The sequence below is a fragment of the Arthrobacter sp. P1_B9 genome (assembly GCF_056406495.1).
Window position 1 is genome coordinate 229323 of record NZ_JBFUAA010000005.1, and the last position, 56076, is coordinate 285398.

The window sequence follows — 56076 nt, forward strand, 5'->3', positions numbered from 1 at the left end:
CTACGCCCCCGTCCGGGACCGCTACAAGATTTTCATCATCGACGAAGCCCACATGGTCACGTCGGCCGGGTTCAACGCCCTGCTCAAGATCGTCGAAGAACCGCCGGAACACATCAAGTTCATCTTCGCCACCACGGAGCCGGACAAAGTCATCGGCACCATCCGTTCCCGCACGCACCACTACCCTTTCCGGCTGGTGCCGCCGGAGCCTCTCATGGCGTATCTGGAGCTGCTCTGCACCCAGGAGAACGTCCCCGTGGCGCCCGGGGTGCTCTCGCTCGTCATCCGCGCGGGCGGCGGTTCGGTCCGCGACTCCCTCTCCGTGCTCGACCAGCTCATGGCCGGCGCCGGACCAAACGGACTGGACTACGAACTCGCGGTCGCCCTCCTGGGCTACACGCACGCCTCCCTGCTCGATGACGTCGTCGAAGCCGTCGCGGCGTCGGATGCCGCCACGGTGTTCCGCGCTGTGGACCGCGTCATCCAGACCGGGCACGATCCCCGGCGTTTCGTCGAGGACCTGCTGGAACGCTTCCGCGACCTCATCATCGTCCAGGCCATGCCCGAAAGCGCCCAGTCCATCCTCCGCGGCATGCCGGCGGACCAGATCGCCCGGCTGCAGAACCAGGCCCACAACCTCGGGGCAGCCGAGCTCTCCCGCGCCGCTGACGTGACCAATACCGCGCTCACGGACATGACCGGGGCCACCTCTCCGCGCCTGCACCTGGAACTGCTGTGCGCCCGCATCCTGCTGCCCAGCTCCGAGCAGACCGAGCGCGGCATTGCGGCCCGGATCGACCGCGTCGAGCGGCGGTTGAACTACGCCGGGAACGACGTCGGAGCCCCCCTCGCCGGCGCCCCCGCACCTGCCACGGTTCCGCCTGTGCGCACGGAGCAGGCAACCGCGCCACAGTTGCCGGCAGCGCACGTGCCCGCCGCACCTTCGCACGCCGCGCCGGCTGCCACGACCACCACCCCCTCCGCCCCGCGTCAGGGCGAGCAGCCGCCGGCCACAGTCTCCGCGCCCGCCCGGCAGGACGAGCCCATCCGAGAACCGCTGACGGCACCACGGGTCAGCACCAGCGACTGGCCTGTGGACGAACCCGCGGCGGCCAGCCGGCCCGCCCCCGCCGCAGGTCCCGCCGCCGCGCCTCCGTCCCTGCCCGCGTCGGCGACTGCCCGAACGGTTGCCCCATCCGCCCCTGCACCGTCCGCCCCTGCACCGTCTGCCCCGGCGGCATCTACCCCAGCACCCTCCGTCCCCGCGCGTCCCGAGCCGGCCGAGCCCGGCCGGGCGCCTGCCGCTGTTCCCAGCCCCGCTCCCGGCTCCGCCGCCGGACCCGGAGCCGACGTGGAGGTTTTGCGCCGCGCCTGGCCCGAGATCCTGCAAACGCTCACCAAGATCAAACGCAGCACCTGGGCGCTGGTGGAACCCAACGCCCAGGTCGGCCACTTCGAAGACCACGTCCTGACCCTCGCGTTCACCACCGCCGGGCTGGCGGGCGCCTTCGGCCGGGCCGACCACGCCGAGAACCTCCGGCAGGCGATCCACAAGACCATCGGCATCGATTGCCAGATCCGGGCCGTGGCCGGCAGCAGCAACAGCCCAGCGAGCTCTGAGCCAAACCCAAAAGCGCCGCCGGCTAGCCCGGAGACCCCGGCATCGTCCGCAAGCCAGGCGACATCGGCCGACGTCGCCTGGGGCCTGAGCCCGGCTCCCCAGCAGGCCCCATCTCCGGCCAACGATGCCGCTGAAGCCGTCCCCTCGCGGGTGGCCCCGGCGCACGTTCCCGCCGCCTCAATGCCTTCGACGCAACCCACTCCGGCCCCCGCGGCCCCGGCTCAGGTCCGTGCCGCCGCGCCGGCAGCGGAACCGCAGTCACCCGCCCCCGCAGCCCAGGCGCCGGTCCGCGCAGCCGAGCCAGCAGCCGAATCGGACGGCCCTTCGGAGCCTTCCGGGTCCTACGCCGACGCCGATGACGACTGGGGACCGCCCCGGGACGAGGACGCCCCTCCGCTGGACGAGGAACCACCAATGGATTGGGACCCCTCGCCCGTAGCCACGCGGCGCCGCCCCGAGCCCGCGGCTGCCGCTACCGCTCCGGCCCGCAAGTCCCCTGCCGCGCCGGCGTCCAAAACCGTTGGTTCCCCGGCCCGGACACCGGGCGCAGACCCGGACGCGTCGGATGACGCGTGGGCCCGCGCCGTCGAGCAGTCACCCGGCGTCTGGACGGTCGGCACAGATTCGAACCTCGGCCGGTACACGAGCCCGGATGTCGAACCCGCTGCGCCCGAGCCCGAGCCGAAGCCTGTGCACTACGAGCCGGCGGCGGCACAGATCCCGGAGTACGCGGGTGTCGTGTCCGCGCCGTCCGGACTGGCCTCGGACCACCCGGCCCGGGCCGAAGTGGCTCCGGCGCCGGCGGTCGCGGAGTCTGTTGCGCCGCGTGTGGCCGCCGCTGCCGTAGCTGCCGTCGCGGAGGCTGTTGCGGTCACTGCCGTTCCCGAGGCCGCCGCCCCGGCAGGCCGGCAAAGCCTGTACCAGCGGCTGTCGAACAGTCCCGAGGCCGAGGCCGGGCGGGCGAAGGCCCCCACCCGAGCTGCCGCCGCGACCACCGTCTACGTACAGGACATCCCCAGCGCCGACGACGAAACGATCGAGGAATCGGGCGTCTTCGGCCGGGCCGCCGTCGAGCGTATTCTGGGCGGGAAACTGGTGGAGGAGCGCTCCCTGGATGGAAGCCCCCTGCCGCCCCGCTTCTAGCAGACCCCCTGCCGGCTGGCCCCGGCCCCACTCCAAAAGAACGAGGACATTGTGTACGAAGGCGCAGTTCAAGAGCTGATCGACGAGCTCGGACGCCTTCCCGGAGTGGGGCCGAAGTCAGCCCAGCGGCTGGCCTTCCACATCCTCGAGGCTGATCCCCAGGACATGAAGCGGCTTGTCGATGCCATCACCACCGTGAAGGAACGGGTCAAGTTCTGCACGGTTTGCGGGAACGTGACCGAGCAGGAACTGTGCAACATCTGCCGCGACCCGCGCCGGGATCCCACGGTGATCTGCGTCGTCGAAGAATCCAAGGACGTCCTGGCGGTGGAGCGCACGCGGTCCTTCCGCGGCAGGTACCACGTCCTGGGCGGCGCGATTAATCCGATCGCCGGGATCGGTCCGGAACAGCTCCGGATCCGTGAGCTGCTGACCCGGCTCAACGACGGTGCCATTCAGGAAATCATCATCGCCACCGACCCCAACCTCGAGGGCGAGGCCACGGCGACGTATCTGGCCCGGATGCTCAAGTCGATTGGCATCGCCGTCACCCGGCTGGCGTCCGGCCTGCCCGTGGGCGGGGACCTGGAATACGCCGACGAAGTCACGCTCGGCAGGGCCTTCGAGGGCCGCCGCAACGCCCTGAGCTGAGCTGACGGATTCGTGGCAACCACCGGCAGCGGCACCCCGGCGCCGCTCCTCACCGGGCGGTTGCTGTTGCGTCCGTTGACAGCGGACGACGCCGGCGCCCTGCTCCGGTTCCGGGCCCATCCGGCGGCCACGCGGTACCTGTCCCATGGTCCGCTCACCCCCGCGCAGAACAGCGCCCGGCTTGAGCAGACACTGTCCGCGGCGGCATCCTCCACGGCCGAGTGGTTTCACTTCGGCTGGGCGATCGAGCTCCGGGCCACCGGTGAAGTCGTTGGCGACGCCCGGACCTGGAACACGCAGGAACCCCCGGCGCCCGGCCGGATTCCCGCAGACTCAGCCAGCCTGGGCTACGTTCTTCACCCGGAGCACCACGGGCTCGGTCTCGGCCGGGAGGCCGCCGGCGCCCTGGTCGACTGGCTTTTCGGCGCCCGCGGCAGCGAGACCATTTTCGCGGGAGTCTACGAGCCCAATCTCCCGTCCCGAAGGCTACTCGAGGGCCTGGGCTTCCGGAAGGACCGCTTCTTCCCCGTCGCGGAGGACACAGCGGGAAAGCAGCTCCCGTCCTGGCGCTACCGGCTGGACCGCGGCTAGCGGACATGCCCCGCGCCCACGCCCACGCCCACGCCCACGCCCACGCCCACGCCCAGCGGACATGCCCCGCGCCCGCACCCAACAATGGACACAATGCCCTCATGCCCGCTCCAGCCCGCCAAGAATGAGCATGTCCCGCGGCAGCAGTGAGCATGTCCACTCCTTGCCCGCAGCACTGGGCATGTCCGGTGGAGACAAAACCCGGAGTGTCTGCCATTCGGTCACAATTCAACGGCGCGGGCGGCACGGCGATAAACTGGGGTGAGAAGTTACGCCGTCGCGCCGTTTGGTTGCCTGGCCCAGAACCCCGATGATCCAGTGAGGGTGCGCGAATGAGTTTGCCCACTACCGAAGTCCAGCCCGGATCGCAGACGTTGCCCGTCTCGGCCGCCGCCACCAAGCACCTTGTCGTGAAGAAATTTGGCGGTTCCTCGGTGGCTGACGCAGAAGGCATCAAGCGCGTCGCCCGGCGGGTCGTGGATGCCCAAAACGCCGGCGACGAGGTCGTCGTGGTGGTTTCCGCCATGGGCGACACCACCGATGAGCTCCTTGACCTCGCCGGCCAGGTCACCGATTCCGCGCCCGCCCGCGAAATGGACATGCTCCTCTCCGCCGGCGAACGAATCTCCATGGCGCTGCTGGCCATGGCCATCAACAAGTTCGGCGCCTCGGCCCAGTCTTTCACCGGGTCCCAGGCCGGCATGATCACCGACGGCATCCACGGCAAGGCCCGGATCATCGACGTCGACCCGCACCGCATCCGCACCGCCCTGGACAAGGGGCACATCGCGATCGTGGCCGGGTTCCAGGGCATGAGCCACACGACGAACGAGATCACGACGCTCGGGCGCGGCGGGTCGGACACGACGGCGGTGGCCCTCGCCGCGGCGCTCGACGCCGATGTCTGCGAGATCTTCACCGACGTCGACGGCGTGTACACGGCCGATCCGCGCGTGGTCGCGTCCGCCCGGAAGATCGACCGCATCTCCAGCGAGGAAATGCTGGAACTGGCCGCGTCCGGCGCTAAGATTCTGCACCTGCGCTGTGTTGAATACGCCCGCCGCTTTGGGGTGCCACTGCACGTCCGTTCCTCATTCAGCCAGAACGAAGGCACCTGGGTTCTGCCCGGCGCCGACGACAAGATCACGACTCAAGAGGGAGTTGCCTTGGAGCAGCCAATCATCTCCGGTGTGGCACACGATCGGTCCGAAGCCAAGGTCACGGTTGTCGGCGTACCTGATATCCCCGGCAAGGCAGCGGCGATCTTCCAGGTCATCGCGGACGCCCACTCGAACATCGACATGATCGTCCAGAACGTGTCCACCCACGGCACGGGCCGGACCGATATCTCCTTCACCCTCCCGATCGTCGAAGGCGCCGAGGCCCTGGCCGCCCTGCACGCCGCGCAGGACCGGATCGGCTTTGAGAGCATCGAATATAACGAGAAGATCGGCAAGCTTTCGCTGATCGGCGCCGGCATGCGCTCGCACCCGGGTGTGTCCGCCCGCTTCTTCGCGGCCCTCTCCGAGGCCGGCATCAACATCAACATGATCTCCACCTCGGAGATCCGGATCTCCGTGGTCACCCACGCGGATCTGCTCGACGACGCCGTCCGCGCCATCCACAGGGCCTTTGACCTCGACAGCGAGGACGAGGCCACGGTCTACGGCGGCACCGGCCGCTAGCCGCACCTGCGCATCCGGGCGGACCCCGGACCGCATAAAGACGGGGAAGGGAGCGGCACCTGCCGCTCCCTTCCCCGTCTCCGCCCGTCGTCGGCCGCTTCCCCACAACTCCGGCCGAATTCCCACGTTTCCTGCCGAATTCCCACGTTTCCGGCCGCGTACCACGCGGCCGCCCAGGACGCCCCCGGTACCCGGAACCGGCGAAGCGGGCCTCGTCAGACCTCTTCTTTCCCGAGATCCGTTTTCCGGACAGCGTAGTGGTGTCCGTGGTCGTCCGTCTCGACTTCGAAACCTGCCAGGTCGTCTTCCGAGGCGTGCTCGAAGTCGTCGTGCTTGTGAACTACAGGCGCCGCGGTGTCGCCTCGATTTGCGGGCCCGAACAGCAGCCTCAGCTTGTCGGTCTTTTCCATGAAAGCTCTGACAGCACGTGTCACTAGTCCCACCCCCTTTCCTCGTCCCGGATGGTTCAGGATGCTGCACAGCGGTGTGTCAGTGCCCTCATTTTACGCCCGGCAGCGGGAAATGGCCCGGGTGAGGTGGCGCTAAAAGGGACCTAGCGCAGGGATTTGTCGTCAGGGTTTCGGGGCACCACATAAGTGCTGCCGTCGGGCCGGTGCAAGGTCTCCCACTGTTCAGTTTCAGCCTGCCGCGCCGCCAGCAGCCGCCTGTTCTGGTCGGTCATCTCGTGGCCGAGTGAACTGCGGTTTGCCGGCCCGAACACCGCCCGGAACTTCCCGGTGGCCCGCATGAACCTCTCGACGGCGTTTTCCTTGGCCATGGCTATCCTTTCCTGGGAGCAAGACAATGCTCCCAGTGTACGCTAATCATTAGTGCACTAATCATTCGAAGGAGTCGGTGTGACCCAAGGAACCCCAGCAATTCAGGGCGGCCACGCCACGAACGGCCTGCCGGACGCCCAGGCAGCGCAGGACGACCTCCTGCTGGAACAGCAGCTCTGCTTCGCCCTGACGGTGGCCTCCCGCAGCGTCGTGGGCGCTTACAAGCCCGTCCTGGACAGGCTCGGCCTGACCCACCCGCAGTACCTCGTGATGTTGTGCCTGTGGGAAGCGAGCCCGCGGTCGGTCCGCGACATCAGCGACGCCCTGGCCCAGGAGCCGGCAACCATCTCGCCGCTGCTGCGCCGGCTCGAGACGGCCGGCTTCATCACCCGCCAGCGGATGGAAGGCAACGAGCGCACCCTGGATGTCCGGCTGACGCCGCGCGGCGCCGCCCTTCGGGAGCAGGCCACCGAAGTCCCGGGCATCATGATGGCCCGGCTGGGCCTGACCCGTGAACAGGTCGGCCAGCTGCACGCCACCATGATGGACCTGATCGCCGCCACACGGCCCGGCCCGGAGGACGCGCCCCGGCGGTAGACTGGGCAAAACAGAGGAGGACTGCTGATGCGCACGCAATCGGGCCGCCCGGCACTTGTCCTGGCGGCCGTCCTGGTGGCCGTGGCCGGACTGGCCGCCTGCACGCCGAACGGCGGGCCCACACCTTCTCCCTCCCCCAGCACGACGTCGGGCACCCCCTCCAGCCCGTCACCCACAGCGCCGTCGGGCTCGCCGTCGCCGGAGACGGAGACGACCTCGCCGGCACCGTCCCCCTCCGCCGTCCCGCTGCCGTCCGGACCGGGCAAGGGCAACGCCGAACTCGCCATCATGGTCAAGCCGAACGAAACCGGCACCGCGGCCAACTTCACGCTGGTGTGCCAAAACGGGGTTCCGGCGGCCGAAAGCCAGCACCCCAACGCCGCCGCCGCGTGCATCGCCATCAAGAACAACCCGGCCATCCTCAGCCCCGCCCCGCCCGCCAAGAACCAGACCTGCACCCAGCAGTACGGCGGCCCGCAGGTGGCCACAGTCACCGGCGTCGTGGATGGCAGGGCGGTTCAGGCGAGCTTCAGCCTGACAAACGGCTGTGAAATCGCCGCCTGGAACGCCGCCAAAGATGTTCTGGGCTCATCCGGCGGGGCGAGCTAAGCCCTTGCACCTCCAGCAGGAAGAATGGCTGCCGCGCCAGACCGCCCACGTCCAACATGTCCGCCGCTACGCGGACCCCTACCTCGAGCGGCGCTCCGCCGGCCGGAAGCACCCGGTGGAGGACTTCCTCTTCACCTACTACACCCAGAAGCCCGGTCAGCTGCTGCGCTGGCACCCGGGCGCCGGCGTCGTGCTCTCCGGCCCCGAGGCTGAGGCGCGGACCGGGTGGAAGTATTACCGCGCGGCCGACGCCGCAGAACTCGCGGCCGCCGGGCTGCCGGCGGAGTCGCCGGCGGTGACGGTCGACGTCGACGCCTTCCTGAGGGAGCGCCGGGAGGCACTGCAGTTCGCAGGGATCATCCTGGCCGGGACTGCCGCGCGGCCGGCCCAGTTCGGCTGCTTCGGGCTGCACGAGTGGGCCATGGTCTACCGGCAGGACAAGTTCGATCTCCGGCACGAGTACCTGCAGCTGCGGCTGGGGTCCGGGCGCACCGACGAGGTGGTGGAGGAGAACCGGATCCGGTGCTCGCACTTCGACGCCTTCCGCTTCTACACCCCGGACGCCGTTCCGCTGAACAGCATGGTTCCCAGCCGGGGGAACCAGCGCACCATGGAGCAGCCGGGCTGCCTGCACGCCAACATGGACCTATACAAGTGGGCCTACAAGCTGTCCCCGTTGCTGCCCAGCGAGCTCGTCATGGACTGTTTCGAACTCTCGTGGCGGATCCGGGCCATGGACATGCGGGCGTCGCCGTACGACCTCGCCGACTGGGGGTATCCGGCGATCCGGATCGAGACACCGGAAGGTAAAGCCGAGTACGTTGACTATCAGCGGGCGTTCGCGGCCGAATCGCAGCAGCTGCGGGGGCGGCTGCTGCAGGAGCTAACGCCGCAGCTCAACGCCGCGGCCGAGTCCGCCCCCACCACCGCAGACCGGCACACGGAACCGGACAACAGCTTGAAGGGACCGTCATGACAGACACAGCCAGCCCCCGCGACGACCGGCACGGGCGCAACGACGTCGAGCTGACCGTTCGCCTCACCGAGGCTCCCGGCGCGCCCGAATACACCTTCAGGCTGGAAGCCGGCGACGGCGCCGCCTCCGCCGCATCCACCCTGCCGGATCCCGCCGCCGCCCTCGCGGCCGTCCGGCGCCACGGCGAGGCGATCTTCTTTCCCAAGCCGGGGCCGCCGAAGATGTGCACGCAGCAGTACGGGGGTCCGCAGGTCGCCGTGGTGACCGGCTGGTTCCTGGGCCGGGAAGTCCACAGCACGTTCAGCCGCACCGATGGCTGCGAGATCGCCCGCTGGCGGGCGATGGCGCCGCTGCTGGGCGGGGTTGCGGGATCCACCGGGGCAATCTGAGCCTTCACGGCACGGACGCCCGCGGCCTCTGGGCTCTCCAGGCTCCGCCGGCCGGCCCGGGACCGGGTCCGCCCCGACCTTTCCCGCGCGCTCGGCTCTCCCGGCTCCGCCCCCGGCGGATTAAACGGCAACGGCCGGCGGTGTGAGCCGCCGGCCGATGCCGTATTTTGGTGCTGCTTCTGCCTAAATGGCGTCGCCTAGATGGCGTAGTTCGGGGCGAAGGACTGATCGCTGTTCTGCATCTTGCCCTGCTCCTCCTTCACCTTCTTGCCCTTGTCCTTCTTGTCCTTGTGGGAGTTGTCGCCATCGGCGTCGTCACCCGGACCGTCATTGGAATCCTGGTCCTCGGAGGTCGGCGGGACCACGACGGTCCCGGCCGGGGTCACCAGGACTGAGACGAACGTGGGATCGCTGGCGCCGGCGAAGGTGACCCGGCCGATGTACGAACCGACCTGAAGCCCATCCCAGCTCAGCGTGACCTTGCCGGCCTTGCCGTTGGCGAGCCGGAGCGGGTTCGGGCTCAGCGAGGCCTTGCCCTCGACCTTGCCGAGCACGGCGGCGTCGACCGAGGCCTTGGTGGCCTGGTTGTTCGGGCTGGCGTACAGGTTGGCGTAGATCGTGTACTTACCCGGGGTCGGGTTGGGGATGGACACCGATTCGCTGGCCGACGACGTCGCGACCGTCAGCGGACCGTTCGGGGTCATGACGTACATGTCGAAGTCAGCCTTCGGATCCGCGGAAATGACCGAGAACTTGGCCAGCGGGGAGCCGGCCACGACTGTGACGTCCTTGACTACGTTGGAGGCATCCGGGCCGCCGGTGAACGGACCCGGGACGAGCTCGACGGCCGTGGAGTCGGCCTTCGAAAGACCGTCGAGGGTCATGTTGGTCGGCGCGTTCGTGCCGGAGACCACCTTGATGGCACCGGAACCGCTGCCACCCTCGGAGGTGAAGGCGACGTCGGACAAGGCCACGACCGACTGCGGACGGACCGCGATCGGCGACGCCACATTCTTATTGGCGCCCTGCCAGGTCAGCGAACCGGTCGCGAACTTGCCAAGGGGCGCGCCCTGGTTCTCAAAGGAGACCTTGAACGTGCGCTTCTCGCCGGCGGCGCGGAAGTTCAGAACAGCCGGGGTCACGCTGACCTTGATGCCGGGAACGTTGAACTGGGCCTTGTAGACCCCCGGGGTCAGGGCGGTCAGCGTGCGGGTGACCTCGATCTTCCCGGCCAGGTTGCCGAGGGCGAAGGAGGGCAGGTTCATGTCCCGCGCCTTGGTGGTTCCGTGGATGAACTCCAGGTAGTCTGCCTCGCTGGCGTCGTAGACGAGGCCCGGATCCAGCACGCGGGCCGGGTCCACCTGGCCTGCGCCGGTGGCAAAGACATCGGTGTTCTTGGATCCGTCGGCGTTCTTGACGTCGCTAGTGGTGGTCATCATCGCGGATTTGACCGCCGCCGGGGACCACGTGGGCTTCATGGCCAGGATCAGCGCGCCGAAGCCGGCTACGTGCGGGGAGGCCATTGAGGTGCCGGAAAGGAAACCGAAGTTGTCGCCTCCGGTGCCGATCGGCGAAACGCCGGCCAGCACGGCCACGCCGGGCGCCGCGACGTCGGGCTTGAGGAGGTCGGAGCCTTCAGCGAGCAGCGGGCCGCGGGAAGAGAACCCGGCGATCTGCGGCTGCGCCTCGAGGGGCAGTCCGGTGGTGTCCTTGTTGACCAGGGAAACCGTGATGGCCGGATTGGCCGTGACCTTGGCCTTGATGGCCTCGGTGGCGGGCGGGTTCACGTGGACGGTGGGGACTGAGTGTTTATCCGTGTCCAGTGAGGAGACGGACAGGTTGACGAGGATCATGCCGACGCCGCCTCCGCGCTTGACTTCGGCGCTCTTTGCGACGCGGTCCACGACGCCGCGGTCACAGACCACAACTTTGCCGGTGATTTTGGCCGGGTCCAGCGAATCGGGGCCGCACAGATTCGGGCTGGCTTTCCCGGCGGCTCCTGCGTTGGCTGCCAGCACGACGCCGGCATTGGAAACCTGGCCGTTCATGATGCTGGCGCCGCGGTATTTGCTGCCGTCGGAGAACTCGACCGTGCCCTGCAGTTCCTGCGAGAAGCTGGTGGCCGCGACCGTGGTCAGCCAGGGCGCGCCGTGGTTGACGGTGCTGGCGGTCGGGCCGGAGTTGCCGGCGGAGACCGCGACGAAGATCCCGGCCGAGGCGGCGGACAGGAATGCCAGGGAGACCGGATCGGTGGTGGTATCCGTGGCGCCGGAGATGGAGTAGTTCAGGACGTCCACGCCGTCCTCGATGGCCTTGTTGATGGCCTCGACGGACGCGGACGAGTAGCACCCACCGGAGTTGGGATCGTTGTCTTCCCAGCAGACCTTGTAAACGGAGAGCTTGGCGGCCGGCGCGATGCCGCTGGTCAGCCCGAAGCTCCTGCCGTCAACCATGGCCTCGACATTGGCGTTGCCGGCAGCCGTGCTGGCGGTGTGGGTTCCGTGGCTGGCGGCGTCGACCGGGGACAGCCGTTCGCCCGGAGCCCAGTCTTCCGGCGGGACAGTGGCCGCGAAGTCCTCGCCAAAGTAGCGGGCGCTCAGGACCTTGGAGTTGCAGGCGGTGCCGTCGAAGTCGGTGCCGACCTGGCATTCGCCCTTGAAGGTTTCGCCGTCGGCTTTGAGCATCGCGATCTTGCCGTCCGGGGTGCGGTACGGCACGCCGACGACGGGATTTCCGGTGAGGGGCTTGACCTCCTGGCCGGCAAAGTAGGCGCTGGAGGGGGTGTAGCCGGTGTCAATGACGCCGACCACGACGCCCTTGCCGGCCGCGTCCTGGCCGCCGAACTTGGTGTTCCACGTGCCGTTGGGCCCGCTGAGCTTCAGGAAGTCGGCGGTGGAGTAATCGGGTGCGTTCTCCGTGTCCGGCGCGACGACGAGGACCGACGGGTCCCGGGCCAGTTTCACGGCCTGGTCCGCGGTCAGCTTGGCGCTGAAGCCGTTGAGGGCTGCGGTGAACTGGCGCTGCATCTTGACGCCCTGCTGGCCGGCCACCTGGGCCTGCTTCTGTTCCAGGTGGGCCTTGTACTGCTTGACTTCGGCCTTGGTGGCATCCAGTTTCTTGCCGGAGGCAGGCTTGGTGGCCGGCAGGCCGGCCGTCCCGCCGTCGTAAGTCGCGGAAGGCTTCTCCGCCATGACCACTATGTAGCGGCCGTCCTTGTAGTTGTTCGGATCAATATTCTTCTGTGCGACGCCGGCTACGCCCGGGCCTTGCGCCGGGGCCGCATTGGCGGGGGCGATCGCGATGCTGGACAGAAGAACCGGCAAGCCCAGGGTCAGTGCCGCGGCCCTCCGGAGTCCCCCGCTTCGAAGGAAGCTCTTTCCTGGTGATGTCACGAGTGTTTGAACCTTTCGTAAAGGAACGGCCCGACTCCAACGCCGGGCCCAACGGACTGGCGGGAACTCACCGGGCGGTCGCCCGGCCCGCCCCCACGGATACCAGCCGATTCATACAGTACAGACCGAGAGCGAGATATGACATAGACCACAAGGAGGTATTTAAAATTTGTCACGCAATACGACACGATGCGATGGCGAGGATGCTGAACTGCGTCAATTGGACTCCGGCTGGCACAGTGCCTACGCCAGCATGCGCCGGCTCAGCGCCGGAGGCCGCGACGACTTACGATCTTCGGGCCCGCCGCCGGCCCGCTCGTGATCCGCCGGCCTATTTTCGGGGAGTCCGGACCACGTCGCTGATCCATGCGCGGGTCTTCTCATCCAGGGGGCCGGCCACCTTGGTCGCCTTCGCCGCACGGTCAGCCTTGATCTTCTGCAGAACCATCCGGCCCAGCCCGGCGAACACTGCGACGGCCACAACAGACAACACCACGGATTTCGGTTTCTCAGCCATGCGCACATCCTACTGACCCGCGGCAGCCCCGACCATAGGGCGCAGCCGCCCCCGCGACGCCATCTCCCCAGCTCAAGGACCTGCCGGGGAGGCCGCGTTCACACTCCCCGCCCGAATACGGCCGGACGCACGGTGGCCGGTAGAATGGGCATGCAAGCTCGCGGAGCGCCCTTTCACGCTGTATTCACCAGTCCAACACACAGCGGATCGGCGTGAGACGGCACCACTCCGCTGCGCCCTTACCCAACGCTCACGCACAGGAGTTACCGGATGCCCCGGATCGTTGTCGACGTCATGCCCAAGCCCGAGATTCTGGACCCGCAGGGGAAGGCCATCGTCGGTGCTCTGCCCCGGCTGGGCTTCACCGCTTTCAGCTCTGTCCGCCAGGGCAAGCGCTTTGAACTCACGGTCGACGGCGAGGTGACCGAGGAGATCCTGGCCCAGGCCCGCGACGCCGCGGAGACCCTGCTGTCCAACCCGGTCATCGAGGACGTCGTCAACGTCGAGGTCGTTGAGGCCTGAAATGACTGAACTCCCCCTGATCGGCGAGGCCGTCGCCGTCGCCGCCAACCCCCGGCTCGCGGGTGCGAAGATCGGCGTCGTCACCTTCCCCGGCACCCTGGACGACCGCGACGCCGCCCGTGCGGTCCGTCTGGCCGGCGCCACCCCGGTGGAGCTCTGGCACGCCGGCACCACCCTGGGTGACGTTGACGCCGTCGTGATTCCCGGCGGGTTCTCGTACGGCGATTACCTCCGCGCCGGCGCGATCGCCCGCTTCGCGCCGCTGATGTCCAGGATCATCGACGCCGCCAATTCCGAGGCCAAGCTGCCCGTGCTGGGCATCTGCAACGGCTTCCAGATCCTGACCGAGTCGCACCTGCTGCCCGGTTCCATGATCAAGAACGACCACCTGAAGTTCATGTGCCGCGACCAGGTCCTGCGCGTGGAAAACAACACCACCGCCTGGACCGGGGACTACGCCGCCGGCCAGGAAATCACCGTGCCGCTGAAGAACCAGGACGGCCAGTACATCGCCGACGAGAAGACCCTGGACGCGCTCGAGGCCGAAGGCCGCGTTGTGTTCCGCTACGTCGGCTTCAACCCGAACGGCTCTCGGCGCGACATCGCCGGCATTTCCAACGCCGCGGGCAACGTGGTGGGCCTCATGCCGCACCCCGAGCACGCTGTGGAGGCCGGCTTCGGTCCCGAGCTCGGCTCCGGCACCGAGGGCCTCGGGTTCTTCACCTCTGTCCTGAACAAGATCGTGGGAGACAACAAATGACGGAGACACCCGCAGTGGCGGCACCCGCGGAGACCGCCCGGAAGTTCAACATCGACACCGTCGAGAACGCGGCCAAGACCCCGGACACCGAACTCCCCTGGGCCGAACTGGGCCTGAAGCAGAACGAGTTCGACGAGGTGGTCAAGGTCCTGGGCCGCCGCCCCACCGGCGCGGAACTGGCCATGTACTCGGTGATGTGGAGCGAACACTGCTCCTACAAGTCCTCGAAGAACCACCTGCGCCAGTTCGGCGACAAGGTGACCGAGGAAATGAAGAAGGACATGCTCGTGGGAATCGGCGAAAACGCCGGTGTCACCAACCTGGGCGACGGCTGGGCCGTGACGTTCAAGATTGAGTCCCACAACTCGCCGTCGTTCGTGGAGCCCTACCAGGGCGCCGCAACCGGCATCGGCGGCATTGTCCGCGACATCATCTCTATGGGCGCCCGCCCGGTAGCGGTGATGGATCCGCTGCGCTTCGGCGCCATTGACCACCCGGACACCGCCCGCGTCATGCACGGCGCGGTGGCAGGGATCGGCGGCTACGGCAACTCGCTGGGCCTGCCCAACATCGGCGGCGAAATGGTCTTCGACTCCGTGTACCAGGGCAACCCGCTGGTGAACGCGCTGGCCGTCGGCGTGATGCGCCACGAGGACATCCGCCTCGCGAACGCCTCCGGCAAGGGCAACAAGGTGGTGCTGTTCGGTGCCCGCACCGGCGGCGACGGCATCGGCGGCGCCTCCGTGCTGGCCTCGGAGTCCTTCGATGACACCAAGCCGTCCAAGCGCCCCGCGGTCCAGGTGGGCGACCCGTTCGCCGAGAAGGTCCTGATCGAGTGCTGCCTGGAGCTGTTCAAGGGATCCCTGGTGGAGGGCATCCAGGACCTCGGCGCCGCCGGCATTTCCTGCGCCACCTCCGAGCTTGCCTCCAACGGCGACGGCGGCATGGAAGTCGAGCTGACCTCCGTGCTGCTCCGCGACCCCACCCTGACCCCGGGCGAAATCCTGATGTCCGAGTCGCAGGAACGCATGATGGCCGTGGTCACCCCGGAAAACATCGCCGCGTTTGAAGCGGTCATGGACAAGTGGGCGGTGGAGTACTCCTGGCTGGGCGAGGTGACCGACACCGGCCGCCTCATCATCACGTGGGAAGGCGAGGTCATTGTCGACGTCGACCCGCGCACCGTGGCCCACGACGGCCCGGTCTACGACCGACCGTATGCCCGCCCCGAATGGCAGGACGCCGTCCAGGCCGACTCCTTCACCGGGTCCGTGCAGGACGCCGGCCGTCCCTCCGCCCCGGCGGACCTGGCCGCCGCCATCACCGAGCTCGTCGCCTCCCCGAACATGTGCGACAAGTCCTGGATCACCAAGCAGTACGACCGCTACGTCGGCGGCAACACCGCCATGGCGTTCCCGGACGACGCCGGCGTGGTCCGGGTGGACGAGGAAACCGGCCTCGGCGTGGCCCTGGCCACCGACGCCAACGGCCGCTACACCTACCTGGACCCGTACCACGGCGCTCAGCTGGCCCTGGCCGAGGCCTACCGCAACGTCGCCACCTCAGGTGCCGTGCCGATGGCCGTCAGCGACTGCCTGAACTTCGGCTCCCCCGAGGACCCCGACGTCATGTGGCAGCTCGCCGAAGCCATCCGCGGCCTGTCCGACGCCTGCATGGTCCTCGGCATCCCGGTCACCGGCGGCAACGTCTCGCTGTACAACCAGACCGGGACCACCCCCATCCACCCCTCCCCCGTGGTGGCAGTGCTGGGCAAGTTCGACGACGTCGCCCGCCGCACGCCGTCGGGCTGGAAGGAAGACGGCCAGGCCATCTACCTGCTGGGCACGACGGCGGCAGAGCTGGACGGTTCGGAATGGTCGAACATGCGCGGACACCTGGGCGGCCTGCCGCCGAAGGTTGACCTCGACGCCGAGCGCGAACTGGGACAGATCCTGATCAACGCCTCCCGCGACGGCATGGTGGATTCCGCCCACGACCTCTCCGAAGGCGGCCTCGCCGCGGCCCTCGTGGAGTCGTCCCTGCGTTACGGCGTGGGCGCCCGAATCGCCCTGCAGGACGTCCTGGACCGCGACGGCGTGGACCTGTTCACGGCGCTGTTCTCCGAAACCCAGGGCCGCGCCGTCGTCGCTGTGCCCCGCTCGGAGGAAATCCGCTTCACGGACATGTGCACCGCCCGCGGCTTCGCGCACGTCCGGATCGGTGTGGTGGACGCCGAGGGCGGCACGCTGGAGATCAACGGTGTCGAGACCATGAGCCTCGACGCGCTCCGCGAAGCCCACGAGGCGACCCTGCCGAAGTACTTCGGCTAAGCCCCACCGCTCAAAGCAACGCGGGGTCACTTACCGCCCATAAATCCCCTCGGGACGGGCGGTAAGTGACCCCGCGTTGTTTAATCGTCGCTGCGGAGCTCCCGTTGCCGTGCGCTGAGGAGTTCGAGTTCGGGCCGGGCCGCCACGAAGCGTTCGACGGCGGTCAGTACCTCCACGACGTGTGCCCGGTCTGCTGCCACCAGGCCGGCGCCCAACTGCGTGCGCCGGTGTTGCTCGTGGTCCCCGACCTCGGCCACGGAGACATCAAAGCGGCGCTTCAGCTCCGCAAGCAGCGGCCGCACCATGGAACGTTTCTCCTTCAGGCTGTGAACGTCGCCCAGAAGGATGTCGAATTCAATCCAGCCGATCCACATGCCATAAGCGTATCCATTGCTCCCCAGCTGCCCCCTAGCCTCGCAAGCCCGGCCAGGGAACCCTGCCGGCGTGGGCCCACTGCAATCGATGCCGGTTAGATGGTGAGCTCGCCCATCCGGTCCCAGCCGTCGCCGTCGAGCTGCCGGCTGATGATCCGGGGCGTCTCGGCCAGCGCCTGAGGCATGTCCGCCATAGCCTGCTTGAAGTGGGCGCTGTTCACGTGGGCCCCGGCGGCGTCATCCTTGAAGGCCTCAACCAGGACGAATTCATTGGGGTCCTCCACACTGCGGGACCAGTCGAACCACAGGTTGCCGGGCTCCTGGCGGGTGGCCTGGGTGAAATCGTTCACGAGTCCCAGCCAGCGCTCCGACCAGTCCGGCTTGACCTTGAATTTGACGACGATGAAGATCATGGGCTGAAGCCTTTCATTGGTTTTCCGGAGGTTCCATTCTTCCAGCATGACAATGCCGGGTCACATGGCCAGTTGGCGGGTCAACAGGCCTTGATGGCCTCGCGGGCCAGTTCCTGCTGCCGCGGGGTGCCGATCCGGTCGGCCCACTGTTCGGCGAGCTGGAACTCCACCATGGCCTCGGTGCACCGGCCGGCGTCATGCAGCGTCCAGCCGAGGTTGTTGTGCAGCGAAACCACCCACCGTTTGGTCCGCTCATCGTGAACCGTGGACGCGTACTCCAGGGCGCTCCGGGTCCAGGTCTCGGCGTGGGCGGAGTCGGCAATGGCGAGCATGTGCAGCGCGTCCACGGCCAGGAATTCCTCGACCAGGTAGTCAGCCAGTTCGGCCGCCTGTTCAAACAGCGGCACGGCCATCTCGGGGTGGCCGCTGGAATTGAGCACCCGGCCGCGTTCCAGCAGCACCCGCACCGCGACGGTGGGCTCGTCGGCATCAACCGCATCCAGCAGGGCGTCGGCTTCCTCGTAGCGGCCCTGCAGCCCGATGGCCCGGCCCAGCTGGGTGGTGAGTTCGGCGCGTTCGTCGGCGTCGTAGCGTTCATCTGCGGCCGCCGCCCGGAACCGGGCTTCGGACCCGGCGGGGTCGTCGAAGTTCCACAATTGGTCAAGGGTTTTCTGTTCCAGCATCCATCTGCTCCTGATCAGCTTTCACCTGCGGCCAGTTCGTGTGCACTCCCAATGTAGCGGGAAGTGACATGCCTTTGTGCCCGTCCCGTGAGGGCGCGGCCGGCCGCGAAGAACCAGTTGGACGGCCGGCTGAAGGCCGTGATTTTCAGGAACACCCGGCCGGCGGCGTCGATCTCCACTTCGAAGGCCTCCTCGCCCCGCACCGGATGACCGGGCAGTGTGCCGTACCCGAACCCGGCTCGTTGCGGCCCGTCGCCGGGCACCGGCCGGCGCACCCACACCACCTCGCAGGGCGCGTTGATCCGGAAGGGGCCGACGCCGAATCCGCTCACCACGCGCGCGCCGGGCACGACGGCGTCGGAGTCGGTGCGGACGCGCAGCCCGGAGCGTCTCTGCAGCTGCCACGTCAGAATCCCCTGCGCCACCCTCCGGTACAGTGCCGGGCCGTCGCCGAGGTATGCCCGGGACACCAGGCAGGGAAAGCCCTTCGGCGCCTGGCCGTGCTCAGTGGAGCCAATGCCCGGATAGTTCAGCCCGTCCCGCGCGCCGGCACCAGGATCACCGCTCATGTGTCCTCGCCCCTGGCCAGTCCCGCCCAGCCCAGCTGTTCCCGCTGCTTCCGGCTGAACGAGGCGACCACCAGGTCATAGGAATCCTCCACCATGTCCCGGATCATGCCGTCCGGCAACGATCCGTCCAGCCGGACCCCGTTCCAGTGCGTCTTGTTCATATGCCAGGCGCCGGTGATTTCCGGGTGGATGGCCCGCAGCTGTTCGGCCAGGGCCGGCTCGCATTTGAGGCTCACGGACCAGTCGGCCGGGTCCATGGCCGATGCCGCGAACATCTTGGCGTCCTGCCTCGTGCCGCCGGCGATCCCCGCCCGCACCTTGAAAACCGATGTCTCCGGGCCGAAAGGAAAATCCTCAAACGCACCGGGGAAGCTCAGGCAGATCTCGCGGAGGGTGGCAACGTCCATGGCACGAGCCTATCCGGCTGCGGCCTGCCCGGCTGCGCGGGCTATCCGGCTGCGGCCCGCCTCACCCTGCCTGCGCGGCGGTGCGGGCGTCGCCGATGCTGTGCAGCCCTTCGGGAGTGGTGCCGTTGACTTCGTAGTCGCCCACGGTGCGGGCCTTGAACACGGCGGGGTTGTGGGTGGAAACGGTCCTGGCGTTGCGCCAGTGCCGGTCCAGCGATTTCGACTTCGACGTGGCGGATGCCCCGGTGACGTCGAAGAGCTGCTGGGCCGCGGACTGGACGAGTTCGGGCACCAGCAGCTGCGCCTTTTCCACCGCGATCTCGCCGCGGACGTAGCGTTGTTCCGGGGTGAGATCCAGGTTCTGGTCCGCGCCGGCGTCGAGCTCCCGGGCGGCGGCCAGCACCACGGATTCCGCCGCGAAGACCTTGGCCGAGAGCTGGCCGACGAGCTGCAGGATCAGCGGGTCGCTGCGGAACAGCTCGCCGGAACCGGTGTTGAAGGTCCGTTTGCGGTCGCGGACCAGCGCCCTCGCGTCGGCCAGCGCCGCCCGGCCGATGCCCGCCAGGACGGCGAGCAGGACCAGCTGGAAGAAGGCCGGCTCGTGCGTGGTGGATTCCGAGCGCCGGATGATGTTGGTGTCCGGCACCACGGCGTCACGGAAAATCGTGGTGCCGGTGCCGGTCAGCTGCTGGCCGAACCCGTCCCAGTCGTCGAGGATTTCCACTCCGGGCTGGGTGGTGCTGACCACGGCGTACTGCCGGCCCTCCACGCCCGCGGTGCTGGCCATGACGGCAATCCACTCGGCGAAGATGGTGCCGGTGGTGTAGTACTTCCTGCCGTTCAAGAGCCAGTCCCCGCCGTGGCGGGTCAGCTTGGTTCCGGTGGTGCCGAGGACATTGCCGGATTTCTCCGTGGCGGCGTTTCCAAAGATCTCGCCGGCCACCACTTTCGGGTACCAGCGGTTCCGGAAGTCCGCGGATTCCAGACCGACGGTTTCCACGAACGCGAAGTGCGAGCGGTAGAGGTGGGCCACGGAGGAATCCGCCTCGGCGAGTTCGATGAGCAGCCGGAAGAAGGGCTCAAAGCCGATGCCGTCGCCCCCGTGTTCCGTGGGCACCCGCAGCCGGCCGAAGCCTTCCTCGTTCAGCCAGCGGACCTGTTCGAAGGGCAGGACCCTGTCCTGCTCGCGGGCCAGCGCGCCCTCCGCGATCCGGGCAAACACGGGCCGGAAACGCTGCGCCAGCCTCTCGTAGGCGGCTTCGGCCGACGGCGCCTCGGTGTAGGCGGCTGCGACCGATGGTGCTCCGGGAGCTGTGGTCTCTGGTGCGTAGGACATGCGTTCCCTTGGTTGCTGGTGGCCGGGCTAGAGCTTGGCGGCGTCGGCGGCGGGATCCTGGTCCCAGGGGGTGGGCAGGATGCCCTTCTGGTAGCTGGCAAACCAGGCCTTGACCTCCGGGGACTGGAAGGCGGCCTTAAGGGCCGCGGCCTTCTCCGACCCGGCAAAATCCTTCCGCCCGGCAACCACGATCCGGAACGGGACCTGGTCCGCATCCGTTTCGAAGGCCAGCGCGTCGTCCTTGCTGTGCCCGGCATCCGCGGCCATGCGGGCGACCAGGAAGCCGGCGTCGACATCAGGAAGGGTCTTGGCGAGGGACTGCTGGTCCACTTCCACGAACTGCAGCTTCTTCGGGTTGGCCGCGATGTTCTTTTGCGAGGTGTGGATCACGGTGGCGTCAGACAGCTCCAGCAGGCCGGCGTCGCGCAGCATGAACAGGGCACGGCCGTTGTTCGCCGGGTCCACGGGAATGCCGATCTTGGCGCCGTCCGGGAGCTCGTTCAGGGACTTGTACTTGTCAGACCAGATGCCGCCCGGGGCGCTGTAGACGTAGAACAGTCCCACGTTCTCCAGGCCCTTGTCCTGGTTGAACTGCTTCAGGTAGGCGTTGTGCTGGAAGAAGTTGGCGTCGAATTCGCCGTTGGCCACGGCCAGGTTGGGCTGGATGATGTCCGTGACGTACGTGGGCTCCAGGGTCCAGCCCTGGGCCGCGAGCAGCTTCTGGGCCAGCTTGGTCGGTTCCTGGTACGGGGCGGACTCGGTGACGATAATCTTGATCGTCTTGCCGCCGCTGGCGCCGGCACCGCCGGGGTTGGTGAGGCCGCAGCCGGTCAGTGCCGCGGCGGAGACAGCACCGGCACCGGCGAGGGCATATTTGAGGAAATTTCTACGCTGCATGGTCTTGGTCCTTTGTGGTGGTTCGCGCTGGGCTATGACTGGGCGGTAACGCTGGCGGGCTGGTTTTCGGCCGCCGCGGAGAATTCGGTGAAGGCTCCCCGGAAGGCCGCGGCGGGGTGCCGTCCGTTGAGCCGTGGCCCGGCGCCGAAGAGCTTCTCGCGCAGGGTTCCCGGCGCGTAGCCGGTCTGGGCGAGGCCGCGGCTGCGCAGTTCCGGCAGCACACCGTCGATGAAGTCGGTGTAGGAGCCGGGGATGGTCTGGTTGATGATGTTGATGCCGTCGATTCCGGCGTCCTGCCACTGCTCGAGACGGTCGGCAATCTGGTCCGGCGTTCCCACCACCCGGTTGGCCCGGCTGCGGTAGAGCGCAATGTCGCGGAGGGTGGGGTTGCCGCCGCGGACGGAGGCGCGGATAGCCGTGAGATGTCCCTGGCTGCCTTCCGTTTCAAGGTCCCCGAGCGGGGTGTCCAGCGGCAGGCCGCCGAGGTCGACGCCGAACCCGCCGCCCACGTGGGCCAGCAGGGCTTCAATGTCCAGGCTGTCCTCGAGCTCGTCGGCTTTGCGGTTCGCCTCGGCTTCGGTGCCGCCCACCACGAAGTGCATGCCCTGGAGGAACTTCACGTCATCCGGATGGCGGCCGGCGGCAACGGCCTGTTCCCGGACGGCCGCGGTGTACTTCGCGGCCACCTCGGTGCTCGGCGCGAGTGTGAAGGTGGCCTCGGCGTTGGCGGCGCAGAACTGCTGGCCGCGGCCGGAGCTCCCGGCCTGGAAAAGCACCGGGGTGCGTTGCGGTGAAGGGGCCGCGAGGTGGGGTCCGTCGATCGAGTACCGGGGCCCGCGGTGGTAGATCTTGCTGACTTTCTCCGGGTCCGCGTGGACCCCGGTCGCCTTGTCCCGGAGCAGCGCGTCGTCTTCCCAGGATCCTTCCCACAATTTGTAGGCGGCCTCGACGTATTCGTCCGCCCAGTCGTAGCGTTCGTCATGCTTGGTCAGCTCGGTGGCGTTGAAGTTCCGGTGCGCGTTTTCCAGCACGCTGGTGACGATGTTCCAGGCCACGCGGCCGCCGCTGATGTGGTCCAGCGTGGACATTTGCCGGGCGAACTGGAACGGATGGCTTTGAATCACCGACGACGTCGCGGCCAGCCCGATCTCCCGCGTTCCCGTGGCGAGCGCGGACAGCAGGATGAGGGGGTCGTTGGACGGCACCTGCAGGCCCTTTTTCAGCAGCGATGCCCACCCGCCGTCGTAGTCGCCGTAGAGACCGACGACGTCGGCGAAGAAGATCGCGTCAAACTTGGCGCCTTCGAGCTGGCGGGCCAGGTCGATCCAGAGCTGGAGTTCGTTGAACCGGTGCTGCTGGGCTTCCGGGCGCCGCCACTGGCCGCCCATGATGTGGCTGGACGTGTTCATCACGAAGGCGCTGATCAGCAGGCGCGGGCGGGGTCCGTCGAAACGGGTACTGGGCGTTGAAGTCATGGGGTGCTTTCCGCTGTGGGAGGTGGGACGAGGGTGCTGCCGGCGCTCAGAGGCGCTTGTCCAGGCGCCGGGCAACATAGGATCCGCCCAGCTGAACGATGGTGACCAGCAGGATCATCAGGACAATGGCGGTGATCATGAGCGGCGTTTCGTAGCGGTAATAGCCGTACCGGATGGCGAAGTCGCCGATTCCGCCGCCGCCCACCAGTCCGGCCATCGCCGAGTAGGAGATGAAGCTGACGGTCATGATGGTGATGGAGCTGACGAGTCCGGGCTTCGCCTCCACAATCAGGACGTCCCGGACGATCTGGGACCGGCTGGCGCCCATGGACCGTGCCGCTTCGACCACTCCGCCGCCGAGCTGGCTCAGGTTCTGTTCCACGAAGCGGGCGAAATACGGAATGGCGTTGAGGGTCAGCGGGACAATGACGGCGGCCGTGCCGATGGTCGTGCCGACAATGAACCTGGTCACGGGAATGATCGCGATCAGCAGGATCAGGAACGGGAACGAGCGGAGCAGGTTGACCAGCCCGTCCAGGACCCGGTGCAGCTTTGGCCTGTGCTTGAGCCCGTTGGGACCGATGGTGTAGAGCAGGACACCCAGCGGTGTCCCGAGCAGCACCGCCAGCGGGATGGCCACCAGCAGCATGGTGAGGGTCTGTCCCATGGCGACGCCGATTTCGGGCAGGACTTCCAGGATGCGGTCAAACATTGATCAGGCCCTCCGACGCGGCTGTGGTGTGGGTGCCCCTCCCGGAGCGGTCCAGCTGGATCTCATCGGAGACCAGGTAGCGGCCGATCGACGTCGCCGGGTGGAAACCGGGGCGCTGGAGTTCGGCGAGGTCGAGCTGCTCCACCACCCGGCCTTCTTCCATGACCGCGACGTTGTCCGCGATGGCCTTGATGACATTCATCTCGTGGGTGACCACCACGATTGTGATGCCGAATTCGGCGTTGACGTCGGCCAGGTATTGCAGGACCGATGACGTCGTCCGGGGATCCACGGCCGACGTCGGCTCGTCACAGAGCAGCACTTTGGGCCCGGTGGCAAGGGCGCGGGCGATCGCCACCCGCTGTTTCTGGCCCCCGGAGAGTTTGGCCGGATACGTTCCCGCTTTGTCGGCGAGGTCCACGATTTCCAGGGTTTCGGCGGCCCGCCGCCGGCGTTCCGCCTTCCCGACGCCGGCGAACTTCAGGGACAGCTCCACATTTTCCTGGGCTGTGAGGTTGTTGAGGAGATTGAAGTGCTGGAAAATCATGCCGATGTCATGCCGCTTGGTCCGGAGCTCGGCGTCGGACAGGGTCACCAGGTCCACGCCGTCCACCAGGACGCGGCCCGACGTCGGGCGCTCGAGGAGGTTGATGTTGCGCAGCAGCGTGGATTTGCCGGCGCCGGAGAACCCGATGATGCCCTGGATGGTGCCCCGCCTGATGTGCAGGCTGACGTCATCGACGGCCGTGAAAGGTCCCGCGGCCGAACCGAATGACGTGCTGACGTTCTGGATCTCGATCACAGGCCCCCACCTGCTCGGGGCCGCGGCGCTGCCGCTGTCTGCGTGTTCATGATTTCCTCCGGGCTCGCCCGAGGAAAGCCCTGGGTCCTGGCTTCCGGGCAGCGCTGAGCGAAGCCGGGGAGCCTCAGAACACAGTGGTTCTCCATCGGTCCTGGCGGTAGCACCGTCCTCAAAGGAGGGGGTTGCTGCGGCGTCACGGAGCCAGATCTCTCAGCCGCTCGGGATGGTTACGAGTCCATCTCACACGGCAGGAGGCCGGATACAGAAAAAGCCGGTCACATTTTGTAACCGACTCTTCCCGATCTGTTGATCGTCATTCCCGGGCCGTTAGATGCCCACGCGCCAGCCTTCGCGGGCGGGGCACGCGTTCACGACGACGTCCAGCCCGGCGGCCCTGGCCCGGTCCGTCGCGGCGTCGTCGAAGACGCCCAGCTGCAGCCAGACGGCCTTGGCGCCTACTGCGATGGCCTCGTCTATGACTGCGCCCACCCTGTGGGAGTTGACGAAGCAGTCCACGACGTCGATCGGGTGCTTCTCCGCCGGGATGTCAGACAGGGAACGGTACCCCTTCTCGCCGTGGACATCGTCGCCCGGAAGGTTGACCGGAATGATGGTCATGCCCATCCGGTCCCGGACATAGAGGGAGACCTCATACGCCGAGCGCCATTCGTTGGTGGTGAGGCCGACCACCGCCCACGTGCCTTTGGTTCGCATGAGGCGGTCAATGACTGCCGGATCGTTAACATGGGCCATGCATCAACCTTACTCCTGCGACCTTTCCGGGCAATTGTCGAATAAATGAATGATTTGGGTCGGACCCACGCCGGGTGAACGAATATTACGGCGCTCCCGGACGCCGATTTTGCGGAATCGTGCATCTGAAGTTCTAGTAGGTAGTGACCATCCCGAGCGGCCGAGAGACCTGGATCGATGACGCCGCAGCAACCCCCCGGTGACGTGGGACGACCATTCCCACGCCACCGCTCCGCCCTCCTTCGGTGAAATTCGAGGGAGCCGGAGCAACCAAGGGTGCTACTGCCAGGACCGATGGAGTGCAGCAATGACCCCTGAGAATTCTTCCGCTCTGCCCACCTTTGCCCGGCCTGCGTCCGAGGCATTCCCCCAAACCACTTCGGACGCGACGGCGAACGAAGCAGGGCTGCGTGACGCGCCCGGCTCCTCTCGCGGCTCTTCGGGATGGTCCCTGAACGAGTCCACGGACGGCGCAGTGCACGGCGTCCCCGCCGATGGGCCGGCGCGTCACCGCAGCACCACCTTCGGAAACCACCTTCCCCGGCACGGCGGCGCCGCGACCGCGGGAACTGTCCAGGCAGAGACGGTTGCGTTCTGGGAAACCCAGGCTCTCCGCCTCGACTGGGCGGACCTGCCCGGCGGCGCGACGGAGCAAACCAAGCCCTGGCACACCGCGCACCGCCGGGTCCCGGCCGACGTCGAGGCCGGCACCGGACCGCAGATCACCTGGTTCGAAGGGGGCAGGCTCAATGTCGCCTACAACTGCGTCGACCGCCACGTAGCGGCGGGGCGCGGAGACAAGGTGGCCCTGCACTTTGAGGGCGAGCCCGGCGACCGCCGTGCCGTCACCTACGCCGGACTCCAGCGCGAGGTCTCCAAAGCCGCAAATGCCCTCCTGGATCTCGGCATCACCAAGGGCGACCGGGTGGTCATCTACCTCCCCGTCATCCCCGAAACCGTGATCATCACCCTCGCAGTGGCCCGGATCGGTGCCATCCATTCCCTGGTCTTCGGCGGATTCTCCGCCGAGGCCCTGAAGTTCCGGGTGGAGGACACCGGCGCCAAGCTCCTGGTCACCACCGACGGCCAGTTCCGCCGCGGCACCGCCGTACCGGTCAAGGACAACGCGGACGCCGCCGTCTCCGGCGACAACGCCATCGAACACGTCCTGGTGGTCAACCGGACCACTCCCGCGGACGAGCTGGACACCGTCCCGATGACCGCCGGCCGCGATGTGTGGTGGCACGACGCCGTCGGCACCGCCTCCGAGACTCACGAAGCCGAGGCGTTCGACGCCGAGACGCCGCTGTTCATCATGTACACCTCCGGCACCACCGGCAAGCCCAAGGGGCTGGTCCACACCTCCGGCGGCTACCTCACACAGGCGTCATGGAGCTTCGAGCACCTGTTCAGCAACCCCGACCCCGCGCTGCGGGAGAAGGACGTGCACTGGTGCACGGCCGACCTCGCCTGGGTCACCGCGCACACCTATGAGCTCTACGGCCCGCTCTCCAACGGCGCCACGCAGGTCATCTTCGAGGGCACGCCCAACACCCCGCACCCGGGCCGGCACTTTGAGATCATCGAACGCTACGCGGTCACGCAGTATTACACCGCGCCCACCCTGGTCCGCTCCCTCATGGGCTGGTTCCCGGACGGCGTCCCGGACACGTACGACCTCTCCTCTATCCGTCTTCTCGGCACGGTAGGCGAGGCCATCAACCCCGAGGCCTGGCGCTGGTTCCGGACCAACATCGGCGCCGGCACCGCCCCCGTGGTGGACACGTGGTGGCAGTCCGAAACCGGCGCCACCATCCTCTCCCCGGCACCGACGGACGCCGCGTTCAAGCCCGGCTGCGCGGCCCGCCCGCTGCCCGGCGTCAGCACGCGCATCGTGGACGACGCCGGCAACACGGTGCCGCCCGGCGTCCAGGGTTTCATCGTGGTGGACTCCCCCGGCCCGGCGATCGCCCGGACGGTCTGGGGCAACCCGCGCCGCTACTTCGATTCGTACTGGCGCCAATACGCCGAGCAGGGCTGGTTCCTCGCCGGTGACGGCGCCAAGTATGACGACGACGGCGACATCTGGATCCTCGGGCGGGTGGACGACACCCTCAACGTCTCCGGACACCTGCTCTCCACCATCGAGGTCGAATCGGCGCTCGTCACCCACCCGGACGTGGTGGAGGCCGGCGTCTGCCCGGTCGCGGACCCAAAGACCGGCCACGCGATCGTCGCGTTCGTGGTGCTGAAGGATTCGGCGGCCACCCCCGACATCCAGGGTGTGCTGAAGGCGCACGTCGCGAAGCAGATCGGGCCGATCGCCAAGCCGCGGGACGTCGTCGTCGTTCCCGACGTGCCGAAAACCCGCAGCGGCAAGATCATGCGCCGGCTGCTGACCCAGCTGTTCGAAGGCACAACGCTCGGCGACACCACCTCGCTGCAGAACGAACCATCCATCGCGGGCATCCAGGATGTGCTGCGCGACCGCGCCGCGGAAATCCTGGCACCAGCAAGCCCCACCCGGAAGTAAAGGAACACCCATGACTGAGATCAGCAACGTCGCCCGTCTTTCCGAACCGCTCAAGTTCGCCTACTGGGTCCCCAACGTCTCCGGCGGCCTGGTGGTATCCACCATCGAACAGCGCACCGGCTGGGACTTCGAATACAACAAGAAGCTGGCCAGGATCGCGGAGAACTCCGGCTTCGAATACGCCCTGACCCAGACCCGGTACGCCGCCTCCTACGGCGCGGACAAACAGCACGAGGCCACCTCGTTCAGCCTGGCGCTGCTGGCCGCCACCGAGCGCCTCAAGGTGATCTCCGCCGTCCATCCGGGCATGTGGCACCCCGGCGTGCTGGCGAAGTACATCATCACCGCGGACCACATCTCCAACGGCCGCGCCGCCGTGAACATCGTCTCCGGCTGGCTCAAGGACGAATTCACCAACTTCGGCCTCGAATGGCTCGAACACGACGAGCGCTACGTCCGCACCGAGGAATTCATCAAGGTCCTCCGCGGGCTCTGGACCGAGCAGGACTACAGCCAGTCCGGCAAGTACTACAACATCACCGACTTCACCCTGAACCCGGCACCGGTGGACGTGCCGGGCCGGGCGCACCCGGAGATCTTCTTCGGCGGCAACTCCACGGCCGCGCAGGCCACCGCCGGCCGGGTGGCTGACTGGTACTTCTCCAACGGCAAGGACCTCGACGGGTTCAAGGAGAACATCGCCGGCGTCGTGGCGGCGTCAGGTGCCGCCGGTCGCGGCACGGAAGGTGCCCTCCCCTCCCCCAAGTTCGGCCTCAACGGCTTCGTGATCGCCCGGGATTCCGAGAAGGAAGCCCGCGACACGCTCCGCGAGATCGTCGAGAAGGCGCACAAGCCCGCCGTCGAGGGGTTCCGCGCCGCCGTCCAGGAAGCCGGGGCGGCCACCAAGGACGGCAAGGGCATGTGGGCCGACTCGAGCTTCGAGGACCTGGTCCAGTACAACGACGGCTTCAAGACCCAGCTGATCGGCACCCCGGAACAGATCGCCGAGCGGATCGTGGAGTACAAGAAGATCGGCGTGAACCTGTTCCTGACCGGCTACCTCCACTTCCAGGAGGAAGTCGCCGCGTTCGGCCAGGACATCCTGCCGATCGTCCGCGAACTCGAGGCCGACCTCGCCCGCAAGAACGGCACCGAACTGGACCTGTCCCGGACCCCGGCGGCAAACGCCGGCACTACCAGCAAGCTGGTGAACGCGTAATGGCTGACCGCAAGTTCGGATTCCGCACCCGCGCGCTGCACGCCGGCGGCACCCCCGACGCCGAGCACGGCGCCCGCGCCGTGCCGATCTACCAGACCACCTCCTTCGTGTTCAAGGACACCCAGGACGCCGCGAACCTCTTCGCGCTGCAGAAATACGGCAACATCTATTCCCGGATCGGCAACCCCACCGTGGCCGCGTTCGAGGAGCGCATCGCCTCCCTGGAGGGCGGAATCGGCGCCGTGGCGACGTCGTCGGGCATGGCGGCGGAGTTCATCACCTTTGCCGCGCTGACCCAGGCCGGGGACCACATCGTGGCCGCCTCCCAGCTCTACGGCGGCACGGTGACCCAGCTGGACGTCACGCTGCGCCGCTTCGGCGTGGACACCACATTCGTCGCCGGCACCGACCCGGCGGACTACGCCGCCGCAGTCCGGGAAAACACGAAGGCGATCTTCGTGGAGGTGGTGGCCAACCCGTCCTCGGAGGTCCAGGACCTTGCGGCCCTCGCCAAGGTGGCGCACGACGCCGGCGTCCCGCTCGTCGTCGACGCCACCCTGAGCACGCCCTACCTCGTGCGGCCGATCGAGCACGGGGCGGACATCGTGATCCACTCGGCCACCAAATTCCTCGGCGGCCACGGCACCACCCTCGGCGGCGTGATCGTCGAAAGCGGCCGCTTCGACTGGGGCAACGGCAACTTCCCGACCATGACCGAGCCCGTGGCCTCCTACGGCAACGTCTCCTGGTGGGGGAACTTCGGCGAGTACGGGTTCCTCACCAAGCTGCGCTGCGAACAGCTGCGCGACATCGGACCCGCACTGTCCCCACAGTCGGCGTTCCAGCTGCTGCAGGGCGTGGAGACGCTCCCCCAGCGCCTCGACGAGCACCTGAAGAACGCCCAGGCCGTGGCCGAATGGCTCGAAGCGGACGAGCGCGTGGCCTACGTGAACTTCTCCGGCCTGCCCTCGCACCCGCACTTCGAGCGGGCGCAGAAGTACCTGCCGCTGGGTCCGGGCTCGGTGTTCTCCTTCGGCGTCAAGGGCGGCCGGGCCGCCGGGCAGAAGTTCATCGAGTCCCTGCAGCTGGCCTCACACCTGGCCAATGTGGGCGACTCCCGGACCCTGGTCATCCACCCCGGGTCCACCACCCACCAGCAACTGAGCCCCGAACAGCTCGAGGCGGCAGGTGTCCCCGAGGACCTGGTCCGCATCTCCGTGGGCCTCGAGGACATCGATGACATCCTCTGGGACCTGGACCAGGCACTGGACGCCGCCTCGGAAGCAGCAGCCCCGGATGCATCCGCAGAGGCTGAAGCCTGCACGATCGGAGCGAACTGATGAGTGTTGAAGAACGGACCTGGACCGGCCCCTCGGCGCCGGAGCGCCTGAACCTGCTGCGGCAGGCGAAGTCGATCGCGATTGTGGGCGCATCGGACAAGCCCTCGCGCGCGAGCTATTTCGTGGCCACCTATCTGCAGTCCTCCACCCGGTACAAGGTCTATTTCGTGAACCCGGTGGTGAAGGAAATCCTGGGTCAGCCGACGTATCCGTCGCTCGCGGACCTGCCGGAAAGCCCGGACATTGTGGACGTGTTCCGCAAGCACGGCGACTTGCCCGGCGTCCTGGACGAGGCCATTGCCGCCGGCGCCAAGACCCTCTGGCTGCAACTGGGCTCCTGGCACGAGGACGTTGCCAAGGAGGCCGAGGCCGCCGGACTCGACGTCGTGATGGACCGCTGCGTGAAGATTGAGCATGCCCGGTTCCACGGCGGCCTGCACCTTGCCGGATTCGACACCGGCGTCATCTCTTCGAAGCGGCAGGTCCTGGCCTAAACAGCAGGAACAGCCCAACTCGAGCCGCCGCGAACCACCCCCCGCCAACCAACCCGTTGCGCTATCACTTTGGGTCGTTCTGAGCGCTCAGAACAGCCCTAAGTGATAGCGCAACCGGGTTAACAAAGTGCTTTAAGGGCGGCTTATGGCTGGCCGGGCGCCTTGGTCGGAACGACGCCCGGCAGGGTTGGCGTGATGTGGCCCGGAACGCGCGGCAGATCCTTGCCTGCGTTTCCGCCGCCGCCCGGAAGGTCGGGTGATCCGGGCAGCCCCGGCGCTCCGGGCCGCTGCCCGGGGGTCGGCAGGATGCCGTCGCGGCCGACGGCGGGCGGCGTGGCGGGGGGCGCGTGTCCGGCCGCCGGGGCGCCCGGGGCGCTGGAGCTGCTGGGCGTCGATGCTCCGGACGGGTCAGCACCGGGCGTGCCGGGCGCGCCGTGACCCGGCGTGGCGACAGGCGCGGGAAGGGCGGGGATGGTGGACGGCGAGGGCTGGACATGCTCGGGGGCCGGTGCGCCGCCGTGGCCCGGAGTCTGGAAGATGACCCCGACGGTGTGGCTGACGCTGTGCCGGAAGTCCTCGCTGGATGCCGCCACGGCGCCGGCACCAAGGGTCATGGCACCCACGACGGCGCCACCGACGATTGCCAGCCGGCGCTTCCGGCCGCGGCGCTCGGCCAGGCTGGTGACCCCGGCCGGCAGCGATTCATCGGCATCATTCTTCGCGGACACGACGGTGGGCAGCGCCGTCGTCGTGGCTGTGTCAGGGGCGGCGGCAAGACCGGTTGCTCCGGCCGCGAGCAGGGCCGCGAGGTCGGCGCGGGGCGCGGGAGCGGCATCCGGGACCACGGCGCGGAGCTGTTCCAGCGCGCTCCGAAGCTCGGCCGCGGATTCGAGGCCGGAATCGCCCAGCATCGCCTGGATGGTGCCATCCTGCTGGGGGTCGCGGGTGCCGGTCATGATGCTGCGTGGTCCTTTTCGGTTACGAGTTCGCGCAGGGCACTGAGCCCGCGGCGCTGAAGCTGCTTGATGGCACCCGGCGTCTTGTCCATGATGCCGGCCACCTGTTCGATGGAAAGGTCCGCGACGATCCGCAGGACCAGAACTTCGCGCTGCTCCTCATTGAGCCTCGCGAGGGTGTCCGAGATACCGCCCAGGGATCCGAGCGCTTCGTCCTCGGCGGATGCCGAGTACCGGGCGTCGTTCAGGGGATCGTATTCGGCCAAATGCGGAGTGCGTTCTGCCCGCCTCCTGTAGTCGACCAGCCGCGCGTGGGCGACGGAGAAAATGAAGGTCCTCAGACCTGCGTGACCGCCGCTGACGCCGGCCAGCTTTGGCAGGACGTCTACGAACACATCCTGGGTCAGGGCCTCGGCGTCGTCCACGCCCCGGGCCCGGAAGTAGCCCAGCACGGCCGGGGAAATAACCGTGTACACCGCGCTGAAACCTGAAGGGTCACCAGCTAAGGCGGCTGACAATTCGTCATCGCTTAGCTGCTGTGCCAAGAGGCTGTCCTTCCGTTACTGCTGGGGTGCGGCCCCCGCAAGTCTAGCGGCCGCACCCCGGAGCCCTCCAAAGTGAGGGCTACCTCCTTGCTTTCAGACCCGTGCCGGGTCCAGGCTAAACAGCCGAAATTTACTTGTCGTGCTGGGGCAGCTCGACCGACGGCTGGGCCGGAACAGCCGGGGTTGCCGGAATAGCGGGGGTTGCCGGAACGCCCTTGGCACCGGGGACGGCCGGTGTCGCCGGGGTGGCCGGAACTGCGGCGTGGATGTTGGCGTTGGCGCGTGCCTCGCCGGCAGCACCCTTGACGCTGGCGTCGCCCTTGACGGTGGCTCCGTCCTTTGCGTCGGCGGAACCGTCGACGGCACCCTCGGTGCCGTCCACGTCGGCTTCGGCGTCGCCCTTGGCCTTGCCGTCAGTCGACGGCGCGGCCGGAACTGCGGGGACGGCCGGCTTTGCCGGGAGCGTAGGCGTGGCCGGGACAGCCGGCGTGGCGGGCGTAGCGTGGCTCACTTCAGCCTGCTCGGTGCCGGACATCTGAGCGGCATTGGCCAGTCCGATGCCGGAGAAACCTCCGACTGCCAGAATGGCGGCGCCGACAGCGATCTTGGTGGTCTTGCTAACACTCTTCATTACAGACGTACATCCTTTGTTTTTTTGGTTTGAAGGCGGGCTGAGGCCTCATGGGGGCAGTTGACAGCCCGCTCTCGCCAGAAAAGGCTGGCCGGCGCCCATGGGGGCAGGCGCCGGCCGGCACTTACGGTGGAAGGCCAGCCGGTGTCTGGTGGGGGGTCCAAGACTCCGGCGGCGCTTACAAAGGAGTAATCGCTGGGCGGGCCCGAAAGGTTACGCACCAATCGGAAATTTCTTGATTTCTTTTTTGAGCCGGCGCTGCAGGGGCTTAACGACGACGGTGGGCCCCCGCCAGGGAACCCGTCGCCGCAGGAGCTTAACGACGACGCCGCGTCAGGACCGGAAGAGCCCGCTGTAGGCATTCAGGGCGACCTGGCCGCCGAGGTGGGCGTAGAGGACATTGCTGCCGGCCGGAATTTCCCGGCTTTTCACAAGGTCGATTAGCCCGGCTAGGGACTTGCCCTCGTAGACGGGGTCGGTGATCATGGCCTCGAGCGAGGCGCCCAGGCGGATGGCCTCCAGGGTGGAATCGACGGGAATCCCATAGAGGTCCCCGGCCCAGCCCTCCATGACGTTGATTTCCTCGTCCCGGAGTTCCCTGCCCAGGCCGATCAGCTCGGCGGTGTTCCGGGCGATGCGTTCCACCTGGTCACGGGTCTTCGCCAGGGTTGCCGACGCGTCGATGCCGATCACGCGGCGCGGTTTGTCCTGGCCGGCAAAACCTGCGATCATCCCGGCGTGGGTGGAGCCCGTGACGGTGCAGACGACAATCGTGTCGAAAAAGATGCCGAGCTCGCGCTCCTGCTCTTCCACCTCGTAGGCCCAGTTGGCGAAGCCCAGACCGCCCAGCCTGTGGTCTGACCCGCCGGCCGGGATCGCGTAGGGCTTGCCGCCGGCGGCCTTGACCTCTTCGATGGCGGTTTCCCAGCTGCTGCGGATGCCGATGTCGAAGCCCGCACTATCCAGCCGCACGTCGGCGCCCATGATCCGCGAGAGCAGGATGTTGCCTACCCGGTCGGACAACGGATCGGGCCAGTCGACCCAGTTTTCCTGGACCAGGCGTGCTTTGAGACCGAGCTTCGCGGCCACCGCCGCGACCTGGCGGGTGTGGTTGGACTGGTAGCCGCCAATCGAGACGAGGGTGTCCGCACCCTGGGCCAAGGCCTCCGGGACGAAGTACTCCAGCTTGCGCGTCTTGTTGCCGCCAAACGCGAGGCCGCTGTTGACGTCCTCGCGTTTCGCCCAGATCTGCGCCCCGCCCAGGTGTGCGCTGAGCCGCGGCAGCGGATGGATGGGGCTCGGGCCAAACGTCAGGGGGTAGCGTTCGAAATCGGTGATGGCCATCGTCGGTCCTTCGCTCGCGGTGGGAAACGGTCACAGCAAATATGCAATATATTGCATTGTCGGATACGGGCTCCGGAAGGGCAAGAGGGATATACGATATGTTGCATGCCCGTACCCTCGCTCGCCGGAGTCCACAAGCGGCCGCTGCTGCGGGACAACGTCTTTGAATCGATCCGTAACGCGATCGTCGACGGCACCTTCGAGCCCGGCGAACGGCTGAAGGACGCCGAACTGGAAGCGTGGCTCGGCGTGAGCCGGACACCCATCCGCGAGGCGCTGCTGCGGCTGGAACGCGCCGGCCTGGTGGTTGCGCTGCCGGGCAAGGCGACCATCGTGGCCCCCTGCGACCCGGCGTCGACGCTCAGCACGCAGCAGGTGGTGGCGGGACTGCACGAGCTGGCCGCACGCCTGGCGGTCCCGCTCCTGGCGGAGGAGCACCTCGCCGCCATGGCCGGGGCCAACGCGCGCTTCGAACAGGCCCTGCAGGCGGCGGAGGTCGAGTCGGCACTGCGGGCCGATGACGATTTCCACGCCGTCTTTGTCACGGTCAGCGGCAACCCGGTGCTCCGGGAACTCCTGGAACAAACCACCCCCGTCCTGCGCCGGGTGGAGCGGATGCGTTTCGGCTCCTTTGCCGCCCGGGAATCGGTGGCTCAGCACGCTGAAATCATCCGGCTCGCCCGCCTTGGCGACGCCGAGGCGGCCGCCAGGGCGTGCCGGGAGAACTGGCTCTCGCTGCGGTTCACATCCGCGGAAGACCCCGCTTAGGACCGTTGTGGTCCCGCCTGCGCCAGGCGTGACTGCTGCCTTAACTGCGACGGCTGCGGCCTTAACCGCGACGGCGGCGGCCCGCCCCTGCAAGGGCGACCCGCCGCCGTCGTACGCCGGTTGGTGACACGTCAGTCGGTGCCGGCCAGTGTCAGTCGTTGATGAGGTCGTTGACCACGATCGTCTGGTCGCGGTCCGGGCCGACGCCGATCGCGGAGAACCGCGTGCCGGAGAGCTTTTCCAGGGCCAGGACGTAGTTCCGGGCGTTCTCCGGCAGGTCCTCCAGGGTACGGGCGCCGGTGATGTCCTCGGTCCAGCCTTCGAAGTATTCGAAGATCGGCTTGGCGTGGTGGAACTCGGTCTGGGTCATGGGCATTTCGTCGTGCCGCACGCCGTCGACGTCGTAGGCCACGCAGACCGGGATCTGTTCGATGCCCGTCAGCACGTCCAGCTTCGTGACGAAGTAGTCCGTGAAGCCGTTGACCCGGGAGGCGTGGCGTGCCAGCACGGCGTCGTACCAGCCGCAGCGGCGGGGACGGCCGGTGTTGACGCCGAACTCGCCGCCGGTCTTCTGCAGGTACATGCCCATCTCATCGAACAGTTCCGTCGGGAACGGCCCTGCGCCCACGCGGGTGGTGTAGGCCTTGATGATGCCGATGGAACGCGAGATCCGGGTGGGGCCGATGCCGGAGCCCACGGAGGCGCCGCCCGCGGTCGGGTTCGAGGACGTCACGAAGGGGTAGGTGCCGTGGTCAACGTCGAGGAAGGTGGCCTGGCCGCCCTCCATGAGGACCACCTTGCCCTCGTCCAGGGCGGTGTTCAGGACGTAGGTGCTGTCGATGACCAGCGGGCGGAGGCGCTCGGCGAAGGACAGGAAGTACTCCACGATCTCGTCCACCTCGATGTCCCGGCGGTTGTAGACCTTGACCAGGAGCTCGTTCTTCTGGCGCAGCGAACCCTCTACCTTCTGGCGCAGGATCGAGGCGTCAAAGACGTCCTGGACGCGGATGCCGAGGCGGGCCACCTTGTCCATGTAGGCCGGGCCGATGCCGCGGCCGGTGGTGCCGATGGCGCGGCTGCCGAGGAACCGCTCGGTGACCTTGTCCAGGACCTGGTGGTAGGGCGCCACGAGGTGCGCGTTGGCGGAGACGCGCAGCTTGGAGGTGTCCGCGCCGCGGGCCTCCAGTCCGTCGATCTCCTGGAACAGGGCTTCCAGGTTCACCACGCAGCCGTTGCCGATGATCGGAATCGCGTTCGGGCTCAGGATGCCGGCCGGAAGGAGCTTGAGCTCATACTTCTCACCGCCTACGACGACGGTGTGCCCGGCGTTGTTGCCGCCGTTGGGCTTGACGACATAGTCGACGCGGCCGCCAAGCAGGTCAGTGGCCTTACCTTTGCCTTCGTCGCCCCATTGGGCTCCGACGATCACGATTGCTGGCATGGGATCCTCCCCCATTCGTTCGGGCCGAACTGCGTTTAGTGACCAGGCGGTCACCGCAGTTCAGCGCCGTTCATGAGAATGCCCCGAATCTATCGCTGTGTTCGTATCCAACGCCAGAGTTCCGGGGCTCTTACCACCCAAGTTTAGCCGAAATCGGTGCCCGGCATCGCTTTGGGTCCTTGCTTGGACGCGCCGCCTAGGTGGTGAACGCCAGGGCGGCTTCCGCGAGGAGGGCCACGCGTCCGCCGCGGCGGACGAGCCGTTCTTTTTCCTGGCGTTCGTCGTAGCTGCATCATCCACCAGCTCAGGCCCGACACATAGCGGGCACCACTTGCGGGACGGCGCGAGGTGGAATTGAGTGGGAGTGAGAATCCCGAGCGGCCGAAAGGAAACCGCGCCATGCCCCGGACCACTGACCACATCCGTGTGACCCATGCCGGCTCATTGCCCCGCACGCCGGAGCTGATCGCCGCAAACGAGGCCAAGGAAACCGACGGCATCACGCCCGAATTCCTGGACCTGCTCGAAACCTCGGTAGTGGACGTCGTCCAGCGCCAGAAGGAGCTGGGCATCGACATACCCAATGACGGCGAGTACGGGCATACGATGTCCAGCTCCGTGGACTACGGCGCCTGGTGGAATTACTCCTTCTCACGGCTCGGCGGCCTGGAACCGACCGACGTGGACCGCTGGGCCGACGCCACGGTGCACCGCTCCTCGCCCGGCCACATCGTCCTGACCTCCTTCCCGGACCGCCGGGACCGGCAGAAGTTCGATGACGCCTACAACGACCCCTCCTCCGGGATCCTGGCCCACCGCAAGGCCGTCACGCAGCCCAAGGTCGCCGGGCCACTGACGTACACGGGCCAGGAGCTCGTGGCCTCGGACGTTGCCAACCTCAAGACCGGACTGGCCGCGGCCGGGCTCGCCGAGGGGTTCATCGCCTCCCTCTCGCCCGGTTCGTGCGCCCGGGTGGCCAACGATTACTACGGCAGCGACGAGGAACTCCTCTACGCCTGCGCCGACGCGATGCGCGAGGAATACAAGGCCATCATCGACGCCGGCCTGACAGTCCAGCTCGACGACCCCTCCCTGGCCGAGAGCTGGGACCAGATCAACCCCGAGCCGAGCCTGGCGGACTACCTGAAGTTCATCCAACTCCGGGTCGAAGCAACGAACTGGGCGCTGCGCGGTCTTCCCCAGGAGCAGATCCGGCTGCATGTCTGCTGGGGTTCCTGGCACGGCCCGCACACCACGGACATCCCGTTCGCGGACATCGTCGACTCAGTCCTGCAGGTCAATGCCGGCGGCTACTCCTTCGAGGCGGCCAACGTCCGGCACGAGCACGAATGGCGCGTTTGGGAGGATGCGAAGCTTCCCGAGGGGAAGGTCATCATCCCCGGCGTCGTCTCACACGCCACCAACGTCGTGGAGCATCCGGATCTCGTGGCCGACCGGATCGTGCGCTTCGCCGAGCTCGTGGGACGTGAAAACGTGATTGCGTCCACCGATTGCGGGCTGGGCGGCAGGGTGCATCCCCAAATCGCCTACGCCAAGCTGGAGGCCCTCGGCGAAGGCGCACGCCGCGCCACCCAGCGGCTCTGGTAGCAGCACCTGGCCGGCGGGGTCCAGCCCGGCGCCGCATTTCGCGGGGCTTGATAGACTGATAAGGATCGACCAGGAATCGGTCCACACCACATTTTCAAACCACACCATTGCTCCGCATGCCCGTATTCGGCGTGCCTGCATCCGGTGTGGCAGCTTTGCCAATCCCGCAGGAGACCCAGCAACATATGACAGCCCTGGCCACCGAAAATTTCCGCGAAGAGCTTCTGAGCCGCCGGTACGAACCTAACGTCGCCCCCGTCAACGAGCTCCTTGACGTCCTCCAGGCAACCAAAGCTGGCACCGCTGTCCCCTACGTGGACCCCATGCACGACGTCGACGAGTGCCGGATCATCAGCCTGTACTCCAACATCGGCACCGCTGACGCGTCAGGCTTCATCACCGCCGGCGACGACGAGGCCGCCACCCGTATGCTGGGCATCCAGTGGAAACTCGGCCTGCGCCCCGAGTTCGTCATGCCCTGGAACGTCCACCCGTGGCACGTCCCCGGCGAGCCGAACGGCAAGTTCACGCCGGACCAGATTTCCGCGGGCCTGAAGCCGCTGCTGAAGTTCCTGGCCCTCGTTCCCCGCGCCTCCGTGATCGTCGCCCACGGCACCGAGGCCAACCGCCTGGCCAACCTGCTGCTCAAGACCGAAGTGCCCATGATCTGGCGCCGCGGCCTGAAGACCTACAAGGTCCGCTCGCTCAGCGGCCGGGCGTTCGCCGGCACCCCGGCCCGGCAGGAAGAGTACCTGGCGGAGATGCACACCGCCTACGCGGACGCCATGGCCCGCACGGGCCTGGCCAAGGCCAGCTGACCCACGCACGCACAAACGACGGCGGGCTCCCACCTCAAGGCGGGAGCCCGCCGTCGCACGTTAACGCGTTAATCCGTCGCTTAAACCGCAACGCGGGGTCACTTACGGCCCATCCACCGTGGTGGGATGGACCGTAAGTGACCCCGCGTTGCGTCGCCTGGTGGCGCCTCAGCCCTCGGCTTCGATGGCCGCCTTCGCGCCGGGATCGGAATCCTTCAGGAACTTTTCGATCCGCTCCGGCTCCTCGGGCTCGCCGATCGCCGCGGACGCACGGCCAAGCGAGTAGAGGGAGCGCAGGAAGCCGCGGTTGGGTTCGTGCTCCCACGGGATCGGCCCGACGCCGCGCCACCCGTTGCGGCGCAGCGAATCCAGGCCGCGGTGGTAGCCGACCCGCGAGTACGCGTAGGAATCGATGGTGCGGCCCTCGTTCCAGGCCTCCTCGGCGAGGATGGCCCACAGGAGCGAGGAGGTGGGGTGCTTCGCCACGAGGTCCACGGCTTCCTGGCCGAGCGCGAGATGCTGGTAGATCTCGCTCTCGGCAGGCAGGAGCGTGGGCTCGGGACCCATCAGGTTTTTCCGGAACTCGTCGGACATGGCTAGAAGGTCTTGCCGGTGGAGCCCAGCTGCTGGGCGGCCTCGACCACGCGGGCGGCCAGGCCGGCCTCCGCCGAAGCGCCCCAGACGCGGGGATCGTAGAGCTTCTTGTTGCCGACCTCGCCGTCGACCTTCAGCACGCCGTCGTAGTTGCGGAACATGTGGTCCACCACGGGGCGGGTGTAGGCGTACTGGGTGTCGGTGTCGATGTTCATCTTGATGACGCCGTAGGAGACGGCGTCCGCGATTTCCTTGTCCGAGGAGCCGGAGCCGCCGTGGAACACGAGGTCGAACGGGTTGGCCTTGCCGATCTTGGCGCCGACCTGCTCCTGGATATCCTTGAGGATCTCGGGGCGGAGCTTGACGCCGCCCGGCTTGTAGACGCCGTGCACGTTGCCGAAGGTCAGCGCCGTGATGTAGCGGCCGTTTTCGCCGGAACCGAGCGCGTCGATGGTGGCCAGGGCGTCCTCGACCGTGGTGTAGAGCTTGTCGTTGATGGCGTTCTCGACGCCGTCTTCCTCGCCGCCCACGGTGCCGATCTCGACCTCGAGGATCATCTTGGCGGCGGCGGTGCGCTCGAGCAGTTCACGGGCGATCCGCAGGTTTTCCTGCAGGGTCTCGGCGGAGCCGTCCCACATGTGCGAGTTGAAGAGGGGGTTGCGGCCTGCCTTGACCTCGGCCTCGGAGGCGGCGAGCAGCGGGAGCACAAAGCCGTCGAGCTTGTCCTTGGGGCAGTGGTCCGTGTGCAGGGCGATGTTCACGCCGTAGTTCTTCGCGACTTCGCGGGCGAACGCGGCAAAACCGAGGGAGCCGGCAACCATGTCCTTGGTGGCGGCGCCGGACCAGTAAGCTGCGCCGCCGGTGGAGACCTGGACGATGCCGTCGGACTCGGCCTCGGCGAAGCCGCGCAGGGCGGCGTTCAGGGTCTGGGAGGACGTGACGTTGACCGCCGGGAAGGCGAAGCCGCCCGTCTTGGCGCGGTCGATCATCTCGGAGTAGATCTCTGGGGTTGCAATGGGCATGCTGACTCCTAATGTGAATTTCGTCTGCGGGCTGGTGATCCTGGAGGGAACCTCGTCGGCTAGGAACCATCCTAGCCATTCCTGCGCCGGGGCCGTGTCTCCGGTCACGTGGCCCCTGTAACACTCGCGGCCGGGCGCTTCGGTCATGGTTCCGGGCTGCCGGAGGACTGGCCGGCGCCGGCCCCGCCGCCGGCATTGCGCCGGCCGCTGGCGGTACGCGTGGCTCTGGCTTTACGCGTGGCGCGGGCTTTCCGGATCCGCCACGTGATGACGGCTGCCACGACGACTACCGCGACCACCGCGGTGACGCCGCGTCCGGCAGATGTGGCTGCCGCTTCGTAGGAGTTCCCGGCCAGGTAACCGAGCAGGACAAATCCTGCACCCCACACCAGGCCGCCGGCGGCGTTGAAGGCCAGAAACTTCAGGTAGGGCATCCGTGAGCTGCCGGCCAGTGCGGGCATGACGGCGCGGAAAAATGCCACAAACCGGCCCAGGAACACCGCCGAACCGCCTCGGAGGCGCAGGAAATCCTGGGCCTTTTCAAGTCTCGCCAGACGCCTGTTCATGACTTTCAGACCCAGAAGTCTCGGTCCCAGGTGTTTGCCGACCTCGTATCCGGCCGAGTCCCCGATGATCGCGGCCAGCACGACCACGACCATCACGGACCACAAGGGCAGGACCCCGCGGCCGGCCACGACCCCGCCCAGAACCGCGGCGGTCTCCCCGGGGACAACGAAGCCGACGAAGAGGGCGTCCTCGGCGAAGACCAGCAGGCCCACGATGATCAGGGCCAGCAGCGGGTCTACATTCAGGACGCTGTCCACAAACCCGCTCACCGGGTTTCCGCTCCCCTGCCGAAAGGGACGGCTTCATCCGACGTGCAACGGTGATGTCTTCGGTTTCGGTCCACATCCTTCTCCTCGCGCGTTCGCCTCGCACCGACAGCGTCTGCTGGTTTGCGATCCACGTCAACGGCTCGCTTGTCGGCACGGAACCCCCGGGGCCACGGACGCCTAAGAGTGGCTTTAGCCCGGGAGCTGGCCGAACACGTGGCGGCGGATCCAGGCGTGCATCGCGATCGCGGCGGCGGAGGCCGCGTTGATGGAACGGGTGGAGCCGAACTGCTCGATCGACAGGGTGTCCAGCGCCGCTTCGTGGACTTCAGGGGTCAGGCCCGGGCCTTCCTGGCCAAAGACCAGGACGCAGTCCTTGGGCAGTTCGTAGGTCTCCAGCGGCACCGAGTCCGGGAAGATGTCGATCCCGATGATCGCCAGCCCCTCCCCCTGTGCCCAGGCCACGAAGTCCTCAACGGTGGGGTGGTGGCGGACGTGCTGGTAGCGGTCGGTGACCATGGCCCCGCGGCGGTTCCACCGGCGTCGTCCGATGATGTGGACTTCCTTGGCCAGGAACGCGTTGGCGGTCCGGACCACGGTGCCGATGTTGAGGTCGTGCTGCCAGTTCTCGATCGCGATGTGGAAGTTGTGCCGCTTGGAGTCCAGGTCGGCCACGATCGCCTCGTGCTTCCAGTAGCGGTATTTGTCCACCACGTTGCGCCGGTCGCCGTCCGCCAGCAGGTCCGGGTCCCAGTGCCCGCCCTGGGGAACTTCGCCTTCCCAGGGTCCGACGCCGACCTCCGCCTTCGGTTCCGGCCCTTCCTCTGCGGCGGGGAGGGACGGGGCGGGGATCTCGGGTTCAGTCACGCCTCAACATTAGACTGGGTGACAGGAAGCGGCACACTTAGGCGGAGGACAGCATGGCAGATCAGCGCGAAGAGCATGGTACCGATTCAGACGAGGGCCGTTCGTACGCCTCGATGTACCGCAGCGGCCAGGAAATCGAGTGCTGGCTCACGGACATGGACGGCGTGCTGGTCCACGAGAACCAGCCCATCCCGGGCGCGGCGGAGCTGATCCAGCGCTGGGTGGACACCTCCAAGCGGTTCCTCGTGCTGACCAACAACTCGATCTTCACGCCCCGGGACCTCGCGGCCCGGCTGAGCTCTTCCGGGCTGGAAATCCCGGAGGAGAACATCTGGACCTCGGCCCTGGCCACGGCCCAGTTCCTCAAGGACCAGGTCCGCGGTTCGGAGTCGGGGAACCGCGCCTACACGATCGGCGAAGCAGGACTCACGACGGCGCTCCACGAGGCCGGCTTCATCCTCACCGACCAGAACCCCGACTTCGTGGTGCTCGGCGAGACCCGCACCTATTCGTTTGAAGCCATCACCATGGCCATCCGCCTGATCCTCGCCGGCGCGCGTTTCATCGCCACCAACCCGGACGCCACCGGGCCCTCGAAGGACGGACCCATGCCTGCCACCGGGGCCATCGCCGCCCTCATCACCAAGGCCACGGGGCGCGAACCGTACATTGTGGGCAAGCCCAACCCGATGATGTTCCGGTCGGCGATGAACCAGATCGACGCGCACTCGGAAACCACGGCCATGATCGGCGACCGCATGGACACCGACATCATCGCCGGCATGGAGGCGGGCCTGCACACGGTGCTGGTGCTCAGCGGCATCACCCACCGGGACGATATCGCCGCGTATCCGTTCCGGCCGAACCAGATCCTGAATTCCGTGGCGGACCTCAAGAACCAGATCTGAGCAACACCCCAGAACGCGATACCTCAGAACGCGGTCTTCTTCCCGCCGCCGCCCGGCAGCGGGAAGAGGTCGTCCTGGAGTTTTTCGATGATGGGCCGGTAGATGAACGGGCTCCAGCCAGGGCTCGCGTGCTCCGGCCTCGCCCCGTCGGTGCGCAGGTCATCCGAGGCCATGTTGGTTTTGAAGGACAGTGACCAGGTGTCCCGGGCGGTCTCGTAATCCACCGTCTTGTCCCGGGGGTTGCCGATGAACGCCATCTTCGTTTCGCCCAGCTTCCCGACGAAACGGCTGGCCTCAAAGTGGAAGATATAGGCGGATTCGGACTGGATCAGCACGCTGGACGGCGCGATCGGGGACAGCTGTTCCAGTGTCTGGTCCACCACCTGACCCCAACTGCGTTCGTTCTTGTGCAGCATCCTCTCGCCGAGCTCATAGCCGCCGCGCAGCACTGTGGGGAAGCGGAACCCGCTTTCGTAGAGCATCACCACACCCTCGAACCAGCTCTGGTCCAGCACGTCGTGCCGGCTCGCCGGGCTGGAGTCGAGCAGGATGAACGCCACTTCGACGCCGTGCAGTTCGCGCAGCCGGGCCGCCACCTGGGTTGCCACCATGCCGCCAAAACTATGGCCGTAGAAGTAGAGGGTGGTGAGATTGTGGGCGCGGACGTGCTCGATCACGGCGATGACCACCTCGTCGATGTCCAGGCCTTCGTTGGAATACCCGACGGCGGCGAGCTGGCCCCTCTTGTTCAGGGAGCCGCGCAGCGCGTTCAGGATCCACAGGGCTTCTTCCCAGCTCGTTTTGTAGCCGGGGAACAGGATCCAGCTGGCGTGGGGGTAATACCGTTCGGCAACGTCATCAGGTACTTCGAGGATCCGGCTGACACGCCGCTCGGCCTGCACGCGCTGAGTGAACAGCATGTCCGCCGCCAGCAGCGACGCGGACCCTGCGCCGATCAGGAACGATCGCCGGGAAACCCGTTTAAGCTCGACGGCGCGGCGGAGCATGCGGGCCTCGGAAGCACCGGGGCCTCGCGGATGGTTCGGATCCATCTCGGCCGGCACATCTCTACCGTATCCACGCTTCGGCGGGGATGAGAAACCGGACCATACAGCGGTCCCGAAGCTCAGCGTGGAAGCGCGGTTGGCGGGCCGCTGGCGCGGTTGGCGCCGCTGGCACGCCGTTGAAGCGCCGTTGCCGGTTACGCGGGTTCGGGCTCGCGGCCGACCTCGCGGCGGCTGATTTCCATGCCGATCTCGTCATAGGTCGCCAGGAGTTCCGAGCGGGCCATGTCAGCGGGATCATCGAGAAGGCCGAACACAGAGTCGCTCGCGGCGAAGAGTTCGTCGTCGGAGAACCGGTTCAGCTTCCGGGTGCCTGAGGGATCGATCGAGGCCGTAAATTCCCCGGCCATGTCCAGAGGTGGCAATGCAGCGGAATCGTCGCGGTGCGCAGTCAGTTCCAGGGAGACTCCACCGGGAGCCGGCATGCCGGCGACCTCCGAGCCGGAGGCCCCGCCGTCGATTGCGTTGAGGTCGTTGCGCAGGCCGGCCAGCGCCGCTGATTCCACGAATGCGGCCAGGCCGAGGTCGACGCGGATATGCGAGATGATCCCCATGCGGCGGATGCGCTGGATAATTTGCATCAGGGAGGGGCGGGAGGCTTGTGTGAGGCTCCCCCGGACACTAATCCGGACGACGTCGGAAACGACATCGAGTTTGACGTGGGCTTGCAGTGTTTGGTCCATAGGTACTCCAAATAAGGATGTCTATGGCCGACGGCTCAACCTCATTCAGCGTATCCGCGCTTGTGGTCGCACACAAGTCATAGGCCGCTGCCGGTTCAGCCAGCCTGCCGCCGGTTCGGCTCTTCGTAGTGCGTCCTGGTAGCCGTTCCGCCGACAGATTGCACCAGTGAGGCGGCGATGTCGCGGAGTTTGACGTTGCCGTTGCTGGAGGCATCGGTGAGGATCCGGACCGCGGTTTCCTGGTCGCAACGGTTCTGGGCCATGACGATCCCGATGGCCATGTCGATCACGGTCCGGGATTCGAGCGTGGCGCGCAGGTTCGTGGCGCTGTCCGTGTGCAGCGAGAAGCGGACTGCCAGCCGCAGCGCCTGGGAGATTTCACGGGTGTACCCGCGGGCCCGGACCGCGACGTCGCCGTCGAACTTGTGCGGGACATCGGAGTACAGGTTCAGGGCCGCCTGGGCTTCGCCCTGGAGGTGGAAAGGCACCGACAACACCGAGCGCAGGCCGTGCGAGGCGACGGCGGAGGCGTAGTCAGGGCCCCAGCGGTCCTCGTCGAAGAGGTCCGGGACGTAGACTTCCCGTTCCTCCTTAGCGGCGGTCAGGCAGGGGCCCTGGGACAGTGAGTACTGGATCTCGTCCACTTCGCGGGCGGAGTCGCTGCTCCACCCGATCGTGGCGGCCTTACGGTCCCGGAGCAGGGTGATTCCGCACAGCGCGTCGTCGCCGGAGCCGGCCACCTGGTGCGCGGAAAAACGCGCGAGCTCGTTCAGGAACACTTCGAAGTCCGCGCTGTCCAGGATCAGGTTCTGGATCTGGTCGACAGTGTTGACGGAGTCAGCGGTCAAGTCTTCAGGGGGCGGGAGCATGTCGCGTTTCTCCAGATGCGGGTACGGACGGGGGTATTTAAGAAATGATAAGTCACCCCCTAGGCACCGTCCACCCGCATCAGCTGAGGGAGAAACCCTAGCTAAGGCCCAGTTCGTCCTTGCCGAAGGCGAAGAGGTACGGAACGCCGGCTTCGGCCTCGATCTTTTCCTTGGCTCCGGTGTCGCGGTCCACGATCACGGCGACGGCCACCACGTTGCCGCCGGCCTTGCGGACGCCTTCGACGGCGGTCAGCGCGGACCCGCCGGTTGTTGAGGTGTCCTCCAGGACCAGGACCTTGCGGCCCTCGACCGAGGGACCTTCCACCTGGCGTCCCATGCCGTAGGACTTCTGCGCCTTGCGGACGACGAACGCGTCCACCGGGCGGCCGGCGTCGACGGCGGCATGCATGACGGCCGTGCCCACCGGGTCCGCCCCCATGGTGAGTCCCCCGGCGCACTCGAAATCGATCCCGGCGTCCTCCATCAGCGAGAGCATGACCTGCCCGACGAGTTTGGACGCCTCGTGGTGCAGGGTGATGCGGCGCAGGTCGATGTAGTAGTCGGCCTCGGCGCCGCTGGAGAGGATGACCTTGCCGCGGACTACGGCCAGTTCCTTGATCAGTTCCAGCAGTCGGGCACGGGCAGCGGCAGCGTCGGCTGCGAAGTCACGGGTGGCAGTCATGGCTCCCAGTTTAGTGGCTGGTCCGCCGCGGATTCCCAGCCGGGGTCTTGCACGTCGGTCCGGGACCTTTTGCTCTGGGCGGCACCGGCACACGGGAGTCGGATGGAACCATGACGGCAGGAACCGAACCATCCATCCGCTGGCCTGCGATCACCAAAGACATCGGCAGTTTCCGGGTCCGGCCGAACCTGGTGGATTATGACGCGGCGTGCGCGGCCTTCACCTGGGATGAGGCCCGGCGAGCCCTATCCGGACTCCCCGGTGGCCGCGGCCTCAACATCGCCTACGAGGCAGTGGACCGGCACGCGGCTGGCAGCACGGCAGGACATGAGGCCTTGCGGTTCGTCCGGGCCGATGGCAGCACCCACTCCTTGAGCTACGCCGAACTCGCCGAACAGACCAGCCGCTTCGCCGGCGTCCTGCGCAGCCTTGGCGTCGGCCGCGGGGAACGGGTCTTCTCCCTCACCGGCCGCGGCCCCGCCCTGTACATCGCGGTGCTCGGCACGTTCAAGAACGCGAGCGTGTTCTGCCCGCTGTTCTCCGCTTTCGGTCCCGAGCCGGTGCGGCAGCGCCTCACGCTGGGCTCCGGCCGGGCGCTGGTCACCACGCGGGCGCTGTACCGCAGGAAGATCGTCCAGCTGCGCGGGCAGCTCCCGGAGTTGCGCCACGTCCTGCTCATCGACGCCGACGGCGATCCCGAGCCCGGAACCCTCGACCTGGCCGCCCTCATGCGCCAAGCCCCGCCGGACGGGGAGATCGCGGCCACCCAGCCGGAGGACATGGCCCTGCTGCACTTCACGTCCGGCACCACCGGCACTCCCAAGGGCGCGATACACGTGCACGACGCCGTGACCGCCCACCACGCGACCGGAACCTTCGCCCTGGACCTGCAACCCGGAGACGTCTACTGGTGCACGGCCGACCCGGGCTGGGTCACGGGCACCTCGTACGGCGTGATCGCACCCCTGAGCCACGGCGTGACGGCCATCGTGGACGAGGAGGAAATGGACGCCGACCGGTGGTACCGGATCCTCGCCGAGCAAGGAGTCACGGTCTGGTACACAGCCCCGACGGCCTTGCGCATGCTCATGAAGGCCGGAGCCGACCGCGCCGCAGGACACGACCTCTCCGCCTTGCGCTTCGTCGCCAGCGTCGGCGAGCCGCTCAACCCGGAGGTTGTGGTGTGGGGGCAGGAGGCCTTCGGCCAGCCGGTGCACGACAACTGGTGGCAGACCGAAACAGGCGGCATCATGATCTCGAACTACGCCGCCACCGAGATCCGGCCCGGCTCGATGGGCCGTCCATTGCCCGGCGTCGAGGCCGCCGTCGTGGCCCGGGATGCGGACGGCAAGCCCGTCATCCGCGACGGCGAAGCGGTGCTGGTCACGGACCCCGACTCCATGGGGGAACTGGCCCTCCGGCCCGGCTGGCCCTCCATGTTCCGCGGCTATCTGCACGAAGAGGAGCGCTACCGCCGCTGCTTCGCCGGGGGCTGGTACCTGACCGGGGATCTCGCCAAACGCGACGCCGACGGCTACTACTGGTTTGTGGGCCGGGGCGACGACGTCATCAAGTCGTCGGGGCACCTGATCGGCCCGTTCGAGGTGGAGAGTTCCCTCATGGAGCACCCGGCCGTCGCCGAGGCCGGCGTGATCGGGGTCCCGGACCCGGTGGCCGGCGAGGTGGTCAAGGCCTTCGTTGAACTCCGGACCGGCTGGGAACCGTCCGGGGAGCTGGCCCTGGACATCATCGGCTTCGCCCGCAAGCGGCTGGGCCCCGCCGTCGCGCCGCGGCTGCTTGACTTCACCGCCGCACTGCCCAAGACCCGCAGCGGGAAGATCCTCCGGCGCCTGCTCAAGGCCCGCGAGCTCGGCCTGCCCGAGGGCGACACCTCCACCATCGAGACGCCCCCGGTCCCGCCAAACCCGGCCCGCATAGAGCCGGCCAGCACCGAACAGGCACCGAAATGACCGGTACCGCGAGCCCACGAGGAGGCCCTTTGGACGCGGCCCACGGCCAGCACCTTCTGCTGCAGATGTTGCGCGTCCGCCAGCTCGAAGAGAAATGCGTCGAGTTGTACAGTGCAGCCAAGATCCGCGGCTTCCTGCACGTCTACATTGGCGAGGAAGCTGTCGCCGCCGGCGTCCTGGCGTCATTGGGACCGGAGGACGCCGTCGTCGCGACGTACCGGGAGCACGGGCACGCGCTGTTGCGGGGCGTCTCGGCCGAGGCGATCCTCGCCGAAATGTACGGCTACGTTGAGGGGTGTTGCCGTGGTCGGGGCGGGTCAATGCACCTGTTCGATGCCCCCACCCGCTTCTTCGGCGGCAACGCGATCGTCGCCGGGGGCCTACCTCTCGCCGTCGGCCTGGCACTGGCCGACAAGATGTCGGGGCGCTCCAATGTCACGGTGTGCTTCTTCGGCGAAGGCGCGGTGGCCGAAGGCGCATTCCACGAGAGCCTGAATCTGGCGGCCCTGTGGCAGCTGCCCGTGCTGTTCTGCTGCGAGAACAACCTCTATGCCATGGGTACCGCCCTGGCCCGTTCCGAATCGCAGACTGACATCGCCCTCAAGGCTGCCGGCTACGAGATCCCCGCGTGGGCCGTGGACGGCATGGACGTCCTGGCCGTCGAGGAGGGTGCACGCCGCGCGGTGGACGCCGTCCGCTCCGGAGGCGGTCCGCACTTCCTGGAGCTGCGGACCTACCGTTTCCGGGCCCACTCGATGTTCGATCCCGAACGCTACCGGACGAAGGAGGAGGTGGCGCGGTGGATGGAACGGGACCCGATCACGCTGCTGCGGACCGCGCTGGAGTCCGCGGGCCACCTCTCGGCCGCCGAGTGGGAGCAGCTGCAGGCGGACGCGCAGGCGGAGATCGCGGCCGCCGTCGAGTTCGCCGAGGCCGGAACCCCGGAACCGGTGGAGGAACTGACCCGCTTTGTCTACAGCGAGCGCGGCGCCGAAGACGGCGCGGGCACAGCCGGGCAGCCTGCCGGGAAGGCCGCAGGCACGCCATGAAATCGAGCTACCGAGAGGCGCTACGGGCGGGCATCCGCGACGCCATGATCCGCAACGAACGCGTATTCCTGATGGGGGAGGACGTGGGCGCCTATGGCGGCTCGTTCGCGGTCAGCCTGGGCCTGCTGGAGGAGTTCGGCCCGGACCGGATCCGCGATACCCCGCTCTCGGAATCCGGGTTCGTCGGTGCCGGGATCGGTGCGGCCCTGGGCGGCATGCGCCCGATCGTGGAAATCATGACCGTCAACTTCAGCCTCCTGGCGCTCGACCAGATCGTGAATAATGCCGCCACCTTGCTGCACATGTCCGGTGGGCAGTTCCACGTCCCGCTCGTGATCCGCATGACCACCGGTGCGGGCCGCCAGCTCGGCGCCCAGCACTCGCACAGCCTCGAAGGCTGGTACGCGCACATCCCGGGGCTGCGGATCCTGGCCCCGGCCACCCTCGAAGACGCCCGCGGCATGCTCTGGACGGCGCTGCAGGACCCGGACCCCGTGCTGATCTTCGAGCACGGCTCGCTGTACAACGTCCCCGGGGAACTGGCCGACGACGCCGGCCCGGTGGACATCGGCACGGCAGCCATCCGACGCCCCGGCAACGACATCTCGCTGATCACCTACGGCGGGACCCTGCCCGTGGTGCTCGACGCCGCGGAACAGCTCGCCGCCGAAGGGATCGACGCCGAGGTCCTGGACCTGCGCACGCTCCGCCCGCTCGACGACGCCGCCATCCTCTCCTCCGTGACCAGGACGCACCGGGCCGTCGTGGTCGATGAAGGCTGGCGCAGCGGCAGCCTGTCGGCCGAGGTGAGTGCGCGGATCACCGAGCAGGCGTTCTTCGACCTCGATGCGCCGGTGGCCAGGGTCTGCAGCGCCGAGGTGCCGATCCCCTATGCCAAGCACCTGGAACTCGCCGCCCTGCCGTCCGCGGAACGGATCGTGGCCGCGGCCAAAGCAACAGTAGGCGCCGGTGGGTGACTTCCTGATGCCCTCGCTCGGGGCCGACATGGAGCACGGCAAGATCGTCGAATGGCTGGTCAAGCGCGGTGACTATGTGCGCCGCGGCGATCTCGTGGCGGTCGTGGACACGGACAAGACGGTCATGGACGTGGAGTCCTTCCAGGAAGGCGTCGTGGCGGACCTCCTGGTGGGCATCGGCGAAACCGTTCCGGTGGGAACCCCGCTGGCCGTGATCACCCAGACCCCTGCCGAGGTCGGGGCTCCAGTTCGTGCGGCTCCCCCGGCGGGGGCGCCGTCGAAACCCGCTGCTCTCACGCTGCGGCCCCCTGAGCCGGTCGGGCCGACGGCGGGTCCCCCGATCGCCCCTCCCGTGCGGCACCTGGCGCACCGGCTGGGCGTGGACACTGGCAGGATCCAGGGCACCGGCAAGGACGGCGCCATCACCCGCGCCGACGTCGAACACGCGGTGGCGACCCGGACCGGCGGGACGGGCAGGGTGCGTTCGTCGCCGCGGGCGCGGCGGCTCGCCGCGGAACTCGGGATCGGGCTTTCCACCGTGACCGGCACCGGCCCGGACGGCGCCGTGACGGTGGCCGACGTGCAGCGCGCAGCAGCCAGAGTTCCAACGCCGGGTCCCCCGGAGCCCGGACGGGTTGCATCCGCGACGGAATCCCCAGCTCCGGAACGCGTCGCGGCCGTACTGGAAGCGCCGGAGACACCAGCTAGAGGGAGGCCGACGTCGGAAGCCAGCGAGCGCGTGGCCAGCCTGCGTCGGGCCATCGGCGCCCTGATGACGCGCTCGAAGCAGACCATCCCGCACTACTACCTCAGCACCACGCTGGATCTGCGCACCGCCGTCGGGTGGATGCAGTCGGTCAATGCGCACCGGCCCGTCGCCGGCCGGCTGGTGCCGTCGGCGCTCCTGCTAAAAGCCGCGGCTCTGGCGGCACGGGATGTCCCCGAGGTCAACGGCTTCTACGTTGACGGCGGTTTCCGTCCCAGTGCGGCAGTGCACCTGGGCGTCGCGGTGGCCCTGCGCCAAGGCGGTCTGGTGGCCCCGGCAATCCACGACGCCGACACCCTGCCCCTGGACGTGCTCATGGAGCAGCTGCGGGATCTTGTCAGCCGGGCACGTGCGGGGCGTCTCCAGCGCGCCGAAATGGCCGATCCAACCTTGACCGTGACCAACCTCGGAGACCTCGGCGTAGACAGTGTCTACGGCGTGATCTATCCGCCCCAGGTGGCCATGGTGGGCTTCGGCCGGGTGATGGAACAGCCCTGGGCCCAGGACGGGCTCCTTGGGGTCCGGCATGCCGCCATCGCTACGCTCTCCGCGGACCACCGGGTCAGCGACGGCCTGCGCGGCGCCCGTTACCTCGCCCGGATCAACGAGCTGTTGCAGGAACCGGAGCACCTGTGACACCCAAAGCCAGGAAACCGGAGGAACCATGAACGAACAGGACGCCCGCGCGGCGGTGCACGCCGCGATCGGCGCGGTGGCCCCTGACGTCGAACTCGACGACGTCGACGAGAACGCCCGGCTGCGCCAGGATTTGGAACTCGATTCGCTTGATTTCCTGCGGCTCGTGGAAACGATCGACGCGGCCACCGGCGTGGACATTCCGGAGCGCGACTACCCGGCGGTGGCTACCGTCAAGGGCCTGATCGGCTACCTCACGGCGCACGGCTAACCGCATCGGTTGCCCCGTAAGCGCCCTTTTGGAGGCTCCAAGGGGCGGTTACGGAGCAATCGACGGGGCGCCGGCCGGCGGGGAAAGCACGGCTAGGGCTGCGGCTGGGGTTCGGCCCGCCGCGCGAAGGCCGGTGCGTGCTCGGGGCGCGGGCCAAAGGCGATGAAGCGGGGAATGATGGTGCGGAACACCGGAACGTGCCGGGCAAAGAACAATGCCGCGGCCGGAGCCTTCGACCGCTTCCCGGTCAGGATCGGGCCGAAGACTGCCCTCTGCATGAGCCGTTGGACGCTCTGCACAATGACGGTGGGCAACCGGCGCCGCCGCTCGACTTTCTCCAGGTCTGCCGTGGTCACCCGGCCCCGGAGCAGTGCGGGGGCAAGGTACTCGGCGGCGGCGGCCGCGTCCTGGATGGCGAGGTTGATTCCGACGCCGCCGGCCGGGGACATCGCGTGCGCGGCGTCCCCGATGAACAGCAGCCCGTTGATGTGCCACGAGTGCAGCCGGTTCAGCCGCACGTCGAGCCAGTGGAGGTCATCAAGGGATTCGATTGCGTCAACCCGGTCCGCAAGATCCGGGCGGAGGGCCGCCACCCGCCGTCGGAAGCCCTCGACGCCTTCCGCGCGGATCCGGGCGTCGGCGCCCTTGGCGGCGAGGTAGCCCATTTGGTAGTAGTCGTTGCGGAACAGGGCCAGCAGCGCCTCGCCGGGGCCGAACGCCGGCACGAGCCCGGCCACCTCACCCGTTTCGGAGGGATAGCGGGGCAGCCGGAACCACCACGTGTCGAAGGGTACCGGGAACTCCTTTGGCGCCAGCCCGGCCGCGGTGCGCAGCGCGGAATGGCGGCCGTCCGTGGCAACCACCAGGTCCGCCAGGAGCTCGTCCTGTGTGCCGTCGGCGGTCCGGAACCGGACTCCGCGGACACGGCCTCCGTTGCGGACCAAGCCCGTGGCGGTGTGGCTCATGAGCAGCGTAAACCCCGGCTCCTGGGCTGCGGCCTCGGCGAGGAAGCTCAGGAAATCCCATTGCGGCATCATGGCAATGTAGTTGTACGGCGGCGGCAGGGCGTCAAAGTCGCCCATGGTCACGGGCGCCCCGCCCGGGACCGGGAAAACGACATTCTTCAGGCGGCTCTGCGGCAACCGGCGAAACTCCCGGCCGAGTCCGAGTTCGTCAATGAGCCGGATCGTGGACGGGTGCACCGTGTCGCCGCGGAAGTCGCGCAGAAAATCGGCGTGCTTCTCCAACACCGTCACCCGCACCCCGGCCCGTGCCAGGAGCAAGCCCAGCATCATCCCCGCAGGTCCACCGCCCACCACCGCGCATCCGGTCTTCTCCATGGCCCCACGCTACGCCTGCGCGGGGTGCCGCGGGAGGGGTTTTTCGCGCAGGTTTCGGGCTTTCGCGGAGCAAAATACCCTGCGCTACGGGAATCCTCGTAGCGCAGGGTTTTTTGCGCCGCGTCAGGTCAAGAACGCAGCGTGGCTTAGAGCCGGGTGTCGAAGGAGTCGCAGAAGACGTTCTCGTTGAACGTGCCCTGGAATTCCGACTTGCCCTGGATCTTCTCGATGGCGGCCCGGATGGCTGCCGGCGTGCCCGCGTGGGCGTGGATGGCGGTCTTGACCATCGGCACGTCAATGAGGTGGTTCGGCTGGTTGAGCGAGACGAACACCGTGGGGACCTCGGTGGTGTACCAGGGGATCTCGGCGGCCATCGGCGTGGACCACTTGATCCGGATCGCCGCCTCCTGCGCGAAGCCCTTCACATTGGCAAACACGAACGCGGCGTCATATTTGTCCGCGTAGTCCCCGGTGGCTTCCTCGGAGATGACGGACATGAAGTTCACGCCTTCCTCCCCTGCCGCCTTGCGCTGCGCCGCCGTCTTGAAGAGGTGCACCTCAAAACCAGCCCGCTCCAGTTCCCCGGCCACCACATCGAGGTAGGCCAGGGGATCCGCCATGGTGAAGTCCGAGCCGCCGGAAATGCCGTACAGCCGGATCCGCTTGTGCGTCCGCGGAGTGATGGGCAGGTTCTGCGCAGTGTCCTTCACCAGGGTGACGGTCTTGTCCGCAATTTCGGCGGCGATGGCCAGGTGCGCTTCGCTGCCGATCCGGGCCAGCGCCTCCGCCGGCGGAACCAGCGCCCCTCGGGACTTCAGGTGCAGTCCGAGCGAGGCCTTGAGGGCCAGTATCCGGCGCAGGGCATCATGCAGCCGCGCTTCGGTGATGACCCCGGACTTGTAGCCGTCCAGCATGTACCCGAAGTCCTCGGCCGGGTTCCGGAAGAACAGGAACATGTCGCACCCGGCCGCAATGGTGGCCGGGACGAGCTCGCTGCGCTTCATGGCCTGGGTGAGGCCGATCATCTGGGACGCATCGGTCAGGATCAGCCCGTTGAAGCCGAGCTCGCCGCGCAGCAGGTCCTGGAGGAGTTCCGGCGCCAGGGTCGCGGGCAGGATGTCCTCCGCCGCGAGGCCCGGACGGAAATGCCGTGACAGGTCCGGTGCACCGATGTGCCCGACCATGATGGACTGCACGCCGTGGCCGATCATCTCCCGGTACACGTGCCCGTAGGTCGCGTTCCACTGCTCGTAGCCGAACGTGTTGTAGGACGTGACAACGTGCTGGTCCCGCTCGTCCAGGCCGTCACCGGGGAAGTGCTTCATGGCGCACACGGTGGGCGATTCGCTGATGCCGTCGAAGTACTCCTTCGCCCGCTCCACCACGATTTCCGGGGTGTTGCCGAAGGCCCTGGTGGAGATGACGGTGTTGCGCCAGTTGTAGTGGATGTCCACGATCGGCGCGAAGGCCCAGTTGCAGCCCAGCGCGGCGGTCTCCACCCCGGCAACGCGCCCCATCTGGCGGGCGATGCCCTTGTCCGGGTGCGAGCCCGCCTGCAGGTGGGTCGAAACGAACGTCCCGTCGTCGCAACTGCCGGCGCCGCCCATTTCCGGGTTCGATGCGATCAGCAGCGGCACCCGTGTCTTGGACTGCGCGTACCGGATGTGCTCCTGCACCTCGGCCGACGGCCCCGGCCGGTACCGCATACCGCCCACGTGATACTGCTCCAGGACACCGTCGAGGTATTCCGGGGAGTAGTCGTTGTTGTGGTTGATGAACAGCTGCCCGATCTTTTCCTCGTCCGACATGGAGCCGATGGTGAACTCCACCCACGCAATCGCGGCATCGTCGAGGTTGAACGGCGCGGCCTTCAGGTCCACCAGGAACCGGGTGGCTCCGCCCTGCAGCCCGTCGAGGGCCGCAACAGTGTCGTCAACGATCTGGTTCACTGGCGTGGCGATATCCACTACAACACTCGCTTCATCGGTTTGGAGTTCTTCCAGGGTTTCGAGCTGCGAATCCAGCAGCGAGAGCGGCATGAAATGGCCCGGACGCGCTGCCATGCGGCTGCCGAGCAGTTCCCGGGTCCCGTGCAGGTGCACGAACACCACGGAGGAGTCCCCGCTGCGGATGATGTCGCGGTAGGAACGCTTGAGCGCGCTGCACGCGATGACCAGGCCGGAGTCCGACGCCGCGAAGCGCCTGCCGACCTCGGCCAGCCAGGGTGCCCGGTCGTCGTCGTCCAGCGGGGTACCCGAGGCCATCTTGTCGATGTTCGACTGCGGGTGCAGCGAGTCGCCGTCGAGGAATTCCGCCCCCAGGCGGTCGGCGATGGCCGCGCCCACGGTGCTTTTGCCGCAACTGGTCACGCCCATGACGACAATGTGGGCGGGACCGGCGGACTTCAGCTCACCAGTCATGGACGGTGCCGTCGACGAGGCGGTTGTAGGGCAGGTAGGCCTGCTGGTAGGGGAACGCGGCGGCGGCTTCTTCGTTGAATTCGACGCCGATGCCGGGCTTGTCGCCCGGGTGCAGGTAGCCGTCGACGAAGGTCATGGATTGTTCGAAGACCTCGTTGGTCGCATCCGAGTGCTGCATGTATTCCTGGATGCCGTAGTTGTGGATCGCCAGGCCCACGTGCAGCTGCGCGGCGAACCCGACCGGGGAGATGTCGGTGGGGCCGTGGAAGCCGGACTTGATCTGGTACTGCGCGGCGTAGTCCATCACCTTCTTCAGCGGGCTGATCCCGCCGAAGTGGGTGGAGGCTGCCCGCACGTAGTCGATCAGCTGTTCCTTGATCAGGGCCTGGTAGTCGTAGACGGTGTTGAAGATTTCCCCGATCGCCAGCGGGGTGGTGGTGTGCGC

At 67.6% G+C, this 56076-nt stretch carries 55 protein-coding genes and 1 riboswitch (1 of these 56 cut by a window edge); of the genes, 24 read left to right on the forward strand and 31 right to left on the reverse strand.

What is annotated here, in order from left to right; all coding sequences use genetic code 11:
• From AC1D1A_RS09815 to AC1D1A_RS09830, 4 genes are all read left to right on the forward strand, one after another.
• Positions 1-2764: the 3' portion of a DNA polymerase III subunit gamma and tau gene (locus AC1D1A_RS09815; protein ID WP_476947636.1), read on the forward strand. It extends 344 nt beyond the left edge of the window; the window shows 2764 of its 3108 coding nt (coding positions 345-3108); its start codon lies beyond the left edge, outside the window; its stop codon occupies positions 2762-2764.
• Positions 2765-2815: 51 nt separating this feature from the next.
• The gene (recR, locus tag AC1D1A_RS09820) at positions 2816-3415 is read left to right on the forward strand and encodes a recombination mediator RecR (protein WP_018774392.1); all 600 of its coding nucleotides are present in this window, start codon (positions 2816-2818) and stop codon (positions 3413-3415) included.
• A 12-nt stretch (positions 3416-3427) separates the two neighbouring features.
• Positions 3428-4006 (forward strand): GNAT family N-acetyltransferase, encoded by a 579-nt coding sequence (locus tag AC1D1A_RS09825; RefSeq protein ID WP_476850515.1) that lies wholly within the window; start codon positions 3428-3430, stop codon positions 4004-4006.
• A gap of 332 nt (positions 4007-4338) precedes the next feature.
• On the forward strand, positions 4339-5691 hold the full coding sequence (locus tag AC1D1A_RS09830; protein WP_018774393.1) for an aspartate kinase: 1353 nt from the start codon (positions 4339-4341) through the stop codon (positions 5689-5691).
• Positions 5692-5906: 215 nt separating this feature from the next.
• Here the strand turns inward: AC1D1A_RS09830 and AC1D1A_RS09835 are convergent, their stop codons facing one another.
• Positions 5907-6101 (reverse strand): hypothetical protein, encoded by a 195-nt coding sequence (locus AC1D1A_RS09835; protein ID WP_043436631.1) that lies wholly within the window; start codon positions 6099-6101, stop codon positions 5907-5909.
• 143 nt (positions 6102-6244) lie between these two features.
• Positions 6245-6469, reverse strand: coding sequence for a hypothetical protein (locus AC1D1A_RS09840; protein ID WP_028278007.1), 225 nt, complete (start codon positions 6467-6469; stop codon positions 6245-6247).
• A 127-nt stretch (positions 6470-6596) separates the two neighbouring features.
• Between AC1D1A_RS09840 and AC1D1A_RS09845 the strand changes: the two genes are divergently transcribed.
• From AC1D1A_RS09845 to AC1D1A_RS09860, 4 genes are read left to right on the forward strand one after another with little or no spacing between them, the layout of a single operon-like run.
• Positions 6597-7067, forward strand: a complete 471-nt coding sequence (locus tag AC1D1A_RS09845; RefSeq protein WP_476850579.1) for a MarR family winged helix-turn-helix transcriptional regulator — start codon at positions 6597-6599, stop codon at positions 7065-7067.
• A gap of 27 nt (positions 7068-7094) precedes the next feature.
• Positions 7095-7676 (forward strand): SSI family serine proteinase inhibitor, encoded by a 582-nt coding sequence (locus tag AC1D1A_RS09850; RefSeq protein WP_476871035.1) that lies wholly within the window; start codon positions 7095-7097, stop codon positions 7674-7676.
• Positions 7645-8652: a 3-methyladenine DNA glycosylase gene (locus AC1D1A_RS09855; RefSeq protein WP_476947637.1), complete on the forward strand. Its 1008-nt coding sequence runs from the start codon at positions 7645-7647 to the stop codon at positions 8650-8652. The genes AC1D1A_RS09850 and AC1D1A_RS09855 overlap by 32 nt, the downstream gene beginning before the upstream one ends.
• Positions 8649-9041 (forward strand): serine protease inhibitor, encoded by a 393-nt coding sequence (locus AC1D1A_RS09860; RefSeq protein WP_476947638.1) that lies wholly within the window; start codon positions 8649-8651, stop codon positions 9039-9041. Before AC1D1A_RS09855 ends, AC1D1A_RS09860 begins: the two co-directional genes overlap by 4 nt.
• 197 nt (positions 9042-9238) lie before the next feature.
• On the opposite strand, the gene AC1D1A_RS09865 is transcribed toward AC1D1A_RS09860, so the two are convergent.
• Both AC1D1A_RS09865 and AC1D1A_RS09870 read right to left on the reverse strand, forming a co-directional pair.
• Positions 9239-12433, reverse strand: a complete 3195-nt coding sequence (locus AC1D1A_RS09865; protein WP_476871038.1) for a S8 family serine peptidase — start codon at positions 12431-12433, stop codon at positions 9239-9241.
• A gap of 331 nt (positions 12434-12764) precedes the next feature.
• Positions 12765-12950 (reverse strand): hypothetical protein, encoded by a 186-nt coding sequence (locus AC1D1A_RS09870; RefSeq protein WP_028278002.1) that lies wholly within the window; start codon positions 12948-12950, stop codon positions 12765-12767.
• 270 nt (positions 12951-13220) lie between these two features.
• Here AC1D1A_RS09870 and purS point away from each other — a divergent pair, with 270 nt between their 5' ends.
• From purS to purL, 3 genes are read left to right on the forward strand one after another with little or no spacing between them, the layout of a single operon-like run.
• Entirely contained in the window at positions 13221-13472 is a 252-nt protein-coding gene (gene purS / locus AC1D1A_RS09875; protein WP_018776110.1) for a phosphoribosylformylglycinamidine synthase subunit PurS, read from the forward strand.
• A gap of 1 nt (position 13473) precedes the next feature.
• Entirely contained in the window at positions 13474-14232 is a 759-nt protein-coding gene (purQ, locus tag AC1D1A_RS09880; protein WP_476947639.1) for a phosphoribosylformylglycinamidine synthase subunit PurQ, read from the forward strand.
• Positions 14229-16562: a phosphoribosylformylglycinamidine synthase subunit PurL gene (purL, locus tag AC1D1A_RS09885; RefSeq protein WP_243181452.1), complete on the forward strand. Its 2334-nt coding sequence runs from the start codon at positions 14229-14231 to the stop codon at positions 16560-16562. The genes purQ and purL overlap by 4 nt, the downstream gene beginning before the upstream one ends.
• 80 nt (positions 16563-16642) lie before the next feature.
• Here purL and AC1D1A_RS09890 read toward each other — a convergent pair whose 3' ends face one another.
• The 11 genes from AC1D1A_RS09890 to AC1D1A_RS09940 form a co-directional block, all read right to left on the reverse strand.
• Positions 16643-16936 carry a DUF503 domain-containing protein gene (locus AC1D1A_RS09890; RefSeq protein WP_476947640.1) on the reverse strand — a complete coding sequence of 98 codons (294 nt, stop codon included), beginning with the start codon at positions 16934-16936 and terminating at the stop codon, positions 16643-16645.
• A gap of 95 nt (positions 16937-17031) precedes the next feature.
• Positions 17032-17349 (reverse strand): putative quinol monooxygenase, encoded by a 318-nt coding sequence (locus tag AC1D1A_RS09895; RefSeq protein WP_079555298.1) that lies wholly within the window; start codon positions 17347-17349, stop codon positions 17032-17034.
• A gap of 80 nt (positions 17350-17429) precedes the next feature.
• The gene (locus AC1D1A_RS09900; RefSeq protein WP_243181450.1) at positions 17430-18032 is read right to left on the reverse strand and encodes a tetratricopeptide repeat protein; all 603 of its coding nucleotides are present in this window, start codon (positions 18030-18032) and stop codon (positions 17430-17432) included.
• Between the two features lie 14 nt (positions 18033-18046).
• Complete coding sequence (locus AC1D1A_RS09905) at positions 18047-18601, reverse strand: DUF1990 family protein (protein WP_476931425.1); 555 nt, start codon at positions 18599-18601, stop codon at positions 18047-18049.
• Positions 18598-19008, reverse strand: a complete 411-nt coding sequence (locus AC1D1A_RS09910; protein WP_476850505.1) for an MmcQ/YjbR family DNA-binding protein — start codon at positions 19006-19008, stop codon at positions 18598-18600. The genes AC1D1A_RS09905 and AC1D1A_RS09910 overlap by 4 nt, the downstream gene beginning before the upstream one ends.
• Before the next feature lie 61 nt (positions 19009-19069).
• Positions 19070-20344: an acyl-CoA dehydrogenase family protein gene (locus AC1D1A_RS09915; protein ID WP_476947641.1), complete on the reverse strand. Its 1275-nt coding sequence runs from the start codon at positions 20342-20344 to the stop codon at positions 19070-19072.
• 27 nt (positions 20345-20371) lie between these two features.
• Positions 20372-21241, reverse strand: coding sequence for a MetQ/NlpA family ABC transporter substrate-binding protein (locus AC1D1A_RS09920; protein WP_476850503.1), 870 nt, complete (start codon positions 21239-21241; stop codon positions 20372-20374).
• Between the two features lie 32 nt (positions 21242-21273).
• Positions 21274-22716 carry an LLM class flavin-dependent oxidoreductase gene (locus AC1D1A_RS09925; RefSeq protein WP_476871043.1) on the reverse strand — a complete coding sequence of 481 codons (1443 nt, stop codon included), beginning with the start codon at positions 22714-22716 and terminating at the stop codon, positions 21274-21276.
• Between the two features lie 46 nt (positions 22717-22762).
• Positions 22763-23428 carry a methionine ABC transporter permease gene (locus AC1D1A_RS09930; protein ID WP_018776122.1) on the reverse strand — a complete coding sequence of 222 codons (666 nt, stop codon included), beginning with the start codon at positions 23426-23428 and terminating at the stop codon, positions 22763-22765.
• Positions 23421-24230, reverse strand: a complete 810-nt coding sequence (locus tag AC1D1A_RS09935; RefSeq protein ID WP_476871044.1) for a methionine ABC transporter ATP-binding protein — start codon at positions 24228-24230, stop codon at positions 23421-23423. The genes AC1D1A_RS09930 and AC1D1A_RS09935 overlap by 8 nt, the downstream gene beginning before the upstream one ends.
• 139 nt (positions 24231-24369) lie before the next feature.
• Positions 24370-24460, reverse strand: a riboswitch (SAM riboswitch).
• 97 nt (positions 24461-24557) lie between these two features.
• Entirely contained in the window at positions 24558-24983 is a 426-nt protein-coding gene (locus AC1D1A_RS09940; protein WP_476871045.1) for a CoA-binding protein, read from the reverse strand.
• A 307-nt stretch (positions 24984-25290) separates the two neighbouring features.
• Here AC1D1A_RS09940 and acs point away from each other — a divergent pair, with 307 nt between their 5' ends.
• Genes acs through AC1D1A_RS09960 form a run of 4 tightly spaced genes read left to right on the forward strand, consistent with a single transcriptional unit; the run spans position 25291 to position 30569 of the window.
• Positions 25291-27516, forward strand: coding sequence for an acetate--CoA ligase (gene acs, locus AC1D1A_RS09945; RefSeq protein ID WP_476871046.1), 2226 nt, complete (start codon positions 25291-25293; stop codon positions 27514-27516).
• A gap of 10 nt (positions 27517-27526) precedes the next feature.
• Positions 27527-28735, forward strand: coding sequence for a dimethylsulfone monooxygenase SfnG (gene sfnG / locus AC1D1A_RS09950; protein WP_476857654.1), 1209 nt, complete (start codon positions 27527-27529; stop codon positions 28733-28735).
• Positions 28735-30075 carry an O-acetylhomoserine aminocarboxypropyltransferase/cysteine synthase family protein gene (locus AC1D1A_RS09955; RefSeq protein WP_476857653.1) on the forward strand — a complete coding sequence of 447 codons (1341 nt, stop codon included), beginning with the start codon at positions 28735-28737 and terminating at the stop codon, positions 30073-30075. The genes sfnG and AC1D1A_RS09955 overlap by 1 nt, the downstream gene beginning before the upstream one ends.
• Positions 30075-30569, forward strand: a complete 495-nt coding sequence (locus AC1D1A_RS09960; RefSeq protein WP_230011882.1) for a CoA-binding protein — start codon at positions 30075-30077, stop codon at positions 30567-30569. The genes AC1D1A_RS09955 and AC1D1A_RS09960 overlap by 1 nt, the downstream gene beginning before the upstream one ends.
• Positions 30570-30712: 143 nt before the next feature.
• On the opposite strand, the gene AC1D1A_RS09965 is transcribed toward AC1D1A_RS09960, so the two are convergent.
• The 4 genes from AC1D1A_RS09965 to AC1D1A_RS09980 form a co-directional block, all read right to left on the reverse strand.
• Complete coding sequence (locus AC1D1A_RS09965; protein WP_476871047.1) at positions 30713-31525, reverse strand: hypothetical protein; 813 nt, start codon at positions 31523-31525, stop codon at positions 30713-30715.
• Positions 31522-32070, reverse strand: coding sequence for an RNA polymerase sigma factor (locus tag AC1D1A_RS09970; RefSeq protein WP_476850495.1), 549 nt, complete (start codon positions 32068-32070; stop codon positions 31522-31524). Before AC1D1A_RS09970 ends, AC1D1A_RS09965 begins: the two co-directional genes overlap by 4 nt.
• A gap of 130 nt (positions 32071-32200) precedes the next feature.
• Positions 32201-32701, reverse strand: coding sequence for a hypothetical protein (locus tag AC1D1A_RS09975; RefSeq protein WP_476871049.1), 501 nt, complete (start codon positions 32699-32701; stop codon positions 32201-32203).
• 333 nt (positions 32702-33034) lie between these two features.
• Positions 33035-34045: a 1-aminocyclopropane-1-carboxylate deaminase gene (locus AC1D1A_RS09980; protein WP_476857650.1), complete on the reverse strand. Its 1011-nt coding sequence runs from the start codon at positions 34043-34045 to the stop codon at positions 33035-33037.
• Between the two features lie 105 nt (positions 34046-34150).
• Here AC1D1A_RS09980 and AC1D1A_RS09985 point away from each other — a divergent pair, with 105 nt between their 5' ends.
• A complete protein-coding gene (locus tag AC1D1A_RS09985) occupies positions 34151-34813 on the forward strand; it encodes a GntR family transcriptional regulator (protein WP_230009254.1) in 663 nt (220 codons plus the stop codon).
• A gap of 151 nt (positions 34814-34964) precedes the next feature.
• On the opposite strand, the gene AC1D1A_RS09990 is transcribed toward AC1D1A_RS09985, so the two are convergent.
• On the reverse strand, positions 34965-36254 hold the full coding sequence (locus AC1D1A_RS09990) for an adenylosuccinate synthase (RefSeq protein WP_018776133.1): 1290 nt from the start codon (positions 36252-36254) through the stop codon (positions 34965-34967).
• Positions 36255-36653: 399 nt separating this feature from the next.
• Between AC1D1A_RS09990 and AC1D1A_RS09995 the strand changes: the two genes are divergently transcribed.
• Together AC1D1A_RS09995 and AC1D1A_RS10000 are read left to right on the forward strand one after the other, a co-directional pair.
• Complete coding sequence (locus AC1D1A_RS09995) at positions 36654-37862, forward strand: cobalamin-independent methionine synthase II family protein (protein WP_476857648.1); 1209 nt, start codon at positions 36654-36656, stop codon at positions 37860-37862.
• 185 nt (positions 37863-38047) lie between these two features.
• Positions 38048-38680 carry a uracil-DNA glycosylase family protein gene (locus tag AC1D1A_RS10000; protein WP_028277428.1) on the forward strand — a complete coding sequence of 211 codons (633 nt, stop codon included), beginning with the start codon at positions 38048-38050 and terminating at the stop codon, positions 38678-38680.
• Between the two features lie 168 nt (positions 38681-38848).
• Here the strand turns inward: AC1D1A_RS10000 and AC1D1A_RS10005 are convergent, their stop codons facing one another.
• The 4 genes from AC1D1A_RS10005 to AC1D1A_RS10020 form a co-directional block, all read right to left on the reverse strand.
• Entirely contained in the window at positions 38849-39274 is a 426-nt protein-coding gene (locus AC1D1A_RS10005) for a DUF3151 domain-containing protein (protein ID WP_476850490.1), read from the reverse strand.
• A gap of 2 nt (positions 39275-39276) precedes the next feature.
• On the reverse strand, positions 39277-40296 hold the full coding sequence (gene fbaA, locus AC1D1A_RS10010; protein WP_018776137.1) for a class II fructose-bisphosphate aldolase: 1020 nt from the start codon (positions 40294-40296) through the stop codon (positions 39277-39279).
• Between the two features lie 143 nt (positions 40297-40439).
• The gene (locus AC1D1A_RS10015; RefSeq protein ID WP_476887654.1) at positions 40440-41132 is read right to left on the reverse strand and encodes a DedA family protein; all 693 of its coding nucleotides are present in this window, start codon (positions 41130-41132) and stop codon (positions 40440-40442) included.
• Positions 41133-41321: 189 nt separating this feature from the next.
• The gene (locus AC1D1A_RS10020; RefSeq protein WP_476857644.1) at positions 41322-41996 is read right to left on the reverse strand and encodes a TrmH family RNA methyltransferase; all 675 of its coding nucleotides are present in this window, start codon (positions 41994-41996) and stop codon (positions 41322-41324) included.
• 53 nt (positions 41997-42049) lie between these two features.
• On the opposite strand from AC1D1A_RS10020, the gene AC1D1A_RS10025 reads away from it, so the two are divergent.
• Entirely contained in the window at positions 42050-42904 is an 855-nt protein-coding gene (locus AC1D1A_RS10025) for an HAD-IIA family hydrolase (RefSeq protein ID WP_476850487.1), read from the forward strand.
• Between the two features lie 23 nt (positions 42905-42927).
• Here AC1D1A_RS10025 and AC1D1A_RS10030 read toward each other — a convergent pair whose 3' ends face one another.
• From AC1D1A_RS10030 to pyrE, 4 genes are all read right to left on the reverse strand, one after another.
• On the reverse strand, positions 42928-43956 hold the full coding sequence (locus tag AC1D1A_RS10030; RefSeq protein ID WP_476947649.1) for a thioesterase domain-containing protein: 1029 nt from the start codon (positions 43954-43956) through the stop codon (positions 42928-42930).
• A 149-nt stretch (positions 43957-44105) separates the two neighbouring features.
• Positions 44106-44651 carry a hypothetical protein gene (locus AC1D1A_RS10035; RefSeq protein WP_223914539.1) on the reverse strand — a complete coding sequence of 182 codons (546 nt, stop codon included), beginning with the start codon at positions 44649-44651 and terminating at the stop codon, positions 44106-44108.
• Positions 44652-44746: 95 nt separating this feature from the next.
• Positions 44747-45520: a GAF and ANTAR domain-containing protein gene (locus AC1D1A_RS10040; RefSeq protein ID WP_476850486.1), complete on the reverse strand. Its 774-nt coding sequence runs from the start codon at positions 45518-45520 to the stop codon at positions 44747-44749.
• A gap of 97 nt (positions 45521-45617) precedes the next feature.
• Positions 45618-46202 (reverse strand): orotate phosphoribosyltransferase, encoded by a 585-nt coding sequence (gene pyrE / locus AC1D1A_RS10045; protein WP_223914541.1) that lies wholly within the window; start codon positions 46200-46202, stop codon positions 45618-45620.
• Positions 46203-46312: 110 nt separating this feature from the next.
• Here pyrE and acsA point away from each other — a divergent pair, with 110 nt between their 5' ends.
• From acsA to AC1D1A_RS10070, 5 genes are read left to right on the forward strand one after another with little or no spacing between them, the layout of a single operon-like run.
• Positions 46313-48172, forward strand: coding sequence for an acetate--CoA ligase (acsA, locus tag AC1D1A_RS10050; RefSeq protein ID WP_476857642.1), 1860 nt, complete (start codon positions 46313-46315; stop codon positions 48170-48172).
• Complete coding sequence (gene pdhA / locus AC1D1A_RS10055) at positions 48169-49221, forward strand: pyruvate dehydrogenase (acetyl-transferring) E1 component subunit alpha (RefSeq protein WP_476947642.1); 1053 nt, start codon at positions 48169-48171, stop codon at positions 49219-49221. The genes acsA and pdhA overlap by 4 nt, the downstream gene beginning before the upstream one ends.
• Entirely contained in the window at positions 49218-50198 is a 981-nt protein-coding gene (locus AC1D1A_RS10060; RefSeq protein WP_476947643.1) for an alpha-ketoacid dehydrogenase subunit beta, read from the forward strand. The genes pdhA and AC1D1A_RS10060 overlap by 4 nt, the downstream gene beginning before the upstream one ends.
• The gene (locus AC1D1A_RS10065; protein WP_476947644.1) at positions 50191-51600 is read left to right on the forward strand and encodes a dihydrolipoamide acetyltransferase family protein; all 1410 of its coding nucleotides are present in this window, start codon (positions 50191-50193) and stop codon (positions 51598-51600) included. Before AC1D1A_RS10060 ends, AC1D1A_RS10065 begins: the two co-directional genes overlap by 8 nt.
• Positions 51601-51628: 28 nt before the next feature.
• Positions 51629-51871 carry an acyl carrier protein gene (locus AC1D1A_RS10070; RefSeq protein ID WP_476947645.1) on the forward strand — a complete coding sequence of 81 codons (243 nt, stop codon included), beginning with the start codon at positions 51629-51631 and terminating at the stop codon, positions 51869-51871.
• Between the two features lie 92 nt (positions 51872-51963).
• Here AC1D1A_RS10070 and AC1D1A_RS10075 read toward each other — a convergent pair whose 3' ends face one another.
• The 3 genes from AC1D1A_RS10075 to AC1D1A_RS10085 form a co-directional block, all read right to left on the reverse strand.
• Complete coding sequence (locus AC1D1A_RS10075) at positions 51964-53211, reverse strand: FAD-dependent oxidoreductase (protein ID WP_476887556.1); 1248 nt, start codon at positions 53209-53211, stop codon at positions 51964-51966.
• A gap of 146 nt (positions 53212-53357) precedes the next feature.
• Positions 53358-55631: a gluconokinase, GntK/IdnK-type gene (locus AC1D1A_RS10080; RefSeq protein WP_476947646.1), complete on the reverse strand. Its 2274-nt coding sequence runs from the start codon at positions 55629-55631 to the stop codon at positions 53358-53360.
• Positions 55621-56076, reverse strand: a 456-nt coding sequence (locus AC1D1A_RS10085) for an enolase C-terminal domain-like protein (RefSeq protein WP_476947647.1), incomplete at its 5' end; no start/stop codon positions are given. The genes AC1D1A_RS10080 and AC1D1A_RS10085, both read right to left, overlap by 11 nt.

Bases quoted from the DNA above. Each gene is read 5' to 3' on its own strand.
- AC1D1A_RS09905 (WP_476931425.1), bottom strand. From the start codon at position 18,601: ATGAGCGGTGATCCTGGTGCCGGCGCGCGGGACGGGCTGAACTATCCG.
- AC1D1A_RS09900 (WP_243181450.1), bottom strand. From the start codon at position 18,032: ATGCTGGAACAGAAAACCCTTGACCAATTGTGGAACTTCGACGACCCC.
- AC1D1A_RS09840 (WP_028278007.1), bottom strand. From the start codon at position 6,469: ATGGCCAAGGAAAACGCCGTCGAGAGGTTCATGCGGGCCACCGGGAAG.
- acsA (WP_476857642.1), top strand. From the start codon at position 46,313: ATGACGGCAGGAACCGAACCATCCATCCGCTGGCCTGCGATCACCAAA.
- purL (WP_243181452.1), top strand. From the start codon at position 14,229: ATGACGGAGACACCCGCAGTGGCGGCACCCGCGGAGACCGCCCGGAAG.
- AC1D1A_RS09920 (WP_476850503.1), bottom strand. From the start codon at position 21,241: ATGCAGCGTAGAAATTTCCTCAAATATGCCCTCGCCGGTGCCGGTGCT.
- AC1D1A_RS09835 (WP_043436631.1), bottom strand. From the start codon at position 6,101: ATGGAAAAGACCGACAAGCTGAGGCTGCTGTTCGGGCCCGCAAATCGA.
- AC1D1A_RS09895 (WP_079555298.1), bottom strand. From the start codon at position 17,349: ATGATCTTCATCGTCGTCAAATTCAAGGTCAAGCCGGACTGGTCGGAG.
- AC1D1A_RS10070 (WP_476947645.1), top strand. From the start codon at position 51,629: ATGAACGAACAGGACGCCCGCGCGGCGGTGCACGCCGCGATCGGCGCG.
- AC1D1A_RS09855 (WP_476947637.1), top strand. From the start codon at position 7,645: ATGTTCTGGGCTCATCCGGCGGGGCGAGCTAAGCCCTTGCACCTCCAG.
- AC1D1A_RS09980 (WP_476857650.1), bottom strand. From the start codon at position 34,045: ATGGCCATCACCGATTTCGAACGCTACCCCCTGACGTTTGGCCCGAGC.
- AC1D1A_RS09910 (WP_476850505.1), bottom strand. From the start codon at position 19,008: ATGGACGTTGCCACCCTCCGCGAGATCTGCCTGAGCTTCCCCGGTGCG.
- AC1D1A_RS10060 (WP_476947643.1), top strand. From the start codon at position 49,218: ATGAAATCGAGCTACCGAGAGGCGCTACGGGCGGGCATCCGCGACGCC.
- AC1D1A_RS09940 (WP_476871045.1), bottom strand. From the start codon at position 24,983: ATGGCCCATGTTAACGATCCGGCAGTCATTGACCGCCTCATGCGAACC.
- AC1D1A_RS10040 (WP_476850486.1), bottom strand. From the start codon at position 45,520: ATGCTCCCGCCCCCTGAAGACTTGACCGCTGACTCCGTCAACACTGTC.
- AC1D1A_RS10000 (WP_028277428.1), top strand. From the start codon at position 38,048: ATGACAGCCCTGGCCACCGAAAATTTCCGCGAAGAGCTTCTGAGCCGC.
- AC1D1A_RS09995 (WP_476857648.1), top strand. From the start codon at position 36,654: ATGCCCCGGACCACTGACCACATCCGTGTGACCCATGCCGGCTCATTG.
- AC1D1A_RS10035 (WP_223914539.1), bottom strand. From the start codon at position 44,651: ATGGACCAAACACTGCAAGCCCACGTCAAACTCGATGTCGTTTCCGAC.
- AC1D1A_RS09890 (WP_476947640.1), bottom strand. From the start codon at position 16,936: ATGTGGATCGGCTGGATTGAATTCGACATCCTTCTGGGCGACGTTCAC.
- AC1D1A_RS09915 (WP_476947641.1), bottom strand. From the start codon at position 20,344: ATGTCCTACGCACCAGAGACCACAGCTCCCGGAGCACCATCGGTCGCA.
- AC1D1A_RS09925 (WP_476871043.1), bottom strand. From the start codon at position 22,716: ATGACTTCAACGCCCAGTACCCGTTTCGACGGACCCCGCCCGCGCCTG.
- AC1D1A_RS09830 (WP_018774393.1), top strand. From the start codon at position 4,339: ATGAGTTTGCCCACTACCGAAGTCCAGCCCGGATCGCAGACGTTGCCC.
- pdhA (WP_476947642.1), top strand. From the start codon at position 48,169: ATGACCGGTACCGCGAGCCCACGAGGAGGCCCTTTGGACGCGGCCCAC.
- pyrE (WP_223914541.1), bottom strand. From the start codon at position 46,202: ATGACTGCCACCCGTGACTTCGCAGCCGACGCTGCCGCTGCCCGTGCC.
- AC1D1A_RS09960 (WP_230011882.1), top strand. From the start codon at position 30,075: ATGAGTGTTGAAGAACGGACCTGGACCGGCCCCTCGGCGCCGGAGCGC.
- AC1D1A_RS10030 (WP_476947649.1), bottom strand. From the start codon at position 43,956: ATGGATCCGAACCATCCGCGAGGCCCCGGTGCTTCCGAGGCCCGCATG.
- AC1D1A_RS09975 (WP_476871049.1), bottom strand. From the start codon at position 32,701: ATGAAGAGTGTTAGCAAGACCACCAAGATCGCTGTCGGCGCCGCCATT.
- acs (WP_476871046.1), top strand. From the start codon at position 25,291: ATGACCCCTGAGAATTCTTCCGCTCTGCCCACCTTTGCCCGGCCTGCG.
- AC1D1A_RS09850 (WP_476871035.1), top strand. From the start codon at position 7,095: ATGCGCACGCAATCGGGCCGCCCGGCACTTGTCCTGGCGGCCGTCCTG.
- AC1D1A_RS10075 (WP_476887556.1), bottom strand. From the start codon at position 53,211: ATGGAGAAGACCGGATGCGCGGTGGTGGGCGGTGGACCTGCGGGGATG.
- AC1D1A_RS09985 (WP_230009254.1), top strand. From the start codon at position 34,151: ATGCCCGTACCCTCGCTCGCCGGAGTCCACAAGCGGCCGCTGCTGCGG.
- AC1D1A_RS09990 (WP_018776133.1), bottom strand. From the start codon at position 36,254: ATGCCAGCAATCGTGATCGTCGGAGCCCAATGGGGCGACGAAGGCAAA.
- AC1D1A_RS09870 (WP_028278002.1), bottom strand. From the start codon at position 12,950: ATGGCTGAGAAACCGAAATCCGTGGTGTTGTCTGTTGTGGCCGTCGCA.
- AC1D1A_RS09860 (WP_476947638.1), top strand. From the start codon at position 8,649: ATGACAGACACAGCCAGCCCCCGCGACGACCGGCACGGGCGCAACGAC.
- AC1D1A_RS10080 (WP_476947646.1), bottom strand. From the start codon at position 55,631: ATGACTGGTGAGCTGAAGTCCGCCGGTCCCGCCCACATTGTCGTCATG.
- purS (WP_018776110.1), top strand. From the start codon at position 13,221: ATGCCCCGGATCGTTGTCGACGTCATGCCCAAGCCCGAGATTCTGGAC.
- sfnG (WP_476857654.1), top strand. From the start codon at position 27,527: ATGACTGAGATCAGCAACGTCGCCCGTCTTTCCGAACCGCTCAAGTTC.
- AC1D1A_RS10025 (WP_476850487.1), top strand. From the start codon at position 42,050: ATGGCAGATCAGCGCGAAGAGCATGGTACCGATTCAGACGAGGGCCGT.
- purQ (WP_476947639.1), top strand. From the start codon at position 13,474: ATGACTGAACTCCCCCTGATCGGCGAGGCCGTCGCCGTCGCCGCCAAC.
- AC1D1A_RS09930 (WP_018776122.1), bottom strand. From the start codon at position 23,428: ATGTTTGACCGCATCCTGGAAGTCCTGCCCGAAATCGGCGTCGCCATG.
- AC1D1A_RS09965 (WP_476871047.1), bottom strand. From the start codon at position 31,525: ATGACCGGCACCCGCGACCCCCAGCAGGATGGCACCATCCAGGCGATG.
- fbaA (WP_018776137.1), bottom strand. From the start codon at position 40,296: ATGCCCATTGCAACCCCAGAGATCTACTCCGAGATGATCGACCGCGCC.
- AC1D1A_RS09955 (WP_476857653.1), top strand. From the start codon at position 28,735: ATGGCTGACCGCAAGTTCGGATTCCGCACCCGCGCGCTGCACGCCGGC.
- AC1D1A_RS10005 (WP_476850490.1), bottom strand. From the start codon at position 39,274: ATGTCCGACGAGTTCCGGAAAAACCTGATGGGTCCCGAGCCCACGCTC.